Source organism: Candidatus Dormiibacterota bacterium (assembly GCA_036495095.1).
Lineage (GTDB): Bacteria > Chloroflexota > Dormibacteria > Aeolococcales > Aeolococcaceae > CF-96.
The window spans coordinates 1-57,485 of the sequence record DASXNK010000079.1 but is presented as its reverse complement, the minus strand read 5'-3'; the positions used below and the strand labels follow the sequence as shown (position 1 = coordinate 57,485).

Annotated in this window: 53 protein-coding genes (1 of these 53 running past the window's edge); 21 read left to right on the top strand and 32 right to left on the bottom strand. The window is 74.4% G+C overall.

From position 1 onward, the window contains the following. The 4 genes in view from VGL20_08060 to VGL20_08045 are tightly spaced (at most 10 nt apart) and all read left to right on the top strand, a layout consistent with a single transcriptional unit that may run on beyond the window. A protein-coding gene (locus VGL20_08060; GenBank protein ID HEY2703628.1) for a malate dehydrogenase crosses the window boundary here: on the top strand, positions 1-1,015 show its 3' portion. It extends 254 nt beyond the left edge of the window; only the last 1,015 of its 1,269 coding nucleotides appear in the window; the start codon falls outside the window, past its left edge; its stop codon occupies positions 1,013-1,015. Positions 1,016-1,019: 4 nt separating this feature from the next. Continuing rightward, positions 1,020-2,054, top strand: coding sequence for an alcohol dehydrogenase catalytic domain-containing protein (locus tag VGL20_08055; protein HEY2703627.1), 1,035 nt, complete (start codon positions 1,020-1,022; stop codon positions 2,052-2,054). 10 nt (positions 2,055-2,064) lie between these two features. Next, positions 2,065-3,918, top strand: coding sequence for a helix-turn-helix domain-containing protein (locus tag VGL20_08050; GenBank protein ID HEY2703626.1), 1,854 nt, complete (start codon positions 2,065-2,067; stop codon positions 3,916-3,918). Beyond that, positions 3,915-6,695 carry an AAA family ATPase gene (locus VGL20_08045; protein ID HEY2703625.1) on the top strand — a complete coding sequence of 927 codons (2,781 nt, stop codon included), beginning with the start codon at positions 3,915-3,917 and terminating at the stop codon, positions 6,693-6,695. The genes VGL20_08050 and VGL20_08045 overlap by 4 nt, the downstream gene beginning before the upstream one ends. Positions 6,696-6,705: 10 nt before the next feature. Here VGL20_08045 and VGL20_08040 read toward each other — a convergent pair whose 3' ends face one another. From VGL20_08040 to VGL20_08010, 7 genes are all read right to left on the bottom strand, one after another. Continuing rightward, positions 6,706-7,869, bottom strand: coding sequence for a hypothetical protein (locus VGL20_08040; protein HEY2703624.1), 1,164 nt, complete (start codon positions 7,867-7,869; stop codon positions 6,706-6,708). 10 nt (positions 7,870-7,879) lie between these two features. Beyond that, complete coding sequence (locus VGL20_08035) at positions 7,880-9,361, bottom strand: CopD family protein (protein HEY2703623.1); 1,482 nt, start codon at positions 9,359-9,361, stop codon at positions 7,880-7,882. Between the two features lie 70 nt (positions 9,362-9,431). Continuing rightward, entirely contained in the window at positions 9,432-10,643 is a 1,212-nt protein-coding gene (locus VGL20_08030) for a hypothetical protein (GenBank protein HEY2703622.1), read from the bottom strand. Between the two features lie 41 nt (positions 10,644-10,684). Beyond that, positions 10,685-11,452, bottom strand: a complete 768-nt coding sequence (locus VGL20_08025; GenBank protein HEY2703621.1) for an ABC transporter ATP-binding protein — start codon at positions 11,450-11,452, stop codon at positions 10,685-10,687. After that, entirely contained in the window at positions 11,449-13,428 is a 1,980-nt protein-coding gene (locus VGL20_08020) for an ATP-binding cassette domain-containing protein (protein ID HEY2703620.1), read from the bottom strand. The genes VGL20_08025 and VGL20_08020 overlap by 4 nt, the downstream gene beginning before the upstream one ends. Before the next feature lie 11 nt (positions 13,429-13,439). Continuing rightward, positions 13,440-14,321 (bottom strand): branched-chain amino acid ABC transporter permease, encoded by an 882-nt coding sequence (locus VGL20_08015; protein HEY2703619.1) that lies wholly within the window; start codon positions 14,319-14,321, stop codon positions 13,440-13,442. A 147-nt stretch (positions 14,322-14,468) separates the two neighbouring features. Beyond that, positions 14,469-15,989: an ABC transporter substrate-binding protein gene (locus VGL20_08010; GenBank protein ID HEY2703618.1), complete on the bottom strand. Its 1,521-nt coding sequence runs from the start codon at positions 15,987-15,989 to the stop codon at positions 14,469-14,471. Between the two features lie 699 nt (positions 15,990-16,688). Here VGL20_08010 and VGL20_08005 point away from each other — a divergent pair. After that, positions 16,689-17,264 carry a hypothetical protein gene (locus VGL20_08005; GenBank protein HEY2703617.1) on the top strand — a complete coding sequence of 192 codons (576 nt, stop codon included), beginning with the start codon at positions 16,689-16,691 and terminating at the stop codon, positions 17,262-17,264. A gap of 99 nt (positions 17,265-17,363) precedes the next feature. Here the strand turns inward: VGL20_08005 and VGL20_08000 are convergent, their stop codons facing one another. From VGL20_08000 to VGL20_07980, 5 genes are all read right to left on the bottom strand, one after another. Next, entirely contained in the window at positions 17,364-19,046 is a 1,683-nt protein-coding gene (locus tag VGL20_08000) for a choice-of-anchor P family protein (protein ID HEY2703616.1), read from the bottom strand. A 106-nt stretch (positions 19,047-19,152) separates the two neighbouring features. Beyond that, a complete protein-coding gene (locus VGL20_07995) occupies positions 19,153-19,893 on the bottom strand; it encodes a hypothetical protein (GenBank protein ID HEY2703615.1) in 741 nt (246 codons plus the stop codon). Between the two features lie 104 nt (positions 19,894-19,997). After that, complete coding sequence (locus VGL20_07990; GenBank protein HEY2703614.1) at positions 19,998-20,318, bottom strand: hypothetical protein; 321 nt, start codon at positions 20,316-20,318, stop codon at positions 19,998-20,000. A gap of 87 nt (positions 20,319-20,405) precedes the next feature. Further along, entirely contained in the window at positions 20,406-21,266 is an 861-nt protein-coding gene (locus VGL20_07985) for a metallopeptidase family protein (protein ID HEY2703613.1), read from the bottom strand. Between the two features lie 19 nt (positions 21,267-21,285). Further along, positions 21,286-21,534: a hypothetical protein gene (locus VGL20_07980; protein HEY2703612.1), complete on the bottom strand. Its 249-nt coding sequence runs from the start codon at positions 21,532-21,534 to the stop codon at positions 21,286-21,288. 125 nt (positions 21,535-21,659) lie between these two features. Between VGL20_07980 and VGL20_07975 the strand changes: the two genes are divergently transcribed. Both VGL20_07975 and VGL20_07970 read left to right on the top strand, forming a co-directional pair. Then, a complete protein-coding gene (locus VGL20_07975) occupies positions 21,660-22,136 on the top strand; it encodes a hypothetical protein (GenBank protein HEY2703611.1) in 477 nt (158 codons plus the stop codon). 5 nt (positions 22,137-22,141) lie between these two features. Continuing rightward, entirely contained in the window at positions 22,142-22,783 is a 642-nt protein-coding gene (locus VGL20_07970; GenBank protein ID HEY2703610.1) for an FHA domain-containing protein, read from the top strand. A 9-nt stretch (positions 22,784-22,792) separates the two neighbouring features. Here the strand turns inward: VGL20_07970 and VGL20_07965 are convergent, their stop codons facing one another. Next, entirely contained in the window at positions 22,793-24,025 is a 1,233-nt protein-coding gene (locus tag VGL20_07965) for an FAD-dependent oxidoreductase (protein ID HEY2703609.1), read from the bottom strand. A 91-nt stretch (positions 24,026-24,116) separates the two neighbouring features. Between VGL20_07965 and VGL20_07960 the strand changes: the two genes are divergently transcribed. The 11 genes from VGL20_07960 to VGL20_07910 all read left to right on the top strand — a co-directional run bounded on the left by VGL20_07960 (position 24,117) and on the right by VGL20_07910 (position 37,079). Next, positions 24,117-24,758, top strand: coding sequence for a hypothetical protein (locus VGL20_07960; GenBank protein HEY2703608.1), 642 nt, complete (start codon positions 24,117-24,119; stop codon positions 24,756-24,758). Positions 24,759-24,781: 23 nt separating this feature from the next. Next, a complete protein-coding gene (locus VGL20_07955; GenBank protein ID HEY2703607.1) occupies positions 24,782-25,318 on the top strand; it encodes a hypothetical protein in 537 nt (178 codons plus the stop codon). A 164-nt stretch (positions 25,319-25,482) separates the two neighbouring features. After that, positions 25,483-27,324, top strand: coding sequence for a methyl-accepting chemotaxis protein (locus tag VGL20_07950; protein ID HEY2703606.1), 1,842 nt, complete (start codon positions 25,483-25,485; stop codon positions 27,322-27,324). Between the two features lie 2 nt (positions 27,325-27,326). After that, the gene (locus VGL20_07945) at positions 27,327-27,728 is read left to right on the top strand and encodes a chemotaxis protein CheW (protein HEY2703605.1); all 402 of its coding nucleotides are present in this window, start codon (positions 27,327-27,329) and stop codon (positions 27,726-27,728) included. 12 nt (positions 27,729-27,740) lie between these two features. Continuing rightward, positions 27,741-29,780: a response regulator gene (locus VGL20_07940; protein ID HEY2703604.1), complete on the top strand. Its 2,040-nt coding sequence runs from the start codon at positions 27,741-27,743 to the stop codon at positions 29,778-29,780. Further along, the gene (locus VGL20_07935) at positions 29,777-30,787 is read left to right on the top strand and encodes a CheB methylesterase domain-containing protein (protein ID HEY2703603.1); all 1,011 of its coding nucleotides are present in this window, start codon (positions 29,777-29,779) and stop codon (positions 30,785-30,787) included. Before VGL20_07940 ends, VGL20_07935 begins: the two co-directional genes overlap by 4 nt. After that, the gene (locus tag VGL20_07930; protein HEY2703602.1) at positions 30,784-31,992 is read left to right on the top strand and encodes a CheR family methyltransferase; all 1,209 of its coding nucleotides are present in this window, start codon (positions 30,784-30,786) and stop codon (positions 31,990-31,992) included. The genes VGL20_07935 and VGL20_07930 overlap by 4 nt, the downstream gene beginning before the upstream one ends. Continuing rightward, positions 31,989-32,381: a chemotaxis protein CheW gene (locus tag VGL20_07925; protein ID HEY2703601.1), complete on the top strand. Its 393-nt coding sequence runs from the start codon at positions 31,989-31,991 to the stop codon at positions 32,379-32,381. The genes VGL20_07930 and VGL20_07925 overlap by 4 nt, the downstream gene beginning before the upstream one ends. Next, positions 32,378-33,316, top strand: a complete 939-nt coding sequence (locus VGL20_07920) for a diguanylate cyclase (GenBank protein ID HEY2703600.1) — start codon at positions 32,378-32,380, stop codon at positions 33,314-33,316. Before VGL20_07925 ends, VGL20_07920 begins: the two co-directional genes overlap by 4 nt. A 110-nt stretch (positions 33,317-33,426) precedes the next feature. Continuing rightward, positions 33,427-34,212, top strand: a complete 786-nt coding sequence (locus VGL20_07915; GenBank protein HEY2703599.1) for a protein phosphatase 2C domain-containing protein — start codon at positions 33,427-33,429, stop codon at positions 34,210-34,212. Positions 34,213-34,274: 62 nt separating this feature from the next. After that, positions 34,275-37,079: a BTAD domain-containing putative transcriptional regulator gene (locus VGL20_07910; GenBank protein HEY2703598.1), complete on the top strand. Its 2,805-nt coding sequence runs from the start codon at positions 34,275-34,277 to the stop codon at positions 37,077-37,079. 277 nt (positions 37,080-37,356) lie between these two features. Here VGL20_07910 and VGL20_07905 read toward each other — a convergent pair whose 3' ends face one another. Next, positions 37,357-37,899, bottom strand: a complete 543-nt coding sequence (locus VGL20_07905) for a shikimate kinase (protein ID HEY2703597.1) — start codon at positions 37,897-37,899, stop codon at positions 37,357-37,359. Between the two features lie 253 nt (positions 37,900-38,152). Here VGL20_07905 and VGL20_07900 point away from each other — a divergent pair, with 253 nt between their 5' ends. From VGL20_07900 to VGL20_07890, 3 genes are all read left to right on the top strand, one after another. Continuing rightward, positions 38,153-39,871, top strand: a complete 1,719-nt coding sequence (locus tag VGL20_07900) for an NAD(P)/FAD-dependent oxidoreductase (protein ID HEY2703596.1) — start codon at positions 38,153-38,155, stop codon at positions 39,869-39,871. A gap of 124 nt (positions 39,872-39,995) precedes the next feature. Next, entirely contained in the window at positions 39,996-40,379 is a 384-nt protein-coding gene (locus VGL20_07895) for a hypothetical protein (GenBank protein HEY2703595.1), read from the top strand. Between the two features lie 99 nt (positions 40,380-40,478). Next, complete coding sequence (locus tag VGL20_07890) at positions 40,479-41,126, top strand: hypothetical protein (GenBank protein ID HEY2703594.1); 648 nt, start codon at positions 40,479-40,481, stop codon at positions 41,124-41,126. Between the two features lie 56 nt (positions 41,127-41,182). On the opposite strand, the gene VGL20_07885 is transcribed toward VGL20_07890, so the two are convergent. From VGL20_07885 to VGL20_07800, 18 genes are all read right to left on the bottom strand, one after another. Next, positions 41,183-41,929: an SDR family oxidoreductase gene (locus tag VGL20_07885; GenBank protein HEY2703593.1), complete on the bottom strand. Its 747-nt coding sequence runs from the start codon at positions 41,927-41,929 to the stop codon at positions 41,183-41,185. 11 nt (positions 41,930-41,940) lie between these two features. Continuing rightward, entirely contained in the window at positions 41,941-42,480 is a 540-nt protein-coding gene (locus VGL20_07880; protein ID HEY2703592.1) for an NUDIX domain-containing protein, read from the bottom strand. A 36-nt stretch (positions 42,481-42,516) separates the two neighbouring features. After that, the gene (locus tag VGL20_07875) at positions 42,517-43,449 is read right to left on the bottom strand and encodes an FAD:protein FMN transferase (GenBank protein HEY2703591.1); all 933 of its coding nucleotides are present in this window, start codon (positions 43,447-43,449) and stop codon (positions 42,517-42,519) included. A 5-nt stretch (positions 43,450-43,454) separates the two neighbouring features. Beyond that, the gene (locus VGL20_07870; protein ID HEY2703590.1) at positions 43,455-43,790 is read right to left on the bottom strand and encodes a hypothetical protein; all 336 of its coding nucleotides are present in this window, start codon (positions 43,788-43,790) and stop codon (positions 43,455-43,457) included. Between the two features lie 170 nt (positions 43,791-43,960). Continuing rightward, the gene (locus tag VGL20_07865; GenBank protein HEY2703589.1) at positions 43,961-44,188 is read right to left on the bottom strand and encodes a hypothetical protein; all 228 of its coding nucleotides are present in this window, start codon (positions 44,186-44,188) and stop codon (positions 43,961-43,963) included. After that, positions 44,185-45,645, bottom strand: coding sequence for a HAMP domain-containing sensor histidine kinase (locus tag VGL20_07860; GenBank protein HEY2703588.1), 1,461 nt, complete (start codon positions 45,643-45,645; stop codon positions 44,185-44,187). The genes VGL20_07865 and VGL20_07860 overlap by 4 nt, the downstream gene beginning before the upstream one ends. Position 45,646: 1 nt before the next feature. Further along, positions 45,647-46,345, bottom strand: coding sequence for a response regulator transcription factor (locus tag VGL20_07855; protein HEY2703587.1), 699 nt, complete (start codon positions 46,343-46,345; stop codon positions 45,647-45,649). 155 nt (positions 46,346-46,500) lie between these two features. Further along, positions 46,501-47,934, bottom strand: coding sequence for a trypsin-like peptidase domain-containing protein (locus VGL20_07850; protein ID HEY2703586.1), 1,434 nt, complete (start codon positions 47,932-47,934; stop codon positions 46,501-46,503). Positions 47,935-48,023: 89 nt separating this feature from the next. Further along, positions 48,024-49,421 carry a glutamate decarboxylase gene (locus VGL20_07845; GenBank protein HEY2703585.1) on the bottom strand — a complete coding sequence of 466 codons (1,398 nt, stop codon included), beginning with the start codon at positions 49,419-49,421 and terminating at the stop codon, positions 48,024-48,026. Between the two features lie 35 nt (positions 49,422-49,456). Then, a complete protein-coding gene (locus VGL20_07840) occupies positions 49,457-50,722 on the bottom strand; it encodes a cytochrome P450 (GenBank protein HEY2703584.1) in 1,266 nt (421 codons plus the stop codon). Further along, positions 50,722-51,219: an aromatic-ring-hydroxylating dioxygenase subunit beta gene (locus tag VGL20_07835; protein ID HEY2703583.1), complete on the bottom strand. Its 498-nt coding sequence runs from the start codon at positions 51,217-51,219 to the stop codon at positions 50,722-50,724. Before VGL20_07835 ends, VGL20_07840 begins: the two co-directional genes overlap by 1 nt. After that, entirely contained in the window at positions 51,216-52,466 is a 1,251-nt protein-coding gene (locus VGL20_07830; protein HEY2703582.1) for an aromatic ring-hydroxylating dioxygenase subunit alpha, read from the bottom strand. Before VGL20_07830 ends, VGL20_07835 begins: the two co-directional genes overlap by 4 nt. Next, complete coding sequence (locus tag VGL20_07825) at positions 52,463-53,200, bottom strand: SDR family NAD(P)-dependent oxidoreductase (GenBank protein HEY2703581.1); 738 nt, start codon at positions 53,198-53,200, stop codon at positions 52,463-52,465. Before VGL20_07825 ends, VGL20_07830 begins: the two co-directional genes overlap by 4 nt. Before the next feature lies 1 nt (position 53,201). After that, positions 53,202-54,005, bottom strand: coding sequence for an enoyl-CoA hydratase-related protein (locus VGL20_07820; GenBank protein HEY2703580.1), 804 nt, complete (start codon positions 54,003-54,005; stop codon positions 53,202-53,204). Between the two features lie 10 nt (positions 54,006-54,015). Then, positions 54,016-54,807, bottom strand: coding sequence for an enoyl-CoA hydratase-related protein (locus VGL20_07815; protein ID HEY2703579.1), 792 nt, complete (start codon positions 54,805-54,807; stop codon positions 54,016-54,018). After that, positions 54,804-55,208, bottom strand: coding sequence for a nuclear transport factor 2 family protein (locus tag VGL20_07810; protein HEY2703578.1), 405 nt, complete (start codon positions 55,206-55,208; stop codon positions 54,804-54,806). Before VGL20_07810 ends, VGL20_07815 begins: the two co-directional genes overlap by 4 nt. Before the next feature lie 69 nt (positions 55,209-55,277). Further along, positions 55,278-56,099, bottom strand: a complete 822-nt coding sequence (locus tag VGL20_07805; GenBank protein ID HEY2703577.1) for a formate/nitrite transporter family protein — start codon at positions 56,097-56,099, stop codon at positions 55,278-55,280. A gap of 3 nt (positions 56,100-56,102) precedes the next feature. Further along, on the bottom strand, positions 56,103-57,485 hold a 1,383-nt coding region (locus VGL20_07800; protein HEY2703576.1), incomplete at its 5' end, for an ABC transporter family substrate-binding protein.

The window sequence follows — 57,485 nt, the reverse complement described above, 5'->3', positions numbered from 1 at the left end:
CTCCGGGGCGCTCTACCGGCGGGGCGCGCCCGCCGCGGCGCTGGGCTGGCCGGTGCCGCGGGCGAACGCCAGCGGCAACGGCAATGGCGGGCGCTCGCGGGTCACCGTGGTCGGCGCCGGGCACGTCGGCGCCCAGGTGGCGGCACGGCTCGCCGACGCCGACCGCTTCTCCGAGGTGGTGGTCGTCGACGTCGCCGACGGCCTCGCCGAGGGCATCGCCCTGGACCTCTGGCACAGCTCGGCGCTGCGCGGCTTCGACACCCGGGTGACCGGCTCGACCGACCTCGCCGCCGGCGCCGGCTCGGACTTCGTGGTGATCACCGCCGGCCGGGCCCGCCAGCCGGGGATGACCCGCACCGACCTCACCCAGATGAATGCGGCCATCGTCGGCGAGATCTCCGCGAACGTCGCCCGGCACTCGCCCGGGGCCATCGTGGTGGTGGTCACCAACCCGCTCGACGAGATGACCGAGCTGGCCTGGCGGGCGACCGGGTTCCCGCCCCAGCGGGTGATGGGCATGGCCGGGGTGCTCGACGCCGCCCGCTTCTGTGCGCTCACCGCGCTTGGCGGGGTGGCCCGGCCCGACCGGATCTCTGCGGTGGCGCTGGGCAGCCACGGCGAGGAGATGGTGATCCCGCTCAGCCAGGCCACCGTGGACGGCCGGCCGCTCAGCGCCACGGTCGACGCCCCCACCCTGGAGGCGCTGGTCGCCCGGGCGCGCGACTCCGGCGCCGAGGTGGTGCGGCATCTCAAGAAGGGCAGCGCCTTCTTCGCCCCCGCGGCGTCGGTGGCGCGGATGGTGCTGGCGATGGCCGCGGACAGCCGCGAGGTGATGCCCGTCTGCGTGCGCGCCGACGGCGCCTACGGCATCCGCGACGTCTATCTCGGCCTCCCCGCCCGCATCGGTCGCGCCGGGGTCGTCGAGATCGTCGAGCTGCCGCTCACCGCCGGCGAGCTGGAGATGCTGCGAGCCGCGGCGGCGCGCATCGACGAGCGCGCCCGACAGCTCGCCTAGCCCGATGCGAGCGGTCGTGTACGCCGGCCCGGAGCGCGTCGAGGTGCGCAGCGTCCCCGACCCGCGGATCGAGGCGCCCGAGGACGCCCTGGTCCGGGTCACGCTGAGCGCGATCTGCGGCACCGACCTGCACGCCTGGCACGGGCTCGACGGCATCCCCGCCGGCACCCCGCTCGGCCACGAGTTCGTCGGCGAGGTGGTCGCGGTCGGCACCGCGGTGCAGCACCTCGCCCCCGGCGACCGCGTCGTCGGCTCGGACTTCGCCGCCTGCGGCCACTGCTGGTGGTGCCGCCGCGGCGACCACTGGGAGTGCCCGCAGCGGTGCATGTTCGGCATGGGCTCGGTGTTCGGGCCGCCGCTCGGCGGCGCCCAGGCCGAGCTGCTGCGGGTGCCGTTCGCGCAGACCACGCTGCAGCGCCTGCCCGCGGGCTGCAGCGACGAGGCGGCGATCTTCGCCGGCGACACCCTGGCCAGCGGGGTTGCGGCGGCGGAGCGGGGCGGCGTGGTCCCGGGCGACGTGGTCGCGGTGATCGGCGGCGGCGCCGTCGGCCAGATGGCGAGCCTCGCGTGTCAGAGCTACGGTGCCGCCGCGGTGGTGGTGACCGACCTCATCCCGGCGCGGCGCCAGCTGATCGCCGCAAACGGCGGCGTGCCCAGCGCCCCCGAGGGTGCGCGCCAGCTCGTCGACGAGCTCACCGACGGGCGGGGCGCCGACGTGGTGGTCGAGGCGGTGGGTGGAAGCGGCCCGCTGGAGACCGCCTTCGACCTGGTGCGCCGCCGCGGGCGCGTGGTGTCGGTGGGCGCGCACTTCGCCGCGCACTGGGCGATGCCGGTGGCGCGCGCCTTCGCCGACGAGCTGTCGCTGTGCTTCGCGATCGGCGACTCGATCCGCCTCGGACCGCGCATCCTTCCGCTGCTCACCGTGGGGGCGATCGACCCCACCGGGGTGATCTCCGAACGGGTGTCGCTGGACGGCGTCCCCGACGCCTACCGGCGGCTGGCGGAGCACACCTCGGTGAAGATCCTGATCGACCCCTGACGGCGACGACGTGATTCCCCCCGAGACCGCCGTCGAGCTGCTCCGCAGGGACCTGGAGGAGGAGGTCGAGCGGGCGGCGCGCGCCCGCGAGGAGGCGGCGGCGCTCCAGGAGGTGGCCACCGAGATCCTGTCGGTGCGCGACGGCTCCGACGTCCTGCTCTCGATCACCCACACCGCGCTGCGGCTGCTCTCCGCCGATATCGCCGGGGTGTTCCTGCGCGAGGGCGACGAGATCGTGATGCGCAGCTGCGTCGGTCACCGCCGGCCCGAGACCGCGAGCCTGCGGATGACCCGCGGCCAGGGGCTGGCCGGCCGGGTGCTGCAGACGGTGGCGCCGGTGCAGGTCGACGACTACGTGCGCGCCGAGGCGATCAGCGACGACTTCATCCCGCTGGCGCAGATGGAGTCGGTGCGTTCGGCACTCGGCGCCCCGCTCGCCGTCCGCGGGGAGATCATCGGCGTGCTCGAGGTCTGGCGGCGGCGGCGCTCGGTGTTCGCGCCCCACGAGGTGCGCCGCCTGGTGGCGATGGCCAACCTGGTGACCATCGCCATCGAGAACGCGCGGCTCAACGACGCCCAGGCCACCGGCATGCGCCGCCTCGAGATCGCGTACACCACCCTCGAGGCACGGGTCGAGGCCAACCGGCGGTCGGCCGCGATGCAGCGCGCCCTCATCCAGCTGCTCCTCGAGGGCGCCGGCCTGCCCGCGATCGCGCGCACCCTCGCCACCCTCACCGGCGACCGCGTCGCCATCCTCTCCCCCACCCTGGAGACGCTGGCCACCCATCCCCGCGACCTCGACCTCGCAGGGGTGGGCACCGAGCTGCGCCGGCTGATGCGCGAGCGCGGCGGCGGCCGCCCGGCGCCGGTGCGGCTGCGTGACGGCGGCGGCTGGCTCTCGGTGCAGCCGATCCAGGCGGCGGCCGGCGGCTTCGGGTACGTCTGCCTGCTCGGCGACGAGACCCCGGGCGACGTGCAGGAGATCGCGATCGGGCAGGCGGCGCTGGTCACCGCCCTCCACCACCTCGAGCAGCGCGCCGCCGACGAGGCCCGGGCCGGCGCCCGCGACGAGATCGTCTGGGACCTGCTCCACGGCTCCGACGAGTACCAGCGGGCGGCGGCGCGGCGCGCCGAGCGCCTCCACATCGACCTGCGCCGGCCCCACCGGGTGCTCTGCTGCCGGCTCGAGGACATCGACCTCATCGCCCGGCAGGAGGGGCTCGAGCCCGCCCGCCTGGAGCGCACCCGGCACCAGCTGCGCGGCATCCTGCAGCGGGTGTCGGCGAAGCACGGCGGCCCCGACCTGGTCAGCATGCGCGGCGACGCGATGGTGGCGGTGGCCCCCTGCGCCGACCCCGCCGCCGCGCGGGCGCTCGCCGCCGAGGCCACCGAGCAGATGACCGCCGTGCTGCCAGGGCTCACCACCCTGTGGGGGGTCAGCCGCCTCCACACCGGCCCGCTCGAGTACCGCATCGCCTACCGCGAGGCGACCCTCGCGATGCGGGTGGCGGCGCGTCCCGGCGAGGCCGGCGTGGTGGCGGTCTTCGACGAGCTCGGGGTCACCCGCCTGCTGCTCGGTCCCGGCGACCAGCCCGACCTCGCCGACTACGTGAAGGAGGTGCTCGGGCCAGTGCTCGCCTACGACCGCGAGCGCGGCACCCCGCTGATCGCCACCCTGCGCGCGTACCTCGAGTGCGACTGCTCGCTCAACGCCGCCGCGGCCCGCCTGGCGGTGCACCACAAGACCCTGCGCTACCGGCTGAACCGCGTCCAGGAGCTCAGCGCGCTCGACCTCCGCCGTCACGAGGACCGCTTCCGCGCCGACCTCGCGCTGCGGGTCCTGCAGGTGTCCGCACCGGCATGACCACGAGCGCGCGTCACCCCGGGCGCACCATCTTCGTGGGCCGGCAGGACGAGCTGGGGGTGCTCCTCACCCGGGTCGGCGAGGTCCGCGCCGGCGAGCCGCGGGTGGTGCTCGTCCAGGGGGTCGCCGGGGTGGGCAAGACCGCGCTGCTGCAGCGGTTCCTCGCCGAGTGCCCCGACCTCCGGGTGGTCACCGCCAGCGGCGAGGAGGAGGAGCACCTTCTCCCCTACGCGGTCGTCGAGCAGCTGGTGCGGTCGGCGCGGGTGCCCCGGCCCGACCAGCGGGCGGCGCTGGGTGCGACGACCGTCCCCAGCCGCCGTGCGGTGGCCATCGGCGCCGGGCTCGTGGAGCTGCTCGACGCCCTCCAGGAGCACGGCCCGGTGTGCCTGGTCGTCGACGACGCCCAGTGGGCCGACCGCCCCTCGCTGGTCGCGATGCTCTTCGCCATCCGCCGCCTCCAGGCCGACCGGGTGCTCACCCTGATCGCGGTGCGGGAGGACCGGGCCTTCACCCTGCCCGCCGGGCTTCTCAAGCTGGCCGACGGCGAGCGGGGCACCACCCTGCGGCTGCGCGGGCTGTCGCTCGGCGATGTGCGCGAGCTCGCCGCCGCGCTCACCGAGGACGTGGTGCCGGTGTCGCTCGCCGAGCAGCTGCGCGAGCACACCGGCGCCAATCCGCTCCACCTGCGTGCGCTGCTCGAGGAGCACCCGCTGGAGCGGCTGCGCCGGGCCGGCGACGCGCCGCTGCCCGCCCCCCGCTCGGTGGGCGCACAGGTGCTCGCCCGGGTGGCGCTCTGCCCGCCACAGGCGCAGCGGCTGGTGGTCGCCGCCGCCATCCTCGGCGAGCACGGGCCGCTCCTCCTCGCCCAGCGGCTCGCCGGCATCGACGACCCCCTCGGCGCCCTGGAGGCGGCGATGGCGGCGGGCCTGCTGGAGACCCATGACGCCGAGCGCGACCACCGCATCGCCTTCCCCGACCCCATGACCCGCTCGGCGATCTACAACGACGTCGGGCCGGCGCGGAGGGCGGCGCTCCACCGCCGCGCCGCCGGCCTGGTGACCCGGCCCGACGCCGCCCTCCAGCATCGCAGCGCCGCCGCCCTCGGCGAGGACGAGGCGCTCGCCGCCGACCTCGCCGCCCACGGCCGGCGCGAGGCGGCCCGGGGAGCCCTGGCCGGCGCCGCCAGCGCGATGCTGCGCGCCAGCGACCTCAGCCCGAGCGCCCCGCTGCGCGAGCGCCGGCTGCTGGAGGGCGTCGACTGCCTTCTGGTCGGAGGTGACGTCAACCGGGCGGCGACGCTGATCGAGGAGGTGCGGCGGTGCGCCGACGGACCCTACCGGCGCTACGTGCTGGGCCGTCTCGCCTTCCGCGGTGGGCGACCCGCCGAGGCACGCGAGCTCCTGCTCGGGGCCTGGGACGGCTGCGACCGCAGCCGCGAGCGGGAGCTGGCCGGGCGGATCGCCGCCGAGCTCGCGCTCGCGGACATCCGCCGGGCGCGGGGGGCGGAGGCGGTGCCCTGGGCGCGGCGCGCGCTCGCGGCCACCGAGGGCACCGAGACCCCGGCGCCCTGGGCCCACCTCGCCTACGCGCTGGTCCAGGCCGGTGACGCTCCGCGCGGCCTCGCCGAGCTGGCGTTCCTCCCCGAGCCGCCGCCCGAGCTCGGCGCCGGACAGGTCCAGGCGAGCTACGCGCGCGGCCTGCTCCGGCTCGCCACCGACGACCCCGCCGGGGCCCGCGCCGACCTGCTCGCGGTCGAGCCCGGGGCGCGCCGCTGGGGACCGTTCGCCTTCGTCTTCGCGGGCCTCGCCCTGCTCGCCCACGCCGAGTACCGGCTCGGCGCCTGGGACGACGCCGTCGAGCGAGCCGAGCGGGCGGCGGCGATCGGCGAGGACGCCGGCCAGGTCTGGATGCTGAGCTGGCTCCACGGCGTCGCCACCGCGCCGCTCGCCGGACGCGGCGAGTGGGACCGCGCCCGCGCCCACGCGGACGCGGCGGCGCGCCACGCCCGCGCCGTGCGGGACGACGGCAGCGTCGCCGACGCCGCCCTCGCCGCCGCCCGCCTCGCCGCCGCCCAGGACGACCACGAGGCGGTGGTCGACGCGCTCCTGCCGGTGGTGCGCATGCCCCGCCGCGAGGGCGTCGACGAGCCCGGGGCGCAGTGGCCGTGGCAGGAGCTGTACGCCGAGGCGCTGATCCGGCTCGACCGCCTCGAGGAGGCGGAGGCGGTGCTCGCCCCCTACGAGGAGCTCGCCGGGTTGCGCCGGGTGCGCGGGGCGATGGGGTGCGCCGCCCGGGTGCGCGGCAGCCTGGAGGCGGCCCGCAGGCGGGTCGAGCGAGCCGACGCCGCGTTCCGCGCGGGCATCGAGCTCACCGACCCGGCGGGCGCGCCCTTCGACCGGGCCCGGCTCGAGGCCGCATACGGCCGCTTTCTGCGGCGCACCGGCAAGCGCGGCGCCGGGCTGTCGGTGCTGCGGGCGGCCCGCGACCGCTTCGACCGGCTGGGCGCCCGCCCCTACGCCGAGTGCTGCGAACGCGAGCTCACCGGCGCCGCCGCCGGCGGCCGCCATCGGCCGACGCTGACCCCCCATGAGGTCGCGGTGGTGCGGCTGGTGACCCAGGGGCTCACCAACCACGCGGTGGCCGAGCAGCTGGTGGTCAGCCTCAACACCGTCGAGTACCACCTGAAGAACATCTACCGGAAGCTCGGCGTGGCCTCACGCACCCAGCTGGTGGCGCACCTCGCCCGGGAGGAGCCGGACCTCGACCCCGCGGGGTGAGCGAGGGCGTTCACGGCGACGCGCGCAGGGTGGCGGCGAACCAGCGGGCGAGCTCGGCGCTGGAGGCGAGCACCCGCACCGGGGACCCGTTCACCACCGTCTGCACCTCCACGTAGCCGGTGTGGTACAGGATCTGCCCGCTGCTGCCGTCGGCGAGAGTGACGGGCGAGCCGCCGGCGCTCTGCCACGGCCGGCTGGCGCCGTTCCCCGTCAGCAGCTGCTGGGAGATCGCGAACTCGCTGTCGCGGACGAAGCTCTCGATGTAGAAGGGGAGCAGCGGGGTGTCGATCTCCTGATGGCTGTCGGTGAGCCGGCGGTCGAGGTGGAAGCCCGCCGGCGCCTGGCCGCTCACCACCGCGCCGGCGTCGGTGGGCCTGCCCTCGACCACCTTCTCGGTGATCTGCGCGCCCGCGGCGGTGTCGCCGGTCGCCGAGCTGAACTCGCCGTCCGGGAAGGCGGGGGAACGGTCGAGCCGCACCACCTCGGCGAGGCGCACCACCCGGCCGGCCAGGGTGACCGCCTGGCGCAGCATGACGTCGTCGGCGGTGACGCAGACCTCGACCCGCTCCTGGTCGTCGCCCCGGGAGAGGGCCTCGCCGCCGCCGTGGTGGTACAGGTAGCGGCTGCACTGCTGCCCCAGCACCGAGCCGAGGCCGAGGCGCGCCACCGTCCCGGCATCGGCGGCGGCGGCGAGCGCCGGCTCCGAGAAGACGTCGGGGGTGAGCACCGCGGTGAGCGGGGTGGCGTACCCCTTGTTGCGGTCGGGGAGGAAGGTCTGGGCGGTGCGGTTGACGATGCTCCCGGAGAAGATCCGCCCGCCCGGGGGCGGCCCCTCGTGATGCTCGACGCGCACCTCGTCGGGGCGGCGCACCTCGACGACGTCGGTCTGCTCGCGGAGCTGCGGCCCGGCGGTGTCGGCGACCCGGTAGACGGCGCGGTACGACGCCGCCGGCCGCACCGGGGGCGGTCCGGGCGCGGCCACCGCGGAGTCGCTCTGCCGGCTGAGCCAGACCAGGAACCCGGCGGCGCCGAGGCCGATCACCACCACCGCGGCGACCAGCGTCGCCATCACCCGAGCCGGCCGCCCCGCCGCCGCCGGGCGCGCCGTCACCGCGGCGGCGACGCGGACCTGCCCCGCCCTCCGCTCCCGCTTCCGTGCCGCCTGCTCTCCCATCGGTCCTCTCCTACCGGCAGCCCGAGCCGAAGAGCCCGGACTGGACGACGTCCTGGGCGTCGCCGGGGAGCACCCTGCCGTTGAACAGCGGCGGCAGCTGGCTCTCGCCGAGCACCGCGGCGAGCACCAGCACCCCGAGCAGCACCCCGGCCTCGAGCAGCACCACCCGCTGCAGGGTGCGGATCGACGGGCCCGTCCGCCGCATCATCCGGCGGGCGGTCTCGGGCAGTTCCTGGTCGCGGCGGTGGGCGGCGACGAGGCGGTTGTTCACCAGCCCCACCACCAGCGCGAGCACCACGGTGGTCACCTTGAAGCCCGCCACCAGTCCGTACGAGGTGCACCACAGCGCGTTGAGGTTGTTGAGCAGCCGGAGCAGCAGGAGCAGGCCGGAGCCGATCAGCAGCACCACGCTGACGGTCATCACCCGGGAGTAGCGGCTCACCGCGGCCCAGATCCGGGCGGGGTCACGGGACGGGAACACCACCAGCAGCAGCGCCACCAGGCCGCCCGCCCAGAAGGCGGTGAGGAGCACGTGGCCCATCATCATCGGGATGTAGAGCCACCCCGGCCCGGCGCTGCCGGTGCCGACGTGGGTGCCGGCGACGAAGGCCGCGGCGAGGCCGAGGCTGAGCACGGCGACGCCGAGGAGAGGACGGCCCAGCGGCCGTCCCCGGGCGGCGCGGCGCCCGGCGACGGCCGCCGACGCCAGCACCCCGGTCCAGAGCAGCGCCTTGCTCACCGACACCGCGCCGATGGTCGAGAGCAGGATGCGGTCGATGCCGACGCCGGCGATCAGCTCGGTGATCCGCGACGCCTCCAGCCAGAACAGCAGCGGCACCAGCGCGACCGAGAGCAGCCCCGCGGCGAGCAGCGCGCGGCCGGCGTGCGCCATCGCCGGCGCCGGCACCGTCGGGGCCGTCGCCGCCAGCACCGCGCCCGGGCCGGCGGGGAGGGCGCCACGGCGGCGGACCAGGCCGGGGCCGAGCAGCAGCGCGCCGACCAGCACCAGCCCGAGCACGGTGTACAGGAGCACGATCTCGACGGCGCGCGCCGCCTCGATGGCGCCGCTCAGCCACCCCGAGCCCGCACCGCTCTCGAAGCTGCCGCTGCGCTGGGCTGCGAGGCTCAGGTTGGAGGCGAGCGACGCGGCGCCGGCGGCGGTCCGCACCCCGACCACGAACTGACCCTGGACCGGGTGGGCGTCGGTGCCGATCGCCACCCAGCTGATCACCAGCACGCCGGAGAGGTCGCGGCGGAGCGGGAGCAGGATGGTCCGGTCGGTCTGGAAGACCGGCTGCCCGGACAGCCCCGGCGCGCCGCTGTCGGTGTCGATCCGGGCGCGGAAGAGCGAGCGGTCGATGGGCTCGTTGAACTCCAGCAGCACCTGCCGCAGCGGAGCCGGGACGGTGGACGAGGGGGCGGGGAGCACGCCCATCAGGCGAGCGTGCGCCTCCGCCCTCAGCGGTGCGGCGAGCAGCAGCACGAGCGCCATCCCGACCACGGCCGCGATGCGACCGGGCCGGAGCCACCTCCCCGCCACGCCTCGTCCCATCGCCGTGGTCTCAGGCCACCGGACGCGCACCCTGCGGACCGGCCGGGGTCACCAGGCCGGCCGCCGTGGGCAGCGCCGTGAGCGCCTGCCGTCCGGCCAGACGGCTCTGGCCCGAGGGGGGCGGCGGGTAGGGCGGAAGGTTGGGACCCGCGGGCGGGGTCTTGTCGGTCCAGCCCGGCATCGTCTTCACCGCGTCGCAGGACCCGCGGCTGACGTTGGTGTGGTTGATGAGGCGCGCGAACTGGATGTTGGCGCCGCGCAGCGAGCCACCCTTGCTCGCCTCGGGGATCGTCTCGATCTTCAGCCCGACCTCGTCGATGTTGATGGAGCCGGCTCTGACGTCGAACAGACCATCCTGCAGCACCACCGCGAACCTGCCGGCGCCGCCCTTCTGAAGGGCGTCGGTGAACTGCTTGAACTGGTCGTTGGACTGCTTGTGCGCCGCCGGTCCCGGCTGCGGCGACTGGCCCTGGAAGGAGAAGCCGTCACCGTTGGACGCGGAGATCGACTTGCCGTCGACCTCGACGCCGTGCAGCTCCATCGTCCAGTTCGCGAGCGTGCCCCGCTCGCTGCCGTCGCTCTTCCAGACCAGGTTGGTGGTGGCCAGGGCGATGTGCAGCGAGCCCAGGCGGAGGTCATAGGCGCTGGCGCTGTTGACACCGGAGAGGGCGTCGCTCACGACCTTGGTCTCGATGTGCGCCGAGGACGGTCCCACCGAGGCCTGGGGGCCGCCGTCCAGGTGCGCCGACCGGGCGTCGGCGAGGACGTGGTCCGGTGCCGCGACCGCCTCGGTATGGGCCACCGGGCCGAAGTCGTGGGCGTCGTGGACGCCGCCGTAGCCGCCCTCCGCGGGGGGCGGGTAGTACGCGTTGGCGCCGGTGGGATTGTCCGGGCCGAGCTTGGAGGCGGTGCCGAGCAGGACCTCTCCGACGAAGCCCTCGTAGGCGCTGCTCGCCTTGGCCTTGGAGTGGGGGGTGTCGTCGATGAGCGCGTCCGCGTAGGGCTCACCGACCACGTTCTCGTAGGGGAACAGCGCGCCCTCGCCGATGGCGGCGACGGTGCCGAGCGAGTTCCAGCCGCTCACACAGTCGGCGGTGGAGCCGCCGGCGTCGTCGGCGTGGGCACGCCAGGGGGTGCCGCCTCCGATCACCACGCCCGCGGCCGCTGTGAGCAGCAGTGCGCGGCGGGCCGAGCGCACCGTCGTCGTCCGCCTGGAGCCCATGCGCTCCCCTCCTTCTGTCGATCCGTCCATGGTGGTGTTCCTCATGTCCTCGCTGCCGCCGTCTGTCCCGCGCCCTGGGTCACCGCCGCCGTCTCCGCGTGCGCCAGGTAGCCGTGGTGCTCGAGCCATCGCGCCGCCTCCTGGGTGGGGCCCGCGAACCGGATCCGCCCGCGCTCGAGCACGTGGACGGAGTCGGCCAGCCGCAGCAGCACGCCGATGTACTGCTCGACGAGCACGACCATCCGGCCCTCGTCGGCGAGCGCCCGCACGGTGCCGGTGAGCTCGGCGACGATCCGCGGCGCCAGCCCCAGCGACAGCTCGTCGAAGAGGATGCACTGGGCGCCGGTGACCAGCGCCCGCCCGATCGACACCATCCGCTGCTCGCCGCCGGAGAGGCGGAAGGAGGGCACGCCCTCCCGCTCCCTCAGTCTCGGGAAGAGCTCGAAGATCCGGTTCACCCGGCGATCGACCTCGGCGCGATCCAGCCCGAACCCTCCGACCGCCAGGTTCTCCCGGACCGACAGCGAGGGGAAGACGCGGCGTCGCTCGGCGACCATCACCACCCCCGCCTGGCCGCGCCGGTGGGCGGGCCAGCGGGTGATGTCCCGGCGGTCGAGCGCAACGCTTCCGCCGGAGGTCTTCACCAGCCCGGCGATCCCCGAGAGCAGGCTGGTCTTGCCCGCCCCGTTGGCCCCGATCACCCCGACGATCTCGCCGGGCCGGCACGCGAGGCTGACCCCGCGCACCGCCGGGACCGGCCCGTAGAAGACGCGGAGGTCCTCGACCTCGAGCCCGCCTGTGCCGTTCATGACGCGGTCACCAGCTCACCGAGGTAGACGCGCCGGACCTGCTCCTGGCGCATGACGTCGTGCAGCGGCCCCTCCACGAGGAGGTGGCCGTCCTCCATCACCATCAGGTGCTCGGCGACGCGGGTGATGAAGCGGAGGTCGTGCTCGATGACGAGCAGCCCCCACCCCTCCCGCGCCTGGAGGTCGAGGAGGACGGCGAGGAGCTTCTCGGCCTCCTCGTCCTCGAGCCCGCTCACCGGCTCGTCGAGCATCAGCACCCGGGGGGTGCGGGTGAGCGCCCGGACCAGCTCGATCTCGCGGCGCACGCCGAAGGGCAGCGCCGCCACCGGCGTGCCGCGCAGCCCGGTGAGGCCGAACCGGTCGAGCAGCCAGGCCACCCGCTCGCGCCGCTCGGCGCCGTCGCCGCGGCCGTGGCCGACCATCAGGTTCTGCTCGACGCTGAGCATGTCGGCGAGGCGGGGCTGCTGGAAGGTGCGGCGGATCCCAGCCCGGGCCCGGTGGAAGGAGGACCAGCCGGTGATGTCGCGGCCGCCCAGGTGGACGCTGCCCTGGTGGGGGACGAAGCCGGTCAGCGCGTTGAAGAGCGTGGTCTTGCCCGCGCCGTTGGCGCCCACGATGCCGACCCGGCTGCCCGGGGCGATGCGCACGCTCACCGAGTCGACGGCGCGCACGCCACCGAAGTCGACGGTGATGTCCCTTCCCTCGAGGGCCATGGCGCCGGCCGGCACCGTCGCGGGGGCGGAGGAGATGGCGGCGTCGCTGCGCAGCGAGAAGCCGCCGTCACCGGGCTCACGCCGGCCGGTGAGCTCGACGGGCAGCCCGGCGGCGACCGCGCCGTTGCCGCCGGCGGCGCCGTTGGCGGCGACCACGGGCGCGGGCGCGACCGGCAGCTCGGTCGCGGGCTCGGCCGCCTCCTCCACGGCGCGGTGGCGGAGGCGGCGCACCTGGCCGGCCACCCACTCGCGGCGGTCGCCGACGATCAGCGCGACGAGCAGGATCATGCCGGCGAGGAAGCTGGGCGACAGCCGGAGCGGCTCGAGCACGATCGGGATGGTGGTGAAGGCCGCCGCCACCAGCCAGACCGAGGAGAGGTCGCGCATCCCGCTGGCGATGGGGATGGCGACGTAGAGCACCGAGATGATGAGGATGAACGACTGCGTTCCCGGAGGGGTGCCGTTGATGAACGAGAAGAGGCAGCCGGCGACGCCGATCAGCACCCCGGAGAATGCGAACACCAGCAGCTTGACCGCCCAGTTGCGCACCCCGACCGCGGACGCGCCCTCGGGCACGTGGCCGACGAGCACCGCGTGGTAGCCGAAGCGGGAACGGCGCACCGCCCACACCGCGGCCCCGACCGCCATCGCGAACAGAGCGACCACCAGGAAGATGGCGCGCTGGGTGTCGAACCAGCCCTGGAGCACCGGCTGGGGCACCGCCTCACCGGCGGCGCCGCCGGTGACCCCGGGGATGGAGAAGATCACCTTCTCGATGCCGATCTGGAGCACCAGGGAGGCGACCACGAAGTAGAGGCCGGTCACCACCAGCGAGGCGAGGCCGCCGACCACGGAGAGGCCGGTCACCGCCGCCAGCGCCACCAGGCCGCCGAGCAGCACCCGGCCGGGTCCGCCCTGGGAGGCGAGGTTGGCGTAGAGGTAGGCGCCCAGGCCGGCCAGCCCGGCCGCGTTCAGCGGCATCTCGCGCAGCGCCGCGATCGGCAGGAAGAGGGCGAGGCCGATGATCCCCGCCACCAGCGCGGTGGAGCCGGCGTAGAGCAGGTGACCGGGGAGCAGCAGGAAGCTGGCGGTGCCGAGGATCAGCACCAGGGCGGGGAGCACCAGCCGGCTCTGCGCGCGGAGTCGCACCAGCAGCCCGCCGCTGGGCGGCGCGACGGCGGCGGCGGAGTGACCGTTGGCCTGGGTCGAGCCCAGCGCCACGCCCTCGGCGGCGGCGGGTGCGGCGTCGTCGGTACGCAGCATGATTCGCCTCCTCAGGTCTGCAGGTGGGCGAGATGGCGCCGCTTCGTGCCCGCGTAGAGCACGCCCACCGCCATGATCAGGATCGCGCTCAGGTTCTCCAGGCCCGGCCCGAGGCTGCCGCCGAGCATTCCCCCGAGGAGACCCTCGGCGACGCCGAGGGTGACTCCGCCGGCGAAGGCGAGGGCGAAGGACTCGAGGCCGCCGAGGACCGCTCCCGCCAGGCCCCAGACCATGACGAAGAGCAGCAGGACGCTGTCCAGCTGGACGCGGCTGCTCGCCAGGATGCCGGCGAGCCCGGCCATCCCGCCGGCCACCGCCCAGACCCCGACGACGTAGACACCGAGCGGGATGCCCACCGTCGAGGCGCCGTCGGGGTCGTCGTAGATGGCGCGCACGAACATCCCGAACCGGGTCATGCGCATCACCCAGGTGGTCACCAGCACCACCGCGATGCAGGTGGCGAAGGTGCCGATCTGTGAGTAGGTGATGAAGGTGAGCTGGAAGTTGAAGCCGCCCTGGCCGAAGGGCGACGGCGGGCTGATGTTGTACGACGGGATGATCAGGTCGACCCACGCGAACAGCAGCAGGGTCACGGTGAGGGTGAAGATCATGACCAGGCCCTTGGCCCGGTTCGCCAGGCGCAGGTTGGCGTAGCCGAGGATGGCCCCGAGCACGCCGCCGATCAGCACCCCGCCGACGAGCGAGACCACCAGCGGTGCGCCCCACTGCGAGGACATCCACCAGTACACGGAGGCGCCGAGGGCGGCAATCCCCGCCTGGCCGAGGTTGACCACCTTGCTGATGCGGTACGAGGCCACCATTCCAAAGGCCATCAGCCCATAGATGGTCCCCAGGGACACCCCGATGATCAGGGCGGAGATGAACAGTGCCACGGACTTCAGGTCCCTCTCAGTGACCTCCGCCATTGCACCTCCCGAGGCCCGGGGGATGGGCGCGGAAGCGAATGGTCCCCCGGGCTGTTGGGGAGATGCAGTGGACGGAGGCTGTTCTAGGTTGTGATCGGCTGGTGAGACCGCCGGTTACTGGTAGAGCGGATCGGGATAGATATGCTTCTCCTCCCAGCCGCCGTCCGGCGCGGTGATCCACTGGTAGATGTATTCCTTGTTGAAGGAGTACGGGTACTGCCCGTGGTCACCGTGTGGCCACTTCAGCACCACACCCATGCCGGTGTCGTACTGGTGGGTCTCGATCTGCTGGATGAATGCCGACCGGGTGACGTTGGCCCCCAGCGGCCCGATCATCTGCGGCAGGGCGATGGCGCACACGAAGGCCGCCTGCGAGATGTGGTGGCCCATCGCGTACTTGAAGTGCAGACCGGCGACGTCGAAGCCGCTGTACTGCTTGGTGACCTGCTCCCAGAGCAGGTTGCCCGGCGACACCGGCTCCTGCCAGGGCTCGGGGATCAGGAACGACGTGATGCCGGCGTCGTGGTCGCGGATGTAGTCACCCCAGACCGGGCCGAAGCCGGGGTCGGTGGTGACGTGGTTGGAGTAGTAGCCGAGCGGGGGCGCCCAGTTCTGGCCACCGGCGTCGCGGAAGAACTTGGCCAGCGGAGCCGCCCAGGTGAAGGTGAACACCGCGTCGGGATTGGCGACGCGCATCGAGAGCACGTGCTGGGACTCGTCGGGGGAGTCCCACTCCATGGAGAGGTTCTGCACGACCTTGATCCCGTACTTCTGCAGGGTCTGGGTCGCGATGTCCTTGGCCGCGATGTCCTCGGACACGTTCAGATACATGATCCCGACCGTCTTCGGGTGCTTGTTCTCCGCCACCCACTTGGCCATCGAGCTGGCCTCGCGGATCCCATTGGCGTGGCAGGGGAACATGTATGGATCGGTGTATTCGCTCTGGAACCAGCCCCAGCTCATGAAGGGGACGTGGTCCTGGGCGAGCGCGGGATGGATGACGTCGGTGAGGAACGTCTCGGCCGGCAGGAATGCGAACACCTGTGTCTTCAGCTTCTCGTAGCACGCGCGTGCGCGGGTCACGTCGCCGCCGTCGTCACAGGTGAGCAGCTGGACCTTGCGTCCGTTGATGCCGCCGCGGTTGTTGATGTAGGTGAGCGCCGCCTCGGTGATCTTCTGGGTGGGCTCGGAGACCACCGGGCCGAGGCTGCGCGTGGCCGATGCCAGGTTGATGGCGCCGAAGGTGATGGTGCTGGCCGTCACCCCCACGTCGGAGGCGAAGTTCGCGCCGTTGGCGGGAGGAGCCGGCTTGCCCTGGCCGGGCAACGGCGGTGCGGGGACGCCCGGAGCCGGGGGCAGGACGCCCTGGCCGCCGGACGCGGGCTTTGCGGCACCCGGCGCCGGAGCGCCCTGGGCGGGTGCGGGAGCCGCCGCGCCCGGCGCGGGCTGCGACTGGCTCTGCGAGCCGTTGGGCGCCGCCTGCGGCGCCTGCGCCGGCGGTGGCTGGGCGGCGAGGCCGGAGCCCTGGCCGCTGCCCCCGGAGCTCGACAGCGACGCCGAGCCCCCGCCGCACGCTGCGGCCGCCAGCGCCACGCCCGCGGTCAGCACCGAGAAGCGCGCGTATCGCGACCACATGCTGTTATCTACCCGCCTCATATTTTCACCTTCCCCACATGTGTTGTTCTATCCGCGTCATGACGTGATGCGACCTCCTGTGTGAGCCTCCGTTTCTGCCAAAGAGCTCCCGTTCGGCCGCGCGGTATCGCGCCGGCCGGCCTCACCGCTGGATGAGCAGGGCCTCGGGCGAGCGTTTCAGCCTCACCTCCTCCTGCTCAATCCCTTTGCAATGCTAGGCGGCGGCGCTCAGTGGTCGCGACACGGCAGTCCGTAGTCTTGTGCGGGTCGTGACCGCACAAACCCTACGGAAACCCGCGGTCGCGGTCCCGGTGGCCGGACCGCGTTGCTCCCTCCGGCAAGTCCTCCTCAGTGCGGGAACGCCCTCCCCGCGTGGGTCCCCTGACGGTGAGCATGTTCGCCAAGCCGCCGGGGGCCGTCCATCTGCCCCCCGGATAGAGATGCACGGCGCGCGCTATCCGACATGGATAACCGGTGAGCGGGTGCGCCGTCGCGCGTTTTCGAGCGGCGCGCCAGCTTGGGCACGGCTCGGACGTTCTAACCTGCATGAGGGTGGGCGACGCCGTGCGGCGCCGGCACCGGGGGTTGGAGGACCAGGCGATGACACCGGACGAGGTCACCCACAAGGAGCGGCGCTCGGCACCCGAGCCCATCGTCATCCCCCTGCCCCAGCCGCAGGAGCCCGCTCCGGCAAAGTAGATGGACGACGAGATCTCGACCCCGATCGTCGGTTTCCGCTGCTGGGTCCTCGAGCTCGGCCGGCCGGTCCTCAAGAGCGTGGCGATGCGCTACGAGTGGCCCACCGGCCGGATCGCCGAGGCGCTGTGCATGTGCTCCCCGCATGAGCCCGCGAAGCACGCCGCCCCGGACGAGCGCTGCCGCTGCGGGCTCCACGCCCGCACCACCCTCGACGGCTGCACCGAGGAGTACCCGTACTACCCGGTGCACGGCTACTGGGCCTACCGCAGCGCCCCCACCAGCGGCCTGATGGCGATGGGCGCGGTGCTGATGTGGGGCGGGACGCTGCGCGGTAAGCGGGTGATCAGGGCGCAGTACTCACGGGTGCTCTGCCTCACCGAGAAGCCCGACCTCTGGGCGCCCCGGAGCGGCAGCAACGACCCCTCGTCGGTCAGCCCGGAGAACGTCGCCAGCCGCGAGGAGACCCTGCAGGCGATCTGTCAGGCGTACGGCGTCCCCATGATCCCGTACGCCGCCGCCACCCGCTACGCCGCCGAGTTCGGCGACCTCACCGAGGGCGCCGACCTGGCCGCCTGAGCTTCACGATCTCGACTCTTTCCCCCGACGCCCCCACGCTCTAGCATGGTGCGATCGGTGGGGGCCGGAGAGAGGGGCCGGGCGGGGACGTCGAAAGGGTCAGGGCCGGCCCACCAGCAATGGTGGCTGCCGCCCCGCCGCGGGGATGACGCGAGGCCGCCGCGCTGCGATGTCAGCGAGGTGGGCCACACCGTCACCCACCCCGCCGGCTCCCGCCGTCTGAGCTCCGCCGCCGCTGGGCGGCGGCGGCGGCGGCGGGGTGCCGACCACCAGCGCGACCTGCACCTGGGGCGCGCCACGCTCCAGCGGCACCGGGTGGACGCCGCCGGCGAGCACCATGTCGGCCTGCTCGCCGCCGTCGAGGGCGATGCCGTCGCGGGCGCCGTGGCCGATCAGCCACGCCGCCGCGTCGGGCAGGGTGAGGCCGCCGTGCCGCCCCGGCGGCGCGCTCGCCACCGCCAGCAGCAGGCTGCCGTCGGAGCGGAGCCCGACGAGGGTGCGACCGGTGTGGTCGAAGGGGCGCACGCTCCACCAGAAGGCACCGCGGCGGCCGTGGTCGTCGAGGCCGTCGATGTCCACATGGGAGTCGCTCACCAGCCGCTCACCGCTGACCGCGGCGCGGCAGGCCGCGGCGTCCGTCCCCCTGGCCAGGCGTACCGGGGTGGGGTGCCCGGCCACCGGGTCGCCGACGCAGAGGCTGGTGGTGTGGAGGTCGTCGGGGGTGGCGCGGCGGTGGTCGACGATCACCGCGCCCAGGGCGTGGGTGTAGTCGGAGTAGTTGGCGGTGATCCCCAGCTGCGCCCCGGCGCGGGTGACCAGGGTGGCCACCGGCTCGTGGCAGCCGCCGCCGCGCCGGTCGCCGCCGAAGCACTCCGGGGCGGTGGCGCCGGCGACCGCGGCGGCGATGGTGTGCCGGGCGAGGTCGACCTGCGCGTAGGCCACCTCGGTGTCGAGGGGCAGCGCCTCGTGGCGCACCTCGAGCGAGCACGTCGCCGCGCTGTGGCTGTGCCCGACGACCACCTCCTCGCGCAGCCCCGGTCCCAGCGCCGGCCCGGTCCACAGGTGGATGGCGTTGACGATCAGCCCCGGCCCTCCGGGATCGGTGAGCTGCTCGTTGAGCACCACGGTGAGCGCCACCGCCGCGCCCTGGGCGCCCTGGGGCAGGACCACCACCTGGTTGGGCGGCGGCGTCGAGCTGGCCAGCACCGGATGGGCGCCGCCGATGAGCTGGGCACCGCCGACCTCCAGGGCGCCGATGCTGCCGAGGCCGGTGGCGCCGGTGCAGCCCTGGGTCAGCGAGCGGCTCGCCACCGAATCGGCGATCAGCGCGATCGGGCTGCCCCGGAACAGCTCGACGTGGGCGACGCCGGCGCAGGCGCTGGCCCCGGGCGCCGCGAGCCGCGAGGTCGGGCCGCTGTCGGGGAGCGCGGTGCCGGCCGGGGGGCAGGCTCCGGCGCCCCCCGGGTCGAGGGTGGCGACGGCGGCGTCGCCGGCGACGTGGAGGACGTCGAGGCCGGTGATCGGGCATCCCGGCGGCGCCGTGCCCCCGCACGAGAAGGTGCCCGAGTGCCGCGCCGCGGTCACCTCCGGAGGGACGTGGGCGGCGACCGGCGCAACCGGCCCGGCGGCGCCGCTGACCCCGCGCATCAGCAGCGCGTAGGAGTCGCCGCCGGCGGAGCCCCCGAGGGTCTCGGCGTGGCCGCCGCGGACGCCGGTGAGCAGGCCGACCAGGAGGACGCAGGCGGCGGCGATGGCGAGACGGCGTCGGCGGCGGCTGGCCACGTTCTCTCCCTTCCTCCCCGGGGCGGCTGTTCTCCGGCGCTCGGGTCATCTTGAGGCAGCGGAGCGCCGCCTGTGGGTGCCCGAGGTGACGGGAGGTCGGGCCCGGTCAGACCGCGCCCGCGATCATCGCGGCGAACGCGCGCGCCCCCGCGGGCTGGAGGTGGTAGCCGTCCGGGCCGAACCACTCCGGGTGGCCGGCGCTGGCCGCATACCAGTCGGCGAGGACGGTGCCGGGATGGCGGGCCACGCCGTCCCGGAGGGTGGCGTTCACCGACGCCTCCCACGGCCGGGGCACCCGCACGGTGACGAACACGACCCGGCGGCTGCCGGCCGCCGCCCGCACCATGGCGTCGAACTGCGCCGGGGAGACGGTGCCGTTGGTGCCGAGGTCGACCACCAGGGTGGGGCGCAGCCGTCCGGAGCCGCGATCGGACTGGACGGTGGCCACCCCGGGATCCCACTGGCGGCTGACCACCGCGTCGACCTCGATGGACGGGATGGCGGCGCGCAGCGCCGACGACGCGCCGAGCATCACCGAGTCGCCGATCCCCGTCGCCCCGCCGGGGGGATCGGCGGTGGCCGGGGGCGGCGCGGGCGCGGGGGTGGGGGTGGGGGTGGCTCCGGTCGCCGGCGGAGGCGGGAGCGGGGTCGAGGTCGCCGCCGGCGGGCGCCCCGGGGTCGCCGTGGCCGCGGGCGTCGGGCCGGGCGAGGCGGTCGGGGCCAGGGTGGCGGCCGTCACCGGTGCGGATCGCGGCGCCGGAGTGGTGGCCATCGCAGTCCAGGTGTGGATCTCCGGCGAGCAGCCGGCGAGGAGCATCGGCACAGCGCAGAGGACCGCCGCCCTCACAGCGCGGCGTGGATCACCGAACCGCCGCTCCGCCACCCCTCTCCCGCCTCGCGCACATCCGTTCGACCCCGGCACTCTACCATGGTCGCATCCGCGGCCCCCGCTCAGGCGGCGGTCGAGCTCTGCGCCTCGGCGACCTCGCGGACCACGGCGACGATGCTGCCGTCGACGTTCACGGTGAGCACCATCAGGCCGCCCGCGAGCCAGAAGCTGCGCCGCCCGGCGAGCTCGCCGGCGGCGGTCTCGAGCCGGCTGCGGATCGCGCTGCCGGAGACCGCGGGGTTGTGCACCGACACCGGCTGGGCGCCGAGCGCGGCGAGCCACTCCACCGCCTCGGCGGCGCTGGTGATCCAGGCGGTGACCCCGTCGACGTCGAGGAGCTCGCCCTCGAGGTACCGCGCCTTCGCCTGATCGCCTGCCGTCATCCCGCGCACGTCCCGTGTCGTGTGAGCCTGCGCACAGTCTCCCACGAACCGCCGCGATCGCCGCCTCGGTGACCACCCCGTGACCGATCAGGCCAGGCCCATCTCATGGAGCGCGGCGTGGTCGAGCCCGAGGTTGTGGCCGATCTCGTGGCGGAGGGTGACGCGGACCTGGTGCTGCAGCTCGGCCTGGTTCCGGCTGTAGCTCTCGATGATCCGCTGGAACAGGATGATCTGCTCCAGCCACTGCGACTCCGACACGGCGGTGCGGGGACGGCCGCCTCCGCTGTACACCCCCAGCGTGGTCGGGGTCACGAAGCCTTGCTCGATCATCTCCCGGCTGGGCAGGTCGTGGATGAGCACGTCGGTGTCGCCCAGCGCCTCCTGGTACGTCGCCGGGATGTCCGCCCACTCGGCGGTGGCGATGGCGTGGAAGGCGTCCTCGCCGACCCGGTACGGCACCGCGTGGTGATAGGGGTCGAGGCGCGCCGCGGCGGCGGCGGCGGCGTCGGCCTCCTCGAGGCGCTGGACGTACGGAAGGGTGCGGCCGAGCATCGCCCAGGGCCGGGCGCTGCGAGGCTCCAGCAGCGCCGCCTGGCGGAAGCTGGTCTCGGCGCGCTCCATGGCGCCGGCGTCGAAGCACGCCATGCCGAGCTCGAGCGCCACCATGAACGACCCGGGGTCGAGGGCGGCCGCCCGCTCGGCGCTGCGCAGGGCGCGCTGCCGCAGCGGCCAGGAGCGGTCGGCGGTGACCCGGAGACCGCGGGCCTGGATGAGCAGCGCCCGCACCTCGGCGGCCGGCTCCAGCCGCCCCGACCGCACCGCGTCCTCGGCCAGCTGCACGGCGTGCACGGCGTCGCCCTCGTGGAACGCCGCCTCGGCCTCGGCGAGGAAGCGCCCCGCCTCGTCGCCGTCGCGGGGCAGCCGCCGGTCGAGGAGGCGGTCGAGCATGCCCACCCGAACCGCCTCGCTAGACGCCGAGGTGCGGGAGCGAGCCGGTGCCGCCCCCGGCACAGCCGCGGCAGAGCGGCACCCGGTCGCTGCCCATGCCCTGGACCCGGCAGGCGGGGCAGACCATCACGGGCAGCGCCGTCGCCGCCATCGCCACCACCTCGACCCGGCCCGGCTCCGGCGCGGTGGCCGCGGACGCGCGCACCCCGCAGTGGGCGCACGCCGGCCGGCGCAGGTCGGCGATCCGGGACATCGGGCTCTCGGTCATGGACCGAGGCTATCAGGGGCGCCGCCTCGCCGGGCGGGTCGGGTGACGGCGAAGGAGTACCCTGCAGTCGGGGCAGCCGTCGCCCCAGGAGGAAGGCCATGCGCGGGGTGCGAGGAAGACTGCTGTTGCTCGTCGTGGCCGCCCTCGCGGTGATCGCGCCCTCCCTCCACCCGACCCCGGCGGCGTCCGCCGCCAGCAGCGCCGCCTGCGTCCACCAGTGGACCGACACGGTGACGCCGGGGACCACCACGACCAACCAGCGGGCGCTGTTCAGCAGCCACGGCGAGACCGGGACGATCCAGTGCAGCGGGACCGTGCAGGGCCGGCAGGTGACCGGCCCGGGCACCTTCGGCGAGGTCGGGGTGATCGAGGGCAGCTGCAGCTCGGCCCTGGGCCAGGCGCTCTTCTCCATCACCCTCCCCACCGGCGGCGGTCCGGTGCACCTCCGGTTCCCGGTGACCTTCAGCCTCGGCCCCGGCGCCGGCCAGACCTCGGGCGACGCCTTCCCCGGCGCCTTCGTGGTGCGTCCGGTGAAGGGCGACTGCGTGTCGACGCCGGTCACCGAGATCACGGTCACCCGGTTCGGGCTGCTCCAGAGCTGACCGCGATGGAGGGCGTGATCGTCGAGATCCGCGAGCCGGGCCGCAAGCCGCGCCGGGTCCCGGTGACCGCCCGGGTCGAGGTGGGGCGCGACTGCCGGGGCCTGCTGCTCCACGACGACGCCGCCTCGCGCCGCCACATCACCCTCACCCCCGGCCCGGATGGGCTCTTCGTCACCGACCTGGGGAGCAGCAACGGCACCTTCGTCAACGGCGCGCAGCTGACCGGCCGTCCCCAGCAGATCGGCCCCGGCGACGTGATCCGCCTCGGCGAGACCGAGATCTCGATCCCCGCGCCCGCCGGCGCGGACGCCGAGACCGTCTCCGCGATGGTCCCGGGGCCGCCACCGGCCCGGCGACCGGCCGCCGGCTCACCGCCGCCGCCGCCGGCCGCGACCGCACCGCCGGCCCGGCCGCCGCGCCACCCCGCGCCGGCCCCGGCCCCGACTCCGACCCCGACCCCGACCCCGGGGCTGTCGCTCGACGAGCGCACCGGCCGGCGGCTCGCCGCGGCCCACGGCTATGCCGAGGTCGAGGTGGGCGGGGTGGAGTGGTCGCGCTTCGTCGAGAGTGTGATCGACGCCGGGCTCGAGCAGCTGCCCGCGGTGATCGCGCGGCTCCGGGCCGAGGGGGGCCGGGGCGCGCCCTGACCTCAGCGGCTAGACCACGTGCTGGCGGACCAGGCTGCGGAGGTCGACACCGGGGTCGGCGAGTCGCACCGGGTCGACCACGGTGCCGGCGCGGATCAGCGGCACCGTCCGGCGCAGGTCGCGCCCCTGGTTCATCGCCACCGCGGCCACCACCCGGCGCTCGCGCAGGTAGAAGCCCACGAAGCGCCGCTGCTCGAGGCTGCCGCGGACCGCGAGCTCGTCCCAGGGCCCGGCGAAGCCGGCGTACTGGAGATTGCAGTCGTACTGGTCCGACCAGAACCAGGGGATCTCGTCGTGCACCTCGGCGTGGCCGAGCATGTTCCGCGCCGCCACCCTGCCCTGGCCGATGGCGCTCTGCCAGTGCTCGACCCGGATCCCGCGACCCGCCACCGGGTGGTGCTGCCGGGCCACGTCCCCCGCGGCGAAGACCTGGGGCACGGTGGTGCGGCAGCCCCCGTCGACGACGACGCCGTCGTCGAGCCGCACCGCGGTGCCGGTCACGGTCTCGACCGCGGGCACGACGCCCACGCCCACCACCACCACGTCGCAGTCGATGTGGCCGCCGCTGCGGGTCAGCACCCGCTCGACCCGGCCCGACCCCTCGAAGCCGGCCACGCCCTCGCCGAGGCGGAGCTCGACCCCGTGGTCGCGGTGGAGGCCCTCGACCACCCGGCCCACGGTCTCGCCGAGGCTGCGTTCGAGGGGCACCGCGAGGGGCTCGACCGCGACCACCTCGGCGCCGAGACGGCGCAGCGCGGCGGCGACCTCGCAGCCGATGAAGCCCATCCCCACCACCACCGCCCGGCAGCCGGGGCGGACCGCGGCGCGGATCCGCTCGGAGGTCGCGAGGTCGCGGAGGTCGAGCACGCCGTCGAGGCCGGCGCCGGGCACCGCCAGCCGCCGGTTGCGCACCCCGGTGGCGATCAGCAGGTGGTCGTAGCCGACCCGCTCGCCACCCTCCAGCTCGACGGCGTGCTCCTCGGGCACCACCCGCAGCGCGCGGACCCCGAGCCGGGCCTCGACCCCGTGCTCCGGGGTCAACCGCATCGGTCTGATGACGTCGTCGAGGGCGGCGTCCCCGCACAGGAACTGCTTCGAGAGCTGGGGACGGTCGTAGGGGGGATGGGGCTCCTCACCGACCATCAGCACCTCGCCGGCGTAGCCGTTCTCGCGCAGGGCGACGGCCGCGCTGCGACCCGCGGTGCTGGCACCGACGATCACCACCCGCGAGCGTTCGGTCACCACCCTGCCGACCTTACGAGAAGCGCAAGCTCCGGTGCTGCTCCGACGTCACATGGCGACGGCGTCGAGGCGCGCGAGGGAGGCGGTGAGGATGGTCACGAGACGGCGGGGCGCCCGCGGGCTCACCTCGGGGATGCGGGCGGGATGGGTGGTCTCCGCCGGGCTCGCCGCCGCGGTGGGGGTCACCGGCGTTCGCGTCGCCGGCGGCGGCCACCCGGCGCCGGTCGCGCTGCGGGCCGCGCCCGCCCCCCCGGCGGCGCCGGCGCCACCCACCGGCCCGGTCACCGCGCCCGACACCGCCGACCGCGCCGCCGCCCCCACCGCCCCGCCCTCGCCCGCCGCCGCTCCCCCACCCGCGCCCCCGCCGCCGCCGGCCTCGCCCCCACCGCCGGCGCCGCACCCGGCGGTCGCGCTGGCCCCCGCGCCGCTGGGGGTGCAGCCTCCGGGGCTCACCGAGACCGTCCCCGCGGGCTCGGCGCTGAGCCCGCTGGTCACGTTCACGGTGACCGCGACCGGGCCGTCGGCGGTCACCGTCGGGGTGGTCACCACCACCGCCCCCGCCTTCCGGATCGTCCGCGACGGCTGCAGCCGGGTGCGGCTGGCCCCCGGCGGCAGCTGCGGGGTGACCGTCCAGCTCAGCGCCGCCACCTCCGGCCACCAGGCCGGCTCGCTGCTGGTGCCGGTCGCGGGCGCGCGCCCGGCGAGCGCGCGACTCGAGGGCACGGTGCGCTGACCGCGGCGTCAGAATCCGCGGCGATGAGGCGCTGCCCCCACCCCGCCGGCGATGCCGCCCCCGGTCGCGACAGCCTCGGCGGGCGCCTCCGCGGCAGCGCCGCCCGGCACCTCGACGACCGCCGGCGGACGGCGCTGCGGCTGCTGCTCTCCTTCGGGATCACCTTCGGGCTGATCCGGGCGCTCACCTACGCGATCCACATCCAGCTGGGCCCGTTCCACGACATCGTGACCGGCGGCGGCCTCCACATCCACCACTACGTCTGGGGCATCGCCCTGGTCCTGGTCAGCGGCTTCCTCGCCCTCAACCTCGACCAGTCCCGGTGGCACCCCCGGCTCGCCATCCCGTTCGGGATCGGCGCGGCCCTGGTGGTCGACGAGTTCGCGCTGCTGCTCAACCTCCGCGACGTCTACTGGGCGCAGCAGGGCCGGAGGAGCGTCGACCTCGGCATCGGCCTGATCACCCTGCTGGGCCTGTACTACGTCGCCGAGTGCTACTGGCGGTCGGCGGCGGCCGACCTCCGCTGGGCGGTGCGGCGGCTGCTCGGGCGGCACGGGTAGCACCGCGACGCCGGACCGACAACCGGGAAACGGATCCGTCAACGGCGGTGGTCGGCCCCCAGAGCGGCGACACGATGTGAGACGTCGATCGCCCGGAGACTGCCCGCCGCCGGGTCGGCGACGCTGATCTGCTCTGCGCGCGGCACTGGGGACACCCCACCTCCATGGATCTCCGCTCCATCTGGGCCGACCACCGCAGCCGCTTCTTCGTCCGGCTGCTCGCCGGCGTGCTCGCCGCCGCGCTGCCGATCATGGTGCTGCTCGCCGTGCTGCTGAGCCGGAGCGCCTCGGCGACGATCGCCGACGAGAGCTCGATCTCCGCCGAGAACCTCGCCCGGGCGGCGACCTCGCGGCTCGAGGGGTGGCTCGAGGAGCGCAACCGCGACCTGACCCACGCCGCCGCCCTCCTCGGCGGCCGGCCGGTGACCGCCTCCAGCAGGGCGCTGCTCCCGCCCCCCACCCCCTCCGACCCCTACTCGGTGCTCGAGGTCGTCGACCTCGGCGGCCGCGTCATCGCCGCCACCGATCCGCAGCTCGGCCTCGACGTGGGCGGCCAGGACTGGTTCCAGGCCGCGGCCGCGGGGCCGGTGCTCAGCCCGATCAGGAACCAGGGGGGCCACCTCCGCTGGTTCGTCTCCGCCCCGGTGAACGGCGCCGACGGCCGCCCCGAGGCGGTGGTCGTGGCGGTGCTCCGCCCGGCGGCTCTGGCGACCACCCTGCGCGACCTCGACGCCAACACCCGCGCCAGCAGCCAGCTGGTGGCGGTCGACCAGGACCACCACCTCGTCTACCGGACCGGGATGCCGGTCGGCTCCGACGCCACCATGATCGCCGCCGGCGCGCTCCAGACCCAGGTGCGCACCGCCGCGGTCGAGGCCGGGCTCGGCGGCAGGTCAGGCGCCGTCCGCGGGCCGGGCGAGAACGGCGACGACGTCCTCGCCGGATACGACACCGTCCAGGGGGTCGACTGGGCGGTGGTGGTCTCGGAGAACGCCGGCGCGGCGCTGAGCCCGATCGACGGGCTGCGCACCCTCGCCGTCGTCCTGGTGGTCGCCGGAGCGCTGCTGCTCACCGGCTTCGCGGTCGTCTTCGCCCGCCGCACCACCCGGCCGATCACCGAGCTGAGCCAGGCCGCCGACCGGGTCGCCGCCGGCGACCTCTCGGTGCGGGTGCACCCGGGCGGCGCCGCCGAGCTGGTCCGGCTCGGTGCCGCCTTCAACGGAATGGTGCAGCGGCTCTCCGACCTGGTCGAGCGGCTGCGCATCGCGAGCGCCGACAGCGCCGGGTCGGCGCTCCGGCTGAGCAGCGCCTCGGAGCAGCTCGCCGCCAGCACCGTGGAGCAGAGCTCGGCCGCGACCGAGACCTCGGCGAGCATGGAGGAGCTGGCGCGCGCCGCCGGCTCGGTGGCCCAGACCCTCGACGAGGTCGCGGCTCAGGCCGAGGAGACCCGGCAGAGCCTCGAGCAGGCGCAGGAGGACATGCGCGTCTCCAGCGAGCGCACCCTCAGCCTGGCCACCAGGGTCACCGACATCAACGCCATCCTCACGCTGATCAACGACCTCTCCGACCAGACCAACCTGCTCGCCCTCAACGCCGCCATCGAGGCCGCCCGCGCCGGCGAGGCGGGGCGTGGCTTCGCCGTGGTCGCCGACGAGGTCCGCCGCCTCGCCGAGCGCTCGAAGACCTCCGCCGGGGAGATCGGCCACATCGTCCAGGGGACCCAGGCCGAGACCAACGCCACGGTGATGGCGATGGAGAAGGGCGCCAAGCAGATGCAGGCCGGGCTGGCGCTGATGGAGCGGGTCGTGGAGAGCTGCGCCCAGGTGCGCATGACCACCCAGCAGCAGCGCTCAGCGACCGAGCAGGTGGTGTCCGCGATGGAGCAGGTGACGGTGAGCAGCCGCCAGGTGTCGGCGACCGCCCAGGAGATCGCCGCCGCCGCCGCCGCGCAGGCGGGCCTGGCCACCGACCTCGACGTCGCCGTGGGCGCCGGCGGCGGTCGCTGAGAGTGCGGGCGCTGCTGGTCCCGCTCGGGGACGACGTCTACGCGGTGCCGGTCGCGGCCGCGCGCGAGGTGGTCTCCGACCCCCACCCGACCCCGGTGCCCACCGCGCCGGCATGGATCCGCGGGCTGCTCAACGTGCGCGGTGACATCGTCCCCCTGCTCGACCTCGGCGTCCTCCTGGGTGCGGCGCCGGCGGGGTCGTGGACGTACGCCGTGGTGGTGGACACCGCGTCGGGACGGGGAGCGCTGGTCGCCACCGCCCTTCCCGAGGTGGGCGAGCTCGCCGAGGTGGTGGCCGCTCCCGAGCTGCCCGGGGCGCTGGCGGTGCACCGCTGCGGCGCCCGGCTGGTGACGCTCCTCGATCTCGACACCGTGCTCGACCCCGCCCGCACCGGCGGCGCCTAGAGGATGGACGCCGTGGAGCGGCCCTTCGGGCACGACGCCGAGTTCCGCGGCCTCTTCGCCGAGGAGGCCCGGGGACGCCTCGACCTCCTCGCTGCGAGCCTGCTCAGCCTCGAGGGCAAGGCCGGCCGCGCCGAGATGGTGACCGCGCTGCTGCGCGAGGCGCACACCCTGAAGGGCGGCTCGGCGATGGTCGGCCTGCCCCGGGTCACCCGTCTCGCCCACCTCCTCGAGGACCTGCTCGACCCCTATCGCGACGGCCGCGCCGGCATCTCCTCCGAGCTCGTCGACGCGGCCCTGGCGGCGGTCGACGGGCTGCGCACGGTGATCGACGCCGCCGGCAGGGAGCAGGACCACGATGCCGAGGCCGACGCCCTCGAGGACCGGCTCCGCCGCGCCGCCGGGCGGCCCCCGGCCGCCGCTCCGGAGCCGGCAGCGGTCCCGCTCGCGCCCGCGAGGGCCGGCGAGCCCGCCCCCGCGCCTCCGCCCTCGCCGCGCGCCGAGGCCCCGACCATCGCCGTGCCCGTGGCCCGGCTCGACGAGCTGGTCCGCCTGGTCACGGAGTCGTCGACGGCGCTGCTCCGCACCGGCCACCTCCTCGCCCAGGCCACCGGGCAGCAGCCCTCGACGATCACCGAGTTCCGTGACCTCGCCCGCACCCTCGGGCAGCTCCAGGAGCTGACGATGCGGACCCGGATGGTGCCGGTGTCGACGATCACCCATCCCCTCCACCGGGCGGTGCGCGACCTCGCCCGCGCCCTCGGCAAGGAGGTGGTGTGGGAGGTGCGCGGCGAGGACACCGAGGTCGACCGGCACGTCCTCGACCGGCTCGCCGACCCGCTGCTCCACCTGGTGCGCAACGCCGTGGACCATGGCGTCGAGACCCCGGACGAGCGCGCCGCGGCGGGCAAGCCACGCCACGGCACGGTGCGTCTCCACGCCGACCGGCTCGGGTCGGAGGTGGTCCTGGTGGTCGGCGACGACGGACGCGGCATCGACGTCGACGCGGTCCGGGCGGCCGGGAACGCCGCCGCCGAGGACGACGACGAGACCGCCATCGGCGGCATCTTCCGCTCCGGCGTGTCCACCGCGCGAGAGCTCACCGACGTCTCCGGACGCGGCGTCGGCCTCGACGTGGTGCGCGCCCAGCTCCAGGCGATCCGGGGCCGCATCGAGGTGCACAACGAGCCGGGGCGCGGCTGCGAGTTCCGCCTCTCGGTCCCGATCACGCTCGCGGTGGTGCCCTGCCTGGTGGTGCGCTGCGGCGCCCGCCGCTACGCGCTCCCCGCCCAGGCGGTGCTCACCGCGGTGAACGCGGGCGATCCGGCCACCCTCCACGCCGGCGGCCGCCAGATGGTCATGGCCGGTGGCCGGGCGGTGCCGGTGACCGACCTGGAGGTGCTCCTGGGAACCGGGGAGGGCGGCGGGCAGGGCCCGGCGCTGGTGCTCACCGGGGCGACCCGCAGCCACGCGGTGCGCGTCGACGCCCTGGAGGGGCAGCGCGACGTGGTGCTGAAGAGCCTGGGCGGCCTGATGCCCGATCTCGACGTGGTCGCCGGGGCGGCGATCGAGGCCGACGGGTCGGTCCTCGTCGTGCTCGAGCCCGGAGCGCTGATCGAGCGCGCCCGGCGCATCCACCGGCCCGCCCCGGTGGTGGCGGCCCCGCCGGTGGCGCGCCCCGGGCGCAGCGTGCTCGTCGTCGACGACGCCCTCACCGTGCGCGAGCTGCAGCGGTCGATCCTGATGCGCGCCGGCTACGACGTGCGCACCGCCGGCGACGGCCTGGAGGCGCTCTCGCGGCTCGCCGAGCGGCCCGCCGACCTGGTGCTCACCGACGTGGAGATGCCGCGCATGGACGGGTTCGCCCTCACCGAGGCGATCCGGGCCCACCAGGCGCTGCGCAACACCGCGGTGCTGGTGCTCACCTCGCGGTCCGGCGACGAGGACCGCCGCCGCGGCCTCGAGGCCGGCGCCGACGGCTACCTGGTGAAGAGCGCGTTCGACCAGGCCACCCTGCTCGACGCCGTCGACCGCCTGCTCGGCGGCCGGAGGTGAGCACGGGGCGCGTCTCGGTGGTGGTGGCGAGCGACGACGGCGGCTCACGCGGCGCCCTGCTGCGCGCGCTCGAGGCCGAGGGCGACATCTCGGTGGTGGCACAGACCACCGCCGCGATGGCGGCCCGCGCCACCCGCACCCTGCGCCCCGACCTGCTCGCCGTCGACCTCGCCGCAACCCCCGCCGCGATCGACGCCGGCCTCGCGGTCATCGACCAGGTGATGGCCCACTCCCCGGTCCCCGTCCTCGTCCTCCACCCCCGCGGCGGCGACGGCCGGCTTCCCGGCGAGGCGATCGCCGCGGGGGCGCTGGAATGCATCGTCAACCCCCGGAGCTGGGGTGAGGACGACGCCCGCCGGCTGCGCGGGCGGGTGCGCATGCTCCGGCGGGTGACGGTGGTGCGGCACACCCGGGGGCGGCTGCTCGGCGGCGCGAACCGGGGGATGCCCGTGGTCGGGATCGCCGCCTCCACCGGCGGGCCGCCGGCGCTCGCCCGGGTGCTGGGGCAGCTCGAGGGCCTCCGCGCCGCCGTGCTGCTGGTGCAGCACATCGACGAGCGCTTCCTCGCCGGGTTCGTCGAGCTCCTCCGCCGCAGCTCGGCGCTCCCCGTCGAGGTGGCGACCGCCGGCATGGCGCTGCGCGAGGGGTGGGTGCACGTCGCTCCGCCGGGAGTCCACCTCGGCCTCGGCGGATCCCGGCGGGTGGCGCTCGCCGCCGAGCCACCGTCGATCCACCGCCCCTCCGCCGACGTCCTCTTCCGCTCCATCGCGGAGCACGCCGGCGGCTCCGGGATCGGCGTCGTGCTCACCGGGATGGGTGACGACGGTGCCGCCGGGCTGCTCGCTCTCCAGCAGCGGGGCGGCGTGGTGATCGCCCAGGACGAGGCCAGCTGCGCGGTCTTCGGGATGCCCCGTGCGGCGCAGCAGCGGGGCGCGGTGGACCGGCTCACCGCCCTCGACCTCATTGCCGCCGCGGTGCGCTCCGCCGCCGCGGGAGCCGCGCGATGACGCGGTCGAGCGACGCCGTGCGCCTCGCCGAGACGGCGCTGGAGCGGGCCATCGGGCTGCGTCACGAGGCGGCGATGCGCGGCCGCCTGGAACGCTGCCTGGTGGACGCCGCGGCGGCGGCGGACGCGGACGTCCTCGACTTCGCCGGGCGGCTCGCCGACGGCGGCGCCGAGACCCAGCTGCTCTGCGACCTGGTGACCGTGCAGGAGAGCTGGTTCTTCCGCGAGGACGCGCACTTCCTGGCGCTCGCCCAGCACCTGCGCGAGCACTGCGCCGGGCGGCCGGTGACGGTCTGGAGCGCCGGCTGCGCCAACGGCCAGGAGGCCTACAGCCTGGCCATGGTGCTCGCCGAGTCGCCGGTGGCGGACTGGCGGGTGGTGGCCACCGACGTCTCCACCCGAGCGCTTGCCCGCACCGCTGCCGGCAGCTACGTCGACCGCGAGCTGCGAGGCCTCGACCCCCAGCGGCGCGCCCGCCACCTCCGGCCCGTGCCCGGCGGCTTCGAGGTGGTCCCCGCGCTGCGCGAACGGGTGGAGGTGCGCCGGCAGGGCCTCACCACCGACGCGGCCCCGGGACCGCCCGGCGGCCTCGACGTCATCTTCTGCCGCAACGTGATCATCTACCTGCGCGAGCCCGACGCGGCGGCGCTGCTCGCCCGCTTCGCCGCCCACCTCACCCCCGGCCAGCTGCTCTTCCTCGCATCCTCGGACGCCGGCGGGTCGGCGCCGCCGGGCTTCGAGGTGGTGCGCCTCGGTGACGCCTTCGTGCACCGCCGCGCCGGCGCCGGTGCCGCTTCCGGGTCGGTGCGCCACCACCCCGCCGCCGCCCCGCACCCGGCCCGGGCCCCCAGCCCCCCCAGCCCCCCCAGCCGCACCCGGCGGCCGGTGCCGCCGCCGGCCGCGCTGCCTCGGCTCGGCGAGCTTCTCGCCGCCGGGGAGGCCGCCGCAGCCGCCGGCGATCTGGACCGCGCCATCCGCAGCTTCCGGCAGGCCGCCTTCCTCGCGCCGGACCACGGCGCCGCCCACGCGTCGCTCGGCGTCGCCCTCGAGGCGGCGGGAGACGCCGGGGCCGCCGCCCGCGCCTTCACCGCGGCACGCGCCGCCCTCGCCCGCTCCGCGGACGCGGTCGCGGACAGCGACCTCCAGGGCCCCGACCGCGGTGCCCTCGCCGCCCTGCTCGCCGCCCGCCTGGAGGCTCGCCGATGACCACCGTGCTCGTGTTCCGCAACGGTGACGGGCACTATGCCGTGCCCGTCGAGCACTGCCGCGAGGTCCGGCCCGCCAGCGAGGTCACGCCCCTGCCGACCCTCGAGGCCGACGTGGTCGGGATGCTGCGCTGGCACGACCTCGCCCTCAGCGTGGTCGCCCCGCTCGGGCCCGGCGGCAGCCACGTCATCGTCCTCGACACCGGTGGTGAGCCCTTCGCCCTGCTCGTCGACGCGGTGGTCGGGATCGAGCACCTCGACGACGGCAGCGTCGGCGAGGCCCCTCGGGGGCAGCGCGACGCGCTGGTCGGCGGCACCGTGTCCGCGCGGCGCCGCGACCTCCTGTTCGTGGTCGACGCGCCCGCCATCGAGCGGCGGCTGCGCCGGTGAGCGGGGGGCACCTGGTGCTGGTCGCCGACGACTCGAGGGTGGTGCGGGTGATGCTCCGGCGCCAGCTCGAGGCCCGCGGCCTGCGCGTGGAGGAGGCGGAGGACGGTCACCAGGCGGTGCGCGGCTGCCGCATGCTCCGCCCCGACGTCGTGCTCCTCGACGTGCAGATGCCCGGGCTCGACGGCCACACCGTGCTGCGGATCATCCGCGAGGACCCGGAGATGCGCGAGATCCCGGTGGTCTTCCTCACCGCGCATGCCGAGACCGAGGACGTGGTCCGGGGCCTGTCGGAGGGCGCCCACGACTACCTGCGCAAGCCGTTCGAGGCCAGCGAGCTGATCGCCCGGGTGAGCGCCGCGCTGCGGGTCAAGTCGCTGCAGGACGAGCTCCGCCGGCGCAACGCGGAGCTGGAGACGGTGACCCGTACCGATGCGCTGACCGGGATCTTCAACCGCCGCCACCTCGAGGAGCGGCTCCAGGAGATGCTCGCGGCCGCGCGCCGCCATCAGGAGCCCGCCGCGGTGCTGATGATCGACGTCGACAACTTCAAGCAGATCAACGACACCCTCGGCCACGCCGGCGGTGACGCGGTGCTGCGCCAGGTCGCCGAGCGGCTGCGCCGCAGGGTGCGCCAGGAGGACGTGGTGGGCCGCTGGGGAGGCGAGGAGTTCCTGGTGCTGGGCGCCGCCACCGACGCCGCCGCCGCCGGGACGCTCGCTCAGCGCATCGTCGGCGCGATCGCCGGCCGGCCCTTCGTCACCGAGGGCGCGACCAGCGTCGCGGTGACGGTGAGCATCGGCTGCGCCTCCGGTGTCGAGGACCACGAGGCGCTGGTGCGCCGCGCCGACGCCGCCCTCTACGAGGCCAAGTCGGCGGGGCGCAACTGCGCCGTGGTCGCCGGCGGAGTCCGGATCCCGACCCGTTCCGGCTCCTGAGATCCTGTCCCAGACCCCCGGGCTTCGCGACTGCTGAATCCCCACCTCCTCCCGGGTGCGGCTATGCTGGCACCACGGACATGCACCCGCGGGTGAGGAGGGGGCTGGTGGTGACCGAGGCGCGGATCATGCAGGCCGCCATTGCCGCCGACGGCGGTCTCCTGCTCGAGCTCGCCGCCGTCAGCGACCGCGGCACGGTGCGCGCGGAGAACCAGGACGCCTGGTCGCTGGTGCCGCTCGACCCCGATCGCGGATGCCTGCTGCTGCTCGCCGACGGGATGGGCGGGCACGCTGGCGGCCGCGAGGCCGCGGTGCTGGCGGTGCGCCACGCCGCCGATCATCTCCGGGTGAGCCCCGATCCCCATGCCGGCCTCGGCGAGGCCGGCGAGAGCGCCAATGCGGCGATCGCCGAGCTGCGCCGCGACCACGGCGGCGCGGTGATGGGCACCACCCTGGTGCTGGCGGCGGTGAGCGCCGGACGGGCGTCGATCAGCAACGTCGGCGACAGCCGCGCCTACCTGCTCCGCGACGGCGGCGCGGCGCAGGTCACCGAGGACCACTCGGTGCTCGCCGAGGCGATCCGCGCCGGGCACCTCGAGCTGGGAGGCGCCGCCGACCCGCCACGCAACCTGCTCACCCGGGCGCTCACCGGCGAGCCCGTCGACGCCGACCGCTTCTCGGTGGAGCTGCGCGCCGGCGACGTCCTGCTGCTCTGCTGCGACGGTGCCTGGGACCCCCTCGGCGGTGACCAGCTCGGCCGCCTGCTCGGCGGCGAGGGTCCGCTCGAGGGGCTGCTGACCCGCGCCTGCGACGCCGCCCTGGAGGCGGGCTCGCGCGACAACGTCACCCTCGTCGCCTGCCGGGTGGCCGCCGCCGCCAACGGCGAGAGCGGCTGAGGACACCGGGCCCGGGCTCGGCTATCCTTCTCGGGACTCAGTGGAGGGAGGGGGGGGCTGACATGAGCGGCATCCCGCAGGTGGGAGCCGAGTTCGCCGGCTACCGCATCGAACGGCTGCTCGGCCGGGGCGGGGTCGGCATCGTGTACCTCGCGCTCGACCTGCGGCTGCAGCGACGCGTGGCCCTCAAGATCCTCGCCACCGAGCTGTCCAACGACGAGCGGGTGCGCCAGCGCTTCGCCCGCGAGCCCCGGCTGGCCGCCTCCATCGACCACCCCAACATCATTCCCATCTACGAGGCCGGCGAGTCGGAGGGGAACCTCTACATCGCCATGCGCCACGTCGACGGCTGCGACCTCGGCGCGCTGGTGCGTCGCGAGGGCCCCCTCGACGCGGCGCGCGCGGTCGCGATCGTCGCCCAGGTCGGCGGCGCGCTCGACGCCGCACACGCCCGCGGCCTGTACCACCGCGACGTCAAGCCGGCGAACATCCTGGTGGTGCCCCGGGCCGATCCGCAGAGCTCCGACCACGCCTACGTCGCCGACTTCGGCATCACCAAGAACAGCAGCACCCGCAGCCTCACCAAGACCGGGCAGTACGTGGGCACCCTCGACTACGTCGCGCCCGAGCAGATCAAGGGCGAGAGCGTGGACGGGCGCACCGACATCTACGCGCTCGGCTGCGTGCTGTACGAGTCGCTGACCGGGGTGCCGCCCTTCCAGAAGGACAACGACGCCGCGAGCATCTACGCGCACCTCGCGGAGGACCCGCCGCTGCTGAGCGCGAAGCGGTCGGGGCTGCCGCTCGGGCTCGACGCCGTGGTGGTCAGGGCGATGGCCAAGTCGCGCGAGGAGCGCTACGCGACCGGCACCGAGCTGGCGGCGGCGGCGCGGCGCGCCCTCGGCGAGCGGGGGACGCGCGGGGCCGGTGCCACCCGGGCACGGCGCCGCTCGTCGGCGACGGTCATCGCCACCCCGGGCTCGGTGTCCGACACCCGGGTGGTCCAGCCCGGACCCGCGCCGGTGCCGGAGACCCGGGTGGTCGCACCCGCGCCGGTGCCGGAGACCCGGGTGGTCGCACCCCCGCCGGTGCGGACCCCGAGGCGGGCCACGGCGGCCGGGGGTACCGCCGCCACCCCCGCCACTCCGGTTCCCGAGCCCCCGCCCCACCTCGACTTCAGGGTGCTGGGGCCGCTCGAGGTCTGGGACGGCGACCGCGAGCTCTCCGTGGGCACCGGCCGGCAGCGCGCGCTGCTCGCCCGGCTGCTGATGGAGACCAACATGGTGGTCTCCACCGAGAGCCTCGTCGACGCCCTCTGGGGCGACCGGACCCCGCCGGAGGCGGCGGCGAAGGCGCTGCAGACCCACGTCACCACGCTGCGGCGGGCGCTGGAGCCCGGCCGGACCCGGGGCGGTGGCGGCACCCCAAGCATCCTGGTGAACCGCTCCCCCGGCTACCTGCTCCGGGTCGACGCCGACGACGTCGACCTCGGCCGCTTCGAGCGCCTCGTCGAGCAGGGCCGGCGGCTGCGCCGCTCCACCCCGGAGCGCGCCTCGGCGGTGCTGCGCGAGGCGCTCGAGCTCTGGCGCGGACCGGCGTTCGACGGCGTCAGCCTCGAGGGCGCGGCCCGCGCCGAGGTGGCGCGCATCGAGGAGCTGCGGCTCACCGCGCTCGAGGAGCGCATCGAGGCCGACCTCGAGCTGGAGCGGCACGAGGCCCTGGTCGACGAGCTGACCGCGCTGGTCGCCGCCCATCCCTCGCGCGAGCGCATCGGCGAGCAGCTGACCGCGGTGCGGGCGCGCACCGCCGAGCCCGCCGCCGAGGCGGAGCAGGCGCCCGTGGAGGCGGAGACGCTCGCGCCGGCGGAGGCCCCGGCCGCCGCGACCGGCGCCGCCGCGGTCTCGCAGCCCGCCGCGACGCCGCCTCCGCCGCCGCCGGCGGACAGCCCGGCGGCCGCCGGGGACCGCCCGCGGGGACGCCGCCGGATGATGCCGGTGCTCGCCGGCACCGCCGCGATGGTGGCGGTCGCGGTTGCCGGCGCCGGGCTGCTGATGCACTCCCGCTCCGGCGGGCGCCCGGTCGCGCCGGCGGCGAAGGCCGGCCCGCCCCCGTATCCCACCGCCGCGGAGCGGTCGCTGGCGACCCGCTTCCCGCCATTCGTGCAGAACTGCCACCGCTACGCCAACCACTACGACACCACGATCGCCGAGGTCGAGTGCCAGCCCTCGCCCGACCACCCCGGCGCCCACAGCGTCGTGTTCCAGCAGTTCTCCAACTACGGCGACCTCGAGCTCCACTTCCACCACGTGCTGGCGCTCAACATCCAGGGCGAGGCGGGGAGGTCGGTGGGGACGGCGTACAGCGGCGCCTGTGCCGACCCGGAGTCGGGCTACTTCGCGGCGTCGACCTATCCCATCGCCGGAGTCGAGGCACAGGACAGCATCGCCTCCCCCACCGCGCACGGCCACCTCTTCTGCTACGTCGGCACCGGCGGCATCCCCAAGCTGGCATGGACCAATGTCGGCCAGCTGATCGTCGCCCAGGCAGCCGGTGACAGGAGCGGCCCCCAGGCGCAGGCCGACCTGCTCGCCTTCTGGGAGTTCGCCGGACCGACCGGCAACCCGGAGCCGGTCGCCGGCAGCCCGGACGTGGTCGTGAAGCTGCTGTACCACCGGTACCTGCAGCGCGACCCGGAGAGCCCGGATGCGCTCAGCTACTGGACGGACCGGCTCAACTCCGAGGGATTCCCGAAGGTGAGCAATGCGTTCGCCGACAGCTCGGAGGCGAAAACGCGGTTCACCCTGCCACTGATGCGCGGCGGGGTGCACGGCGGCGCACCCGCGGCGACCCCGAGCCCGACTCCGTAGCGGCGACGAAGCCGGCCGGATCAGGTGGGTGGACCGGCGGCGTCTGCACCGCCGCCGGCCACCTGGTCGGTCGAGCTCTGCCCGGGCTGGTCGGGAGGCTGGTTCCTGGCGCCGCCGCGGAGTATCGGCGGGCCGGAGATCCCCGTCAACGGCGTGTGTAGGCCGTCGGTCTCGTCTCACACGCCGGTGCGAGCTCGTTCCCGCCAGCCGGCGAGTCCGCGCTGCTCGCAGCCGCTGTGTGCTGGCCCGGGTCGGACCGCCCTGATCCGTCGAGCCGTCAGAGCGCGGTGCCAGGCACCAGCGAGCGCAGCCACGCCCGCACCTCACGCGGAGAGCGCAGCCGCACCCATGACAGATGCCCCCACACCGGGTCGCGCATGAGCGCGCCGTAACGGCTGACGTACTTCCCGTGTGAGCTCCACGCCCAGCGGATGATCGAGCCGCCGGCCAGAGCTCTCCGGATCGATTCGCGATTTCCTGACCACAGCACCGTCCTTCGCAGGCCCCTGCTCACCGTCCTCACCGTCACCCGGCGCACCGTCGTCCGCCTCCGCAGGTCGAGCCACACGATCGTGTCCGCGCGCGGCCAGCTCACCTCCAGCGAGGCAGCGCTCATGTAATTGCCATCAAGGATCCAGCTGTCCGACGACACGGCGGTCCGCATTCGCCTCTTGAACGTCTCCGGTTGCGCCTGCTTCCATCCCGGCTCCCAGAACAGCCCGTCGAGCTCAACGAAGGGAAGCCCAAGGCGCGCACCGAGCTCGCGCCCAGTCGTCGTCTTCCCGGCTCCCGATGGCCCCACCACGATGATCCGTCGCATGGCGCCGGATGTTCTCACCGCAATCCTCCGCCTGCAACGGATCCTCGGTTGGGTCGCAGAACCGCATCCGCCGACGACGGAGGCGGTTGACCCCGCCGCACCCATCGCCCATCATCACCACGGATTGATGTAGGTTCGAACGGCCGTGCTGGAGTGAGGCCCGATGAGCGAGACCCTCGAGACGCCCTGCGCACCGACGGCGGTCGTTCCGTCGGCCCGCGAAGTTGCCAGCGGATGGTTGGCGGATTTCGGTGTGGCACTCGAGCAGCGTCGCCCGGACATGATCGAGGCGCTCTTCCTGCCCGACGGCTGGTGGCGCGACCTGCTCGCCTTCACCTGGGACCTGCGGACCTTCCACGGCACCGGCGCCATCACCGGTGCCCTCACCGCGGCGCTCGAGGACACCCGCCCCAGCGACTTCCGGCTCACCGAGGGCAGGGAACCCGCCACCGTCGAGATCGACGAGAACACCAGGTGGGTGCAGGCCTTTTTCGACTTCGAGACCGGCGTCGCCAGCGGCTCCGGATTCTTCCGGTTGATGCCGACCGGCGACGGTGAGGGTCCCTGGAAGGCCTGGACGGTGCTCACGACGATGGACGCGCTGAAGGGCTTCGAGGAGCAGCTCGGCCCCCGGCGCGCCAGGGGCGTGATCCACGGCGAACAGCGAGCCCGCCAGAGCTGGCTCGAGCGGCGTGAGGCGGTGCGGGAGTTCACCGACACCGAGCCGCGGGTGGTGGTCATCGGTGCCGGTCAGGGCGGCCTCACCATCGCGGCGCGTCTCGGGCAACTCGGTGTGGACACCCTCGTTGTCGAGCGCAACCTCCGGGTCGGGGACAACTGGCGCAACCGGTACCGTTCGCTGGTTCTGCACGACCCGGTCTGGTACGACCACATGCCGTACCTGCCCTTCCCGCCTCACTGGCCGGTCTTCACTCCGAAGGACAAGCTCGCCGGCTGGTTCGAGACGTACGTGGCGGCCATGGAGCTCAACGTGTGGACGGGGACGGAGTTCCTGGGCGGCGAGTACGACGACGAGGCCCGGCGGTGGACGGTGCGGGTCCGCCGCCAGGACGGCACCCAGCGGACGCTGCACCCCCACCACGTCGTGGTGGCCACCGGAATGAGCGGCGTACCGAAGATGCCGGAGATCCCCGGCGTCGACAAGTTCGCCGGGACGGTCCGCCATTCGAGCGCCCACGGCGGTGGGCGGGAATTCACCGGCCGCAAGGCCGTCGTGGTCGGCTCCTGCAACAGCGGGCACGACATCGCCCACGACTTCTGGGAGCAGGGTGCAGATGTCACCATGGTGCAGCGCTCCAGCAGCTACGTGATGAGCAGCGAGAACGGCATCGCCATTCTCTTCGCAGGGATCTACGAGGAGGGTGGCCCGCCGGTGGAGGACGCGGACATGATGTTCTCGTCGCTGCCGTTCCCGCTGGTCGGCGAGTTGCACAAACAGGCGACCAGGGTGCTCGCCGACCTCGACGGGGAGCTGCTCGCCGGCTTGGAGAAGGCCGGATTCAAGGTCGATTTCGGCGACGACGGCAGTGGCCTGTTCATGAAGTACCTCACTCGGGGCGGTGGCTACTACATCGACGTCGGTGCCTCCCAGCTCATCGTCGACGGCAAGATCAAGATCAAGCAGGGCGTCGAGATCGAGCGGTTCACCGAGGGCGGCGTCGTCTTCACCGACGGAACCTCGTTGGCCGCCGACGTGGTCGTGCTGGCGACGGGCTACCAGAACATGCGCGAGAGCGCCCGTCAGCTGCTGGGGGACAAGGTCGCCGATCGCTGCTCGCCGGTATGGGGCCTCGACGACGAGGGTGAGCTCCGCACGATCTGGCGCCGCTCCGGCCATGACCGTCTCTGGTTCATGGGCGGAAACCTCCAGCAGGCTCGCACATACTCGAAGTTCCTGGCCCTGCAGATCACAGCCGACGAGGAGAACCTGCTCCCCGGCACCCCGAGCTGAACGCTGCCTGGGGGTAGGTACAGGCTCTTCTGTCCCGAAGGACGGATGGCCAGCACGGTGTGGCATTCAGGCTGGCGGCATGGACTGGCGTCATCCGTGGGATGGGTCGACATTGGCGGACCTGATGATCTTCGTGCCCGTGCTGGTGCTGGTGACGGTGATCCTGTTCGCCCTCGCCATTTTCCAGAGTGACCAGCACACCTCGTCCCCCCTGGGTCGACGCCTGGGCTGCCGCCGGCGGCGCCACGACCCCGACGCGCGGCCTGCGACGCCGGCCTTCGAGGCCGCGACGGCCAACCCGGACCAGATCGCCGCAGACACGGTCGAGGACTCCATGATCCGTCGGTTCCGCGAGGGCCGCACCCCGGTCGGAGACGGCATCACCGTGTCCTGCGGCCGCTGCGGCACCTCTCAGGTCGTCCATCCGTACCGCGGGCTCCACCGCTTCGCACTGGTCTGCTGCAGCTGCCACGGCAGGACGACGATCACCCTCCACGCCGCCGGCTGACCATGAGCAGGTCGAGCCCCACCGAGGCACCGGCCGGTGCGCGGTGCCGCGCGCGGCGGTATCATCCCAGGTCCCGTCGATGAGGGCGCCGGAGGGGATGTGGAGCTCGTCACCGAGGAGGCCGTTCTCGGGATCATCGATGACTGGTGGCGGTGGTCCCCGGTCAGGCCGCTGAAGGCCGCCCAGATCACCCTCCGCCTCGGACCGCAGCTGCGTCGACCGGTCGAGGTGCCGCTCCTGATCCCGGATGTGGTGGGGGTGGTCCGCGACCTCGCCCGGCGTGGGTACGTGCGCGCGCTGCCCGACGGCTCGGCGATTCTCTCCTACCTGCCGGCAATCGCCCGGACCGGGGGTCGCGATCCCTGGTCCGATCCAGCGCTCCCTCCGGGGCGCACCGGGTCCCCGCCCGCCTGGGGACCGGTCGCCGCGGCCGCCACACCCGCGGCGGTGGTGAGCACTGCGATCGCGCCCACCTGGGGCACCGTCGGGCCGTTCGTCCCGGCACCGGTGGAACCCTGGCCGGCGCGGCCGCAGCACTCCGGCGGCGGCTCGGCAGCCCTCGGCATCAGGCGGGCCGACCGCCTCATCGTCCGTCTCGCGCTCGTGTTCTTCCTGGTCGTGACCATCGCCGTGGTGGCCACCCTGGACCGGCTGATCGACATCCCGATCAGGACCCACGGCGTGCTCTACTGCGGCGACTCCGGCCAGCCCTCGTCGGGGCTGCCCCAGTGCGCCGGCGGGCGCTGAGGCGGCTCGAGTGATCCGTGCTGGACCCGGCGTCCGAGCGCCGGCTGTGATGGCGCTCAGCGGCCGCCGCTGACGTCGAGAAGCGCGCCGGTGACATACGACGACGCGTCGGAGCAGAGCCAGGCGATCGCGGCGGCGACCTCGGCCGGATCGCCCGCCCGCCCGATCGGGATCTGTGGACCGAGCCGCGCCACACGGTCCGGCTGGCCGCCGCTGGCATGGATGTCGGTATCGACGATGCCAGGCCGGACGGCGTTGACCCGGATCCCCTCGGCCGCCACCTCGCGCGCCAACCCGATGGTCATGGTATCGATCGCACCCTTGGAAGCGGCATAGTCGACGTACTCACCGGGGCTGCCGAGCCTCGACGCGGCGGACGACAGGTTGACGATCACACCGCCGGCACCGCCGTTGTTGGTCGACATGCGCCGGACCGCCTCGCGAGCGCAGAGGAACGACCCGAGAACGTTGACCGACATCATCCGCTCGATCCGCTCGAAGGTCATGTCCTCGACCCGGCTCCTCGCACCCACGATGCCCGCGTTGTTGACGAGCGCGCCAGGACGGCCGAGCTCGGCGTCGACCCGCTCGAACAGGGCGGCGACGTCGTGCTCCGACGAGACGTCGGCGCCCACGGCGATCGCCCTGCGGCCCGCCGCGCGGCACTCGTCCACCACCCGCTGGGCGGCGCCGGCGTCGGCGCGGTAGCTCACGCACACGTCCCACCCCTGGGCGGCCAGCAGCCGCGCCGTGGCCGCTCCGATGCCGCGCCCCCCTCCGGTCACCACCGCCGCCCGGCCCACCGCAACCTCCCTCAGCGCCCATCGTCGACGGTGGGGAGTCTGGCACCGCCCGTCCGGATGCCGTCGGGGCCCTGCCGATCCTGACCCTGGAGCGCCTCAGCAAGTCGATCGAGGAAGGGGAGCTGCCCCCGGACCAGCCGGGCCCGTGCCCCCTCCATCCCGTACCAGGCCACCCTGTCCACCTCCGGGAACGTCCGGATCCGCCCCGATCCCCTCGGCCATTCCATCTCGAACGTGGTGCTGACCGCCGTGCTCGGGTCGAGGTCGCCGGCCGCGGCCCACACCGAGACGACCTTCCCGCCCGCCTGGGTGACCTCTCCCAACGGCAGGAACTCGGACGCCGGCACGGGGACGCCGATCTCCTCCTGGAACTCCCGCCGGGCCGCCTCGAGCGGGTCGTCCTCGGCGAGGTGCTCGCCCTTGGGAATCGACCACGCGCCGGCGTCCTTGCGCTGCCAGAAGGGGCCGCCCATGTGGGCGATGAGCACCTCGACGGCACCCTGGTCGGTGATGCGATGGAGGAGGATCCCCGCGCTCAGCTTGTGCGGCATGTCCTCGCGATCATCCGCCTCGGCGAGATCCTCTGCTCAGGGTGAGCGCCAGCGGCGTTCCGGCCAGCCCGCCGCCCGGGTCACGGCGCCGTCGTGCCCGACCAGCCGCGAGGGAAGCCGCAGCGACTCCAGCCACGCCACCGCGCTCGCCCCGCGCACCACCGCGGCGGTCGCCGCGATGTTGGCGTCGAGGCAGTTGGCGGCGACCACCGTCACCGTCCGCCAGGGGCCGGCGGCGGGCAGGCCGGTGGCGGGGTCGATGATGTGGTGGAGCACCACCCCGCCCCTGGTCCAGCGACGCACCGCCGTGCTCGACGTCGCCACCCCGCCGGCGGTGACGGTCACGGTCTCCCCGTCGGCGGTGATCGGCGCGTCGCTGTCGTCGGCGACCTGGATCCGCCAGCCGCCCTCGGGCGCATCGCCGGCGACGGCGATGTCGCCGCCGAGGCTCACCAGCACGCCGCCGCCGCCGCCGATCGCCGCGAGCGCGCGGGTGGCGGCCAGATCGGCCGCGAGCGCCTTGGCGGTGGAGCCGAGGTCGACCTCGACCCCGGGAGGGATGACGACGGTGCGGCGAGCCGGGTCCAGCCGGATCCGCCGCCAGCCCGGAACCGGGCGCACGGTCAGCGAGATCGGGCCACCCTCGGCCGCAACCGAGGCGAAGTCGCCCTCGTAGCCGGCCGCCCGCACCGCGGTCCCCACGGTGGGGTCGACGGCGCCGTCGCTGAGCTCGGCGCCGCGCAGGGCGGCGGCGAGCAGGCTGGCGAGCAGCGGCGACAGCTGCGCCTCGGCGCCGGGCCGGGCCTGGATCCGGCGCAGCTCGCTGTCCTCGCGGAAGCGGCTGCAGGCCTCGTCGACCTCGCGGATCAGGCCGTCGACCGCCGCCCCGGCCTCGCCGAGCCGGTCCGCGCGCGTGACCACCACCCGAACCGAGGTACCGATGGCGCGACCGTCGGCGGCGGCCAGCATCGCCGTCAGCCCCCCCCGGAGCCGCCGCTCACGGCGTGGGCCCTGCCCGAGCCGCTCGACACCGGGGTGGGCGACGGGGCCAGCGTGGGGGCGGCGGTGGGCGCCGCGGCGGCGGTGCCGGAGCTCGATGCGGCGCTGACGCTCTGCGCCGCGGTGGTCACGGGGGTGGTCGTGGCCACCGTGGATGCGGTGGCGTTCCCGGCCGCTCCGGTGGAGCCGAGGGCGACGAAGGCGCCGACGGCGGCGGCGCCGCCGATCCCCACCGCGGCGGTGAGGCGGCGGCGCAGCGCCAGCGCCCGGTCGCGGTCGATCGGGGTCGGAGGCTGCGGGGCCGGGGTCATGGCTGGGTCTCCCTGGTGGATCGTCCGACGTGGTGAACGATCCCCACGGTGACGGCGGCGGCTGGGACGACCCTGGGCGCTGCCTGGGAGTTGGCTGCGAGTGCAATCCACGGCGTCGTCCGCAGCTGGACCATCCGCGAGTGGAACGAGGTCCTCGGCGGCGCCTGACCTCACGACCCGGCGTTCGTCGTCCCCGGCCCGGAGGGCGGCTCGGGCCCGGCCTCGTCGCGGTCGCCCGCCAGCCCGTCGCGCAGGCCGTGGACCACGCCGACGGCCACGAGGGCGAGGAACGCCAGGCCGATGAGGATGGCGATGGTCGCGAGGTGCCCCGGGCCGAACAGGGCGACGGCGGCGACCACCGCGACCACCAGCACCACCAGGACTCGCATGCGCGTCACCGGGGTGAGCCTACTCCGCGTCCGTCGGGGAGGGGGAGCACGATCCGGAAGGTCGCACCGCCGCCCGGGGTGCGGTCGACGGAGATCCGGCCGCCGTGGGCCTGCACCACGGCGGCGGCGATGCTGAGGCCGAGGCCGCTGCCACCCTGATCGCCGCTCCGGGCCGCGTCGGCGCGGTAGAACCGCTCGAAGATGCGGCCGGCGTGCTCGGCCTGGATGCCCGGCCCGTGGTCGACGACCTCGAGCACGGCGCTGCCGTCGACGCGGCGCAGCCCGACCTCGATCGGGGTGCCCGCGGGGGTGTGCACGAGGGCGTTCCGGAGCAGGTTGGAGAGCACCTGGCGCAGCCGCATCTGGTCGCCGGCGACCACGAGGGGCGCGGTCACCCGGGTGCTGATCGGGCGCCCGCCGTCGGCGGCCCTGGCGTCGGCGCAGGCGTCCGCGACCAGCGCCTCGAGGTCGACCGGCCGGCTCTCCAGCGGGCGTCCCTGATCGAGGCGGGCGAGCAGCAGCAGGTCGTCGACGAGGATGCCCATGCGCTGGGTCTCCTCGTCGATGCGGCGCATCGCCAGGGTCATGTCCTCGGCGGACATGTCGGTGGTGCGGCGGAGCAGCTCGGCGTATCCCCGCATCGAGGTGAGCGGGGTGCGCAGCTCGTGGGAGGCGTCGGACACGAAGTGGCGCAGCCGCTGCTCGTTGGCCTCGCGCTCGACGAAGGCCGCCTCCAGCTGGCCGAGCATGCTGTTGAGGGCGAGGCCGAGCCGGCCCACCTCGGTGTTCTCGGTGGCCGGGCTCACCCGCTGGCTGAGGTCGCTGAGCACGATCGAGCGCGCCGTCGAGCCGATCCGCTCCAGCGGCCGCAGCCCCCGCCGCACCAGCACCGCGGTGGCGAGGATCACCACCAGGGTGACGCCGCCGGCGATCGCCAGCTCGAGGAGGAGCAGCTGGCGCAGGGTGGTGGCGACGTCGTCGAGGGGCATGGCGACCATCAGCAGGTCACCGGCAGCCGCGCCCGATGCGGTCTCGACGTACACCCGGTAGCTGCCGACCCCGCCGCTTCCGGGGACGGTGAGCAGCCGCGGCGACGGTGGCGGGGTGAGGTCGGCGGGGAGGACGGGACGCGCCGCGGTGTCCCCGGGCCCCGGGACGTAGGAGGCGTAGGTGGCGAGCACCTGGCCGGACGGGCTGCGCAGCTCGGCGTACGCGCCCGTGGGGAGGGGGATGGGACCGCCCCCGCCCGGACCGCCGGAGCCGCGATCTCCCGGCCCGTGACCGCCGGCCAGGCCGGCGCTGGCCTCGAGCGTCTGCTCGACGGCCTGGTGGCCGTCGCTGAGCTGGCTGTCGATCCGCGAGAGCAGGAACGAGCGCAGCGCCACGTAGGTGCCGCCGTCGGCCACCAGCAGGGCGACGACGAAGAGCGGGCACAGCGTGATCAGCAGCCGGAGGCGAAGCGACATCTCAGGCGCTGCGGGGCACCCGGAGCACGTAGCCGACACCACGCACGGTGTGCACCAGCGCCGGCTCCGCCCAGTCGATCTTGCGGCGCAGGTAGCTGATGTAGGTCTCCAGCACGCTGGCGTCGCCGCCGAAGTCGTAGTCCCAGACGTGGTCGAGGATCTGCGCCCGGGAGAGCACCCGTCCCGCGTTCATCAGCAGGTAGCGGAGCAGGCGGAACTCGGTGCGGGTGAGCTCGACCAGCTGCCCGGCGCGGATCACCTCGTGGGTGTCCTCGTCGAGCTCGAGGTCGGCGAGCGCCAGCCGTTTGCTCTGCTCCGCCGCCTCGGGCTGGTGGCGGCGCAGCACCACGCGGATCCGCGCCACCAGCTCCTCGATGCTGAAGGGCTTGGTGACGTAGTCGTCGCCGCCGACGGTGAGGCCGCGCACCTTCTCCTCGGTGGCGTCGCGGGCGGTCAGGAAGATGACCGGCACCTTCAGGCCGTCGGAGACCAGCCGCTGCACGAAGGTGAAGCCGTCCTCGTCGGGGAGGCCGACGTCCAGCACCACCAGCGCCGGCCGGAAGTCCATCAGCGCGGCCCGGGCGTCACGGGCGCTCGCCGCCGTCTGGACCCCGAAGCCCTCGTAGCGCAGGGCCATCGCCACCAGGTCGGTGATCGAGCGCTCGTCGTCGACGACGAGGATGCGGGTGAGGTCGTCCATGACCGCATCATGCCGGTCCGGCCTGGGAGCCGGCTGGGAGGACTCTGGGAGATTGCTGGGAGAGCCTGGACGCAGCACGGCCCGCCTGCGCCCCGGGGGAAGAGTTCCCGGGGGCCGGCGGGCCGCCTGATGGAAGGGGCGAGGAGGAGGGTTGCTCAGGCTGCCGGTGCAGACTGGCCGGCGAGCTGAACGGTGGTGCTGTGCTGCTGGCCGTTCTGGTCGAGCCACGTGACCTTCACCCGGTCGCCGGGCTTGGTCGCCTTGACCGCGGTGCTCAGGGTCGGCGCCGAGGTGATGCTCTTGCCGCCGAAGGTGACGATCACGTCGCCGGCGGCGAGCCCGGCGCTCTCGGCGGGGGTGCCGGGGGCGATGCCGACCACCAGGGCGCCGGTGGTGCCCTGGCTGGAGGCGTCGGCGACCTGGACCCCGAGGAGCGCCGTCTGGGCCGCGGTCTGGGGAGCGCCGCCGCCGGTGCGCAGCTGCTGGACGATCGACATCGCGGTGTCGATCGGGATGGCGAAGCCCTGGGCCGAGGTGCCCCGGAAGCGGAAGCCGCGACCGCTCGTGGAGGCGGCCGTGTCCATGCCGATGACCTTCCCCGTGGCGTCGATCAGCGGGCCGCCGGAGTCGCCCGGCTGCACGTTGGCGTCGACCTGGATGAGGTTGGTCAGGGTCTCGGCGTTGGCCCCGGTGTCGTCGGTGGCGGTGATCGTCTGACCCACCGCGACCACGCTGCCGGCGGCGGCGGAGTCGCCCTGGCCGAGGGCGTTGCCGAGGGCGACGATGGCATCGCCGACCGCGACCTTCGAGGGGTCGCCGATGCTGATGGTCGTGAGGTTGGAGGAGACGCCCTGGAGCTGGAGGAGGGCGACGTCGTCGGCCGGGTCGGCGCCGACCACGGTGGCCCTGTACTTCCTGCCGGTGCCGCCGATCTGGGCGGTGATGAAGGTGGCGCCCTGGATGACGTGGTTGTTGGTGAGCACCTGGCCGCCGGCGGTGATCACCATTCCGGTGCCCGCGGCGGTCCCGCTGGTCAGGTTCGAGGTGATGTCGACGACCGCGGGATCGACCTTGCCGGCGACCGAGGTCGGATCGACGGTCGACGGTGTGGTGGTGGTGCCGGACGAGCCGGTGCCCCCCGGGTACGGGTTGCCGAGGCGGCCGCCGAAGGGCCGCTGCTGGACCGGGGCGGGGGTGGTCACCGGGGTGCTGGCCGTCGCCGAGCCGCCGGCCCGGTTGCCGACCGTCCCCATCACCGCGGCGCCAGCGACGCCGCCGGCGATCAGCGCGGCACCGAAGGCGAGGGCGAGGCCGCGACGGCCGGGCGGTGCCGGGGGCGGCCCCTCCGAGGCGGGCCCCCAGGGGCGCTGCGGCCAGGCCGGCGGCGGGGGGACCGGGGGTGCCCAGCCGCCCGGGACTGGCGAGGGCGAGGGCGAGGGCGAGGCCCAGGGCTCGGACGCCGCGAACGCCGGCGTTGGCTCGGACGCGGATCCCGCGTCCGGATGACCGCCGTGCACCCCGGGAGCCGGCACGCCGAGCTCCGGGGAGTTCTCACCGGAGGCGGGATCCGGCATCAGAGGGGTGTCCATGGCCGCCATCCTCGGACCGCCCGCCTTTCATTCCGATTACAGGGAGGCGGAATCCACCGGGGGCCCGGGTGAACCCGGTTCCCACCCCCTCAGCAGACCGGCCGCGGATCCTGCCGGCGCATCCCGTGGGCCACCGGCGGCCCGCTGGTCGGACCCCAGACGTCCCGGACCGCGGCGTCGACGTCGTCCACGAGCATGTCGCACATGTCCCGGCTGAGGTTCTCGCGGACCACCATCCGCAGCACGGTGATGTCCTGGGCGTCCGCGGGCAGCGGGTAGGCGGGCACGATCCAGCCCCGCTGGCGGAGCCGCTGGGAGAGCGCGAACAGGTCGAGGCTCTGCGGATCGAGGGCGCGCAGCGCGACCACCGGGAACAGCCGCCCGTCGCCGGCGGGGGCGAAGCGCCCGCCGTCGAGGAGGCGGTCGCGGAGGTGGTGGGCGTTGGCCATGATGTTCGACATGATCCGCGCGTATCCCTCGCGGCCGAGCCGGAGAAGGTTGTAGTACTGGAGCGTGACCTGGGTGCTGGGCCGCGAGAAGTTGAGGCTGTAGTTGGGCATGTCGCCGCCCAGATAGGTGATGTGGAAGACCAGCTCCTCGGGCAGGTCACCGCGGTCGCGGAACAGCACCGTCCCCATCCCCGGGTAGACGAGGCCGTACTTGTGGTTGGAGAGGTTGATCGAGCGCACGTGCTCGAGCCGGAAGTCCCAGCGGAGCTCCGGCTCCGTGAAGGGCAGGATGAACCCGCCGCTGGCGGCGTCGACGTGGATGGGGATGGTCCAGCCGTGCTCGCGCTCGAGCTCGCCGGCGAGCGCGTCGAGGCCGGCGACGTCGTCCATCTGCCCGGTGTAGGTGGTGCCCACCACCGCGCCGATGGCGATGGTGTTCTCGTCGACGTGCCCGCGTGCGCCGGCGGCGTCGAGCACGAAGCGGTCGTGGGTCATCGGCACCACCCGCTCCTCCACCTCGAAGTAGCGGGTGAACTTCTCCCAGCAGGTGTGCACGTCGGCGCCGAAGACGAGGTTGGGACGGTCGGCGGGCAGCCCGGCCGCCCTGCGCCGGTTCGCCCAGGCACGCTTGTGGGCGAGCAGGGCGAGCATGATCGCCTCCGACGAGCCCACCGTCGCCGTGCCCACCGGGGTGCACTCGCGGGGAGGGTTGAGCATGTGCCCGAGCATGCTCATCACCCGCTCGTGGATCTGCTTCGTCTGCGGGTACTCGTCCTGGTCGATGAGGTTCTTGTTGCGGGTGTCGAGGGAGAGCTGGTCGGCCTCCGGCTCCATCCACGTGGTCACGAACGACGCGAGGTTGAGCGCCGGGTTGCCGTCGAGGCTGAGCTCGTCCCGGACCAGCTGGAGCGCCGCGTCGGCGGGCATGCCGCGGGTGGGCATGCGGTACTTGGGCACCTCCTCGGCGAAGTAGCGCCCCGCGTACGTCACCGCATGGACATCGCTGGCGCCGTCGCGGCTGTGACGCACCCTCTGCATGGCCGACCTCCGGGTGGACGTGGGTGCGGGACAGCCTACCCGCGCGGACCGGTGGGCGTGAACCGCACCGGCAGCCGCTTGATGCCGTTCATGAAGTTTCCGCCGAGGTACTGCGGCGGCCCCGCCTCGATGTCCGGGACCCGGTGCAGCATCTCGTCGAAGATCGCGCGCAGCTCGGCTCGGGCGAGCGAGAAGCCCAGGCAGAAGTGCGGCCCTCCCCCGCCGAAGCCGACGTGGGGGTTGGGGTGACGGAGGATGTCGAAGCGCTCGGGATGGTCGAAGGCGCGCGCGTCGCGGTTCGCGGCGGAGTAGAAGAGCACCACCTTGTCGCCCTCGGCGATCCTCTGGCCGCGCAGCTCGGCGTCGCGGGTGACGGTGCGCCGGAAGGTCATCACCGGCGTCGACCAGCGCAGGATCTCGTCGACGGCGCCGTCGATGCGGTCGCCGAAGTCGTCCATCAGCCGCCGCCGCTGCTCGGGGTGCTCGGTGAGCAGGCGGACGCCGTGGCTGATGGTGTGCCGGGTGGTGTCGTTGCCGGCGACGTTGAGGAGCACGAAGAAGGCACCGACCTCCTCGTCGGTGAGCCGGTCGCCCTCGACCTCGGCCTGCACCAGCGCGGTCATCAGGTCGTCGCCGGGACGGCGGCGGCGCTCCTCGGCCATCCGCAGCGCGACCCCGAGGAGGCTCAGCAGAGCCTCGTAGGTGAGCTCGATCGGCTCGCGCCCGCCGACCAGCTCGGGATCGTTCCAGCCGACCATGTCGTTGGCCGCGCGGGCGACCAGCTCGCGGTCCGCCGGAGCCACGCCGAGCATCTCCGACAGGGTGAGCACCGGCAGCCGCTCCGACACCTGCGCCACCAGGTCGCACTCGCCCAGCGGCGCCAGCTCGGTCACCAGGGCGCGCGCCAGCACCCGGATCCGCTCCTCGATGCGCGCCACCTGGCGCACGGTGAAGGCCGACGCCACCAGCCGGCGCAGGGTGGCGTGGCGGGGCGCGTCCATGGCGAGGAAGGACGTCGCCGCCTCGTTGATCTCCTCCGGGATGTCCTCGAACATCACCCCGCGGCCCGAGCAGAACGTCTGCGCGTTCCGGCTCACCGCGACCACGTCCTCGTGGCGCACCACCGCCCAGTAGCCGGGGTCGACGCTGTCCTGGGGCACCAGGCCCCCCTCGGCGGGCCGGTGCCAGGACACCGGCCGTTCACGGCGCAGCACCGCGAACGACCGCTCGCGCTGCTCGGGCGGCTGCGACCAGAAGGCGGTGGAGGAGATGTCGACCTCGTCGTACACGCGCGCGCTCATCAGATCAGGAACGACAGGGTGGGCAGGGGACGGTCGCAGTCGACGAGGCGGACGGTCTTCGCCGCCATCCTCCATCCGTCGCCGTCGCCGGCGCCGCGCAGCCGGTACTCGCTGCGACCCGCCCACAGGGTGAGGCCGCGGTCGCGCGACTCGGCGACCAGGAAGTTGGCGCCGGCGAGGACATCCCCGTCCCTGGTGCCGAGCAGCTCGATGTTGGAGACGACCCGGCGCAGCCGCGAGGGCGGCGCCTGGGAGTGTCGCTTCCCCGTCTCCAGCTGGCGGATGCGGGTGCGGATCCGCGAACGGTTGTCGTGGACGATCGACATCTGCACTCCTGGCTCGCCGGCCTCGTGGGTGACGGGCACCCAATAGAGGGCGTCGTCGGTCCACAGCGCCTCCCACTCCGCATAGCGGTGCTCGTCCTGCAGGCGTGCCTCGCGGTAGATGAACTGCTCGACGGCGCGCAGCAGCTCGACGTCGATCGCGCCCGCGCTCATCGGCTCCCCTCCATCAGCCGCCGGTAGTGCCGCCAGATCGCCCGCTGCGGCACCTCGTCGGTGGCGTCGCCGACCAGGTGCCCGTTCTCGTCGAGGCGCTCGCGATGGAGGCCGCGGCGCAGCACCAGCCACTCCGGACGCAGCCCCTGCACGCCGCGCTGGTTGCGCTCGTACATCTCCGAGTCGTCGGCGAGCAGCAGCCCCGCCGGGCCGACCGACCCGACCGTCTGCGAGAGCATCCGGCGGTTCATGTCGGGCGCGCCCCTGAGCTGCACCGCGGTGACGTGCTGGACGGTGTCGTCCACCGCCAGCGGCTGGATGACGAAGAGCTGGATCTCGGCGATGAAGAGGTTGGGGAAGACCATGACGTGGGGCGAGCCGTCGACGAGGATCGACTCGGCGGCGTCGCCGTGGACCGCGCGCATCCGCGCCACGTAGTCGGGCTGGCGCTCGGGGGTGGTGCCGAACCAGCCCAGGGGTTCGCCGCGGCGGCGGAACTCGGGGCGGAGGTCGTTCTCGGTGTGGCCGTTGCCGAGGTCGCGCGACAGCGCCGTCGAGCCCTCGGTGTAGAGCGCGCCGATGCCGCTCTCGGCCACCGAGAAGATCGAGCTGTGCACGAACTGGGGGTGGTAACCGTCGGTCTCGTTCTCGACGAGGAGCTTCCAGTTGGCCCGCACCCGGTGCTTCAGCCAGCCGGCGGTGAGCATCACCTCGCCCTCGGGCGACAGCCGCGCCAGCCGGTCGAAGGCCTCGGCGGCGGCGCCGAGGTGCTCGAGCAGGCCCGGCCCCTCCTCGGCGAACGAGCCGAAGACGAACCCGCGGTGGGTCTCCACCCGGGGCACCCGCCCGAGGCCGAGCTCGGCGCGCGCATCGAGGCCCTGGTAGCCGCTGTTGAAGGGATAGCCGAGCAGGCTGCCGTCGTTGCCGAAGGTCCAGCCGTGGTACGGGCAGCGGAAGCTGCGGGCCCGGCCGCGCTCGGCGGCGCAGACCAGGTTGGCGCGGTGGCTGCAGCGGTTGAGCAGCAGGTGCACCCGCCCCTCGCGGTCGCGGGTCATGATCACCGGCTGCGGCCCGATCGACTTCATCACGAAGTCGTCGGGATCGGGCACCTCGCTGAGGTGGCCGACGTAGACCCAGGTGCGGTACCAGATCCGCTCCAGCTCGGCCTCGAAGATCGTGGGATCGGTGTACAGCGACCCATGGACGCGGTCGGGATGGATCAGCTCGTCCCAGCGCCGCGAGCTCATGCTCCCAGCCCCATGCCGCCGGAGACCCCCAGGGTCTCGCCGGTGATGTAGGAGGCCTGCTCGGAGGCGAGGAACGCGACCGCCGCGGCGACCTCCTCGGGGCGGCCGAGGCGGCGCAGCTGGGTGCCCTCGCGCATCGCGGCGACGAGGCGCTCGCCGACGCCGGGGAGGCGCCGGGTGGCCTCGAGCATCGGGGTCTCGACCGGCCCCGGCGCGACCGCGTTGGCGGTGATGCCGTGGCGCGCGTTCTCGCGGGCGATCGACTTGGTGAAGGCGATCACCGCGCCCTTGGTGGCGGCGTACACCGCGTTCCCCTTCGCACCCACCCGGCCGGCCTCGGACGAGATGTTCACGATGCGGCCGTAGCCGGCGCGCTGCATCGCCGGCAGCGCCGCGTGGGTGCAGGCGAGCACCCCCTCGAGGTTGACCGCGATCAGCCGCCGCCAGCGCTCCGGGGTGAGCTCGGTGAACCAGCCGAAGTCGTCGACGCCAGCGTTGTTGACGAGCACGTCGAGGGTGCCGGCGCCGGTGACGGCGGCCCGGGCCTGGCCGGCGTCGGCGACGTCGAACCCCACCGCGCGGCCGCCGATCTCCGCCGCCAGCGCCTCGGCGGCGTCGACGGCGAGGTCGCCGATCACCACCTCCGCCCCCTCGGCTGCGAGCCGGCGTGCGATCGCCGCGCCGATGCCACCCGCCCCACCGGTGACCAGGGCCCGGCGCCCCTCGAGCAGCACCTCAGCCGCCCCGGAACACCGGCGGACGGCGCTCGAGCACCGCTGCCAGTCCCTCGCGGGCGTCCTCGGTGCCCGACAGCTCGGAGACGGTGCGCGCCTCCTCGGCGAGACGCGCCTCGACGGTGGCGCCGAGGCCGTCCCAGAGCAGCCGCTTGGTGGCCCCGAGCGCGCGGGTGGCGCCCGCGGCCAGCTCCCGGGCGAGGGCGATGCCCTCGGCGGCGAGCGCCTCGTCGGCCACCACCCGGGTGATCAGCCCCAGCTCGAGCGCCCGGGCGGCGCTCAGGGTGGGATTGGTGAGCGCGATCTCCAGGGCGCGGCGGTGGCCGACCAGGCGCGAGAGCGTGACCGAGACGCCCGCGTCGGGGGCCATCCCCACCCGGGTGGCGCCGAGCAGGAAGCGCGCCGACTCGGCGGCGATCACCAGGTCGGAGGCGCAGACCAGTCCGAAGCCCCCGCCGCCGGCGGCGTGGCCGTGCACCATCGCCACCACCGGCGCCTCCAGGCGGGTGAGCGCCGAGGCCGACGCCTGCAGCCAGGTGGTGGCCTCGCGGAGGTACTCGGGCAGCCGCTCGCCCCGGCGCGCGAATTCGCGGACGTCGCCGCCGGCGCAGAAGTGCGCGCCCTCCCCGCTGAGCAGCACCGCCCGCACCCGGGGGTCGCCGTGGCAGCGCATCACCGCCTCGAACAGCGCCCGCAGCAGCGCCAGGTTCATGCCGTTCGAGGCGTCGGGCCGGTTGAGCCGCAGCCGCGCCACCCCGCCGTCGAGGTCGAGGAGCACCGGCCCGGAGTCGATCAGCGGCTCCACGGCGTCCACCTCAGCGTCCCTCGAAGCGTGCGGCGCGGCGCGCGGCGAAGGCCTCGATGCCCTCGCGGGCGTCGGCGGTGCCGCCGCAGTCGACGATCGCGGCGCGCTCGGCGGCGAGCTGCTCCTCGAAGGTCGCCGACCACGAGGTGCGGAGCAGCCGCCGGATGTGGCCGTACGCCACCGTGGGCCCGGCGGCGTAGCGGCGCGCGGTCGCCTCCGCCTCCGCCTCGAGCGCCTCCACGGGGACCACCCGGCCGACCAGCCCCCACGCCAGCGCCTCCTCGGCGGAGAGCACCCGCCCCTCGAGGGTGAGCTCCAACGCGCGGCGCATCCCCACCAGCCGGGGGAGGTGCCAGGTGCTGCCGCCGTCACCGCTCAGCCCCAGCTTCGCGAAGCCGCTGGCGAGCCGCAGGTCGGCGGCGGCGATCACCACGTCGGCGCACCAGAGCAGCCCCAGCGCACCACCCGCCGCGCCCCCCTGCACCGCGCACACCACCGGCACCGGAAGCTCCGCCAGCCGGGAGAGGGTGACGTGGTACGCGCCCACCATCGCCTCGAGCTCCTCGGGGATCAGCTCGATGCCGGCGAGGTGGCGCAGGTCGCCGCCGGCGCTGAAGCTGCGACCCGCGGCGGAGAGGAGCAGGCAGCGCACCCCGGGGTGCTCCTCCACGGCGGCGACCGCCGCGCCGAGCCCGGCGACCATCGCAGGGTCGATGGCGTTGTGGGCGTCGGGTCGCGCCAGCCGGAGCCGGGCGACCCCGCCGTCGACCTCGAGGGTGACCCGGTCCGCGGAGCTCCTCATGCCGGCTGCTCGAGCGCCGCCGCCCACAGCGCGGTGTCGGTGACCTGCATCAGGCCGGTCAGCCGGCCGTCGCCCGCGGTCCAGAGGTGGGCGAAGGCGGCGTCGAGGGGCTGCCCGGTGGAGCGGCAGCGGCCGAGGTAGCGGCCCAGCACCACCAGCCGGCCGTCCTCGCAGGCGATCCACTCCCGGGCCTCCGGCCGCACCCTGTAGGTGCGCCCGATCGCCCACCAGGTGTCGCGGATCATCGCCTCGGCGCCGGTGCGCCGTCCCCCGCACCCGAGCGGCATGCCCTCGGAGACCTCGGCCTCGAACCCGGGGTCGAGGAGCACGCCCAGAGCCGCCGCGTCGCCCTCGGCGAGGGCCGCGTACACACCGCGGACGAGGTCCCGGATGGCGGTCATAACCCCTCTTCTACCTGCGCGCCAGTAAGGTAGCAGCGGCGCCGTGACCCGGTCAAGGACAGGCCGATGCTACGAGGCGCTCGCTCCCCGCTCGTCGCGGATGCGGTCCTCGCCGACCTGCACCAGCCGGAGCATGGTGACCAGGCCGACCCCGCCGACAACGTTGCCGAGCGCGAACCAGGCGGCGGTGACCGCCCAGGTGCCATAGCCGAAGGTCGCGCCCGCATGCAGCCCGGCGAACATCTCCAGGGTGGCCACGATCACGTGGTCGAGGGGCGCGGCGGCGAGCACGAAGGCGATCAGCGCCGCGGCCACCAGCTTCGGCATCTCCGAGGTCGCCCCCTGCTGCATCCAGGTCATCAGGGTGATGATCGCCCCGCCGAGCAGGGCGCTCGCGAAGGAGCGGCCCGAGATGCCGGAGTCGGTGAAGTGGGCGGCGGACTCGCGGGCCACGTGTTCGAGGCCCGGGAAGGCGATGAGCACCAGCCAGGTCATCACCCACCCCGCCAGAAGGTTCATCACCGCGGTCCCAGCCCACAGCCGCAGGATCGAGAGGGGCGGCTGGCGGCCGGCGACCACGGCGGCGATGGGGAGCAGGAAGTTCTCGGTGAAGAGCTCGCTGCGGGCCAGGGTCAGGGCGATGAAGCCGATGCCGAAGGCGAGCGCCGCGAGCAGCCGGTTGCCGGTGGCGGCCTCGACGATGAAGAGCGCGAACACCCCGAAGGTGACGTCGATCCCTCCCACCGCGCCGGTGGCGAGCAGCTCGGGCAGGCTGCGCTCCAGCCGGTGGCTGCCCTCGTCGACCGAGCGCGAGAATGCCGACGCCAGCTCGCGCTCGGCCTCGCCGGCGGCCGGCGCCGCCTCCTTCCCCTGGGCAGCCTTCTCCGCCACGGGTCAGGCCTTGACGAAGCCGATGTCCTCGAGCGGCGCGCTCGCGAACCCGAAGGCGCCGAAGTTCGCGAGCGTCGACTTGGAGGCGATGATCTCCGGCCGCTGGTAGAAGGTCAGCGAGTGCACCTCCTGCCAGATCAGGGTGTCGATCTGGTTGCCCAGAGCCAGCGCCCTGGTGGTGTCGAACTCGCTGGTGGCCTGGTCGAAGAGCTGGTCGATCTGGTCGGAGCCGGTCCGTGCGTAGTTCTGCTGGACGTCGAGCTGACCGCCGACGCTCTTGGGCTTGGCGTAGATCGACTTGCTCGAGCTGATCGGGAACACCGTGCCCAGCCAGGAGAACACGGTGAGGTCGAAGTCGCCGGGGGTGATGTACTTGTCGAAGAAGTCGGCCGAGGGCACCGTCTGGATGTCCAGCTTCACCCCCACGGCGCTGAGCATCGACTGCATCAGCTCCGACTCCTGCTTGCTGGTCGACACCTGTGACGGGATCACGATGCGCAGGGTCAGCGGCTTGCCGCCCCTGGTCCGCTGGGTGCCGCTCAGCTTCCAACCGGCGGCGTCGAACAGCGTCGCCGCCCTGGTCGGGTCGTAGGTGCCGACGTCGCCGGAGTTGTCCTGGTAGCCCTTCTGGTTGGCCATGAAGATGTGGTTGCCCAGCGGCACCGCCGTCACCCCGAGCGGGCCGAGCAGCGCCTTCGCGATCGTCGAGCGATTGATCGACATCGCCACCGCCCTGCGCACGTTCAGGTCGCTGAGGATCGCGCTGGTGCCGTTGATGGTGAGGTGGCGGAAGTTGGGGCCGCCGGCCCGGTGGATGGTGATCCCCTTGGTGGTGCTGGCGCGCCTCAGCTTGTTGACGTCCGGGCCGATGTCCATGAAGTCGATCTCGCCGTTGGCCAGCGAGTCGATCTGGGCGTCGGCGTCGATGACGCGGTAGATGATGTGGTCGAGCTTGGCCGGCCTCCCCCACCACCTCTCGTTGCGCGCCAGGGTGATGGTCTTCGCGGTCTGGTCGATGCTCTCGACCTTGAAGGGGCCGGCGGTGGTCAGCGGCCTCCCCTTCCAGCCGTCGTTGAAGACGCTCGGGTTGGAGTTGGTCGACGCCGGATACAGGAAGCTGAAGAGCCCCCGCCAGTCGACGTAGGGCTTGGCGAAGGTGACCACCACCTCATGGTCGTCCTTCCCCTGCACCACGCTCTCGACCTTGTCGTAGCCCTGGGTCGAGGCCACCTTGTAGGCGGTGTCGGTGCCGCGCAGCGCTTTCCACTGCGCGGCGAAGTCGGCGACGGTGATCGGCGTGCCGTCGTACCAGACCGCCTTCGGGTTGATGCGGTACGTGATCACCTGCTTGGGGGTCTTCGCGGTGAGGTCGCCGGACTCGAGGTA

Bases quoted from the DNA above. Each gene is read 5' to 3' on its own strand.
- VGL20_08055 (HEY2703627.1), top strand. From the start codon at position 1,020: ATGCGAGCGGTCGTGTACGCCGGCCCGGAGCGCGTCGAGGTGCGCAGC.
- VGL20_08045 (HEY2703625.1), top strand. From the start codon at position 3,915: ATGACCACGAGCGCGCGTCACCCCGGGCGCACCATCTTCGTGGGCCGG.
- VGL20_08040 (HEY2703624.1), bottom strand. From the start codon at position 7,869: ATGGGAGAGCAGGCGGCACGGAAGCGGGAGCGGAGGGCGGGGCAGGTC.
- VGL20_08035 (HEY2703623.1), bottom strand. From the start codon at position 9,361: ATGGCGCTCGTGCTGCTGCTCGCCGCACCGCTGAGGGCGGAGGCGCAC.
- VGL20_08030 (HEY2703622.1), bottom strand. From the start codon at position 10,643: ATGGGCTCCAGGCGGACGACGACGGTGCGCTCGGCCCGCCGCGCACTG.
- VGL20_08025 (HEY2703621.1), bottom strand. From the start codon at position 11,452: ATGAACGGCACAGGCGGGCTCGAGGTCGAGGACCTCCGCGTCTTCTAC.
- VGL20_08020 (HEY2703620.1), bottom strand. From the start codon at position 13,428: ATGCTGCGTACCGACGACGCCGCACCCGCCGCCGCCGAGGGCGTGGCG.
- VGL20_08010 (HEY2703618.1), bottom strand. From the start codon at position 15,989: ATGTGGTCGCGATACGCGCGCTTCTCGGTGCTGACCGCGGGCGTGGCG.
- VGL20_08005 (HEY2703617.1), top strand. From the start codon at position 16,689: ATGGACGACGAGATCTCGACCCCGATCGTCGGTTTCCGCTGCTGGGTC.
- VGL20_07990 (HEY2703614.1), bottom strand. From the start codon at position 20,318: ATGACGGCAGGCGATCAGGCGAAGGCGCGGTACCTCGAGGGCGAGCTC.
- VGL20_07985 (HEY2703613.1), bottom strand. From the start codon at position 21,266: ATGCTCGACCGCCTCCTCGACCGGCGGCTGCCCCGCGACGGCGACGAG.
- VGL20_07980 (HEY2703612.1), bottom strand. From the start codon at position 21,534: ATGACCGAGAGCCCGATGTCCCGGATCGCCGACCTGCGCCGGCCGGCG.
- VGL20_07970 (HEY2703610.1), top strand. From the start codon at position 22,142: ATGGAGGGCGTGATCGTCGAGATCCGCGAGCCGGGCCGCAAGCCGCGC.
- VGL20_07960 (HEY2703608.1), top strand. From the start codon at position 24,117: ATGGTCACGAGACGGCGGGGCGCCCGCGGGCTCACCTCGGGGATGCGG.
- VGL20_07955 (HEY2703607.1), top strand. From the start codon at position 24,782: ATGAGGCGCTGCCCCCACCCCGCCGGCGATGCCGCCCCCGGTCGCGAC.
- VGL20_07950 (HEY2703606.1), top strand. From the start codon at position 25,483: ATGGATCTCCGCTCCATCTGGGCCGACCACCGCAGCCGCTTCTTCGTC.
- VGL20_07930 (HEY2703602.1), top strand. From the start codon at position 30,784: ATGACGCGGTCGAGCGACGCCGTGCGCCTCGCCGAGACGGCGCTGGAG.
- VGL20_07925 (HEY2703601.1), top strand. From the start codon at position 31,989: ATGACCACCGTGCTCGTGTTCCGCAACGGTGACGGGCACTATGCCGTG.
- VGL20_07910 (HEY2703598.1), top strand. From the start codon at position 34,275: ATGAGCGGCATCCCGCAGGTGGGAGCCGAGTTCGCCGGCTACCGCATC.
- VGL20_07905 (HEY2703597.1), bottom strand. From the start codon at position 37,899: ATGCGACGGATCATCGTGGTGGGGCCATCGGGAGCCGGGAAGACGACG.
- VGL20_07895 (HEY2703595.1), top strand. From the start codon at position 39,996: ATGATCTTCGTGCCCGTGCTGGTGCTGGTGACGGTGATCCTGTTCGCC.
- VGL20_07880 (HEY2703592.1), bottom strand. From the start codon at position 42,480: ATGCCGCACAAGCTGAGCGCGGGGATCCTCCTCCATCGCATCACCGAC.
- VGL20_07875 (HEY2703591.1), bottom strand. From the start codon at position 43,449: ATGCTGGCCGCCGCCGACGGTCGCGCCATCGGTACCTCGGTTCGGGTG.
- VGL20_07870 (HEY2703590.1), bottom strand. From the start codon at position 43,790: ATGACCCCGGCCCCGCAGCCTCCGACCCCGATCGACCGCGACCGGGCG.
- VGL20_07860 (HEY2703588.1), bottom strand. From the start codon at position 45,645: ATGTCGCTTCGCCTCCGGCTGCTGATCACGCTGTGCCCGCTCTTCGTC.
- VGL20_07855 (HEY2703587.1), bottom strand. From the start codon at position 46,345: ATGGACGACCTCACCCGCATCCTCGTCGTCGACGACGAGCGCTCGATC.
- VGL20_07850 (HEY2703586.1), bottom strand. From the start codon at position 47,934: ATGGACACCCCTCTGATGCCGGATCCCGCCTCCGGTGAGAACTCCCCG.
- VGL20_07845 (HEY2703585.1), bottom strand. From the start codon at position 49,421: ATGCAGAGGGTGCGTCACAGCCGCGACGGCGCCAGCGATGTCCATGCG.
- VGL20_07840 (HEY2703584.1), bottom strand. From the start codon at position 50,722: ATGAGCGCGCGCGTGTACGACGAGGTCGACATCTCCTCCACCGCCTTC.
- VGL20_07835 (HEY2703583.1), bottom strand. From the start codon at position 51,219: ATGAGCGCGGGCGCGATCGACGTCGAGCTGCTGCGCGCCGTCGAGCAG.
- VGL20_07830 (HEY2703582.1), bottom strand. From the start codon at position 52,466: ATGAGCTCGCGGCGCTGGGACGAGCTGATCCATCCCGACCGCGTCCAT.
- VGL20_07815 (HEY2703579.1), bottom strand. From the start codon at position 54,807: ATGAGGAGCTCCGCGGACCGGGTCACCCTCGAGGTCGACGGCGGGGTC.
- VGL20_07810 (HEY2703578.1), bottom strand. From the start codon at position 55,208: ATGACCGCCATCCGGGACCTCGTCCGCGGTGTGTACGCGGCCCTCGCC.